The organism is Collinsella aerofaciens, assembly GCF_028206995.1.
Taxonomy (GTDB): domain Bacteria; phylum Actinomycetota; class Coriobacteriia; order Coriobacteriales; family Coriobacteriaceae; genus Collinsella; species Collinsella aerofaciens_AQ.
Genome location: NZ_JAQLFL010000001.1, coordinates 115,344 through 173,014, shown reverse-complemented (window position 1 = coordinate 173,014; position 57,671 = coordinate 115,344). Strand labels below are relative to the sequence as shown.

Below are 57,671 nucleotides of genomic sequence, written 5' to 3'. Positions count from 1 at the left end.
GGCAACGCAAAAATGCTCGCCGCGACCGGAGTCGAAGCGCCCGATTGCGAGGTCGTCGGTACGATTCTTCACGTGCTGGTCGATGGCATCTATGCCGGCCACATTGTAATTGCCGACACCGTCAAGGCCGATGCCGAGCAGACGATCAGCGACCTGCACGCCGCCGGCGTCAAGCGCACCGTCATGCTCACAGGCGACCGCGAGGAAGTGGCTGCTGCGGTGGCCAAGCAGCTCGGCCTCGACGAGTTCCACGCGCAGCTGCTGCCGGGCGACAAGGTCGACCGTGTTGAGGCGTTGCTTGCGAGCGAGAACGGCAAGGGCAGGCTCGCCTTTGTCGGCGACGGCATCAACGATGCACCCGTGCTCACCCGTGCCGATGTGGGCATTGCCATGGGCGCCATGGGGTCCGACGCCGCGATCGAGGCGGCCGACGTCGTGCTGATGGATGACAAGCCGTCCAATATCTCCCGTGCGATCCGCGTGGCACGCAAGACCATGGCGATCGTCTGGCAGAACATCATCTTTGCGCTGGGCATTAAGTTGCTGATTCTGGTGCTTGCGGCACTGGGCATCGCCAACATGTGGCTTGCCGTGTTCGGCGACGTAGGCGTGGCGATCATCGCCATCCTGAACGCCATGCGCGCGATGGGTGTCAAGAACCTGTAGCGTTCGTGGGCTGTCCGGCCGGGACCGGGCTTGGTTTTGAAAACGTCCTCGCGCATGAGGCCCGTCTTTCCTGCTCCTGCGGAGCAACGGAAAGGCGGGCCTCGCGCTGCGGAGTGTTTTCAAAACCAAGCCCGGTCCCGGCCTGCGGTAACGTTGCTGGCGATTCTTGGGCATCGCTTGCTGGCGGGGTTCCTTTGCTGAAATGGACTTGGCCGAAAGGGCCGCTGGTCCCGATCGCTGGTTCGCGCTTTGCGCGAACTCCGCGCTACTGGGGGTTCGTTAGGATTCCGCCGCTTGGCCCGTCGCCTCGCCCCGGTTCAGCATCGCCCTCAGTTTCTCGAAGCTTTCCTCGCTCAGGCAGTGCTCCATGTGGCAGCCCTCTTGCGACGCGACCTCAGCCGAAACACCCGCATCCTCCAGCAGCCCCACGAAAAAGCAGTGACGCTCCCACATTTGGCGAGCGACCTCCAGACCACACTCCGTCAGATGAACGTCGCGCTTGCCCATTTCAACATAGCCGCTGTTCTCCAGCGTCGCCATGGCTTTAGAGACGCTCGCCTTGGTTACGCCGAGGTACTCCGCGACGTCGATCGAGCGCACGATGCCCTGACGTTGCGACAGAACGTAGATCGATTCGAGATAGTCTTCTCCGGATTCACGTAGGGCCATGGGCCGCCTTTCGCGATGATTGCTAGTTAGCCGTTGGATACTTTCCACGGCTTACTTTACCGCAAAAGTTGCCCATGTCTTACTACTTTGCCGAAAAGTTAGCCGTGTTTCACAAAACGTGCGGGACGAAAACAAAATGGGGACGCCCCGCAAGGAGTATCCCCAGCTGCCGGCAGGAAAGGAACGTCCCCAAGTGCCGAGCCGCAGCTATAACAGGCCAAAGTGCTTCGCGGCGTTGTAGATTCCGTCGTCGTCCACGGCGGTCGTCACATAGGTCGCCGCAGCTTTCACCGTGTCCTGTGCGTTACCCATGGCCACGCTCGTGCCCACGGCCGAGAACATCGACAGGTCGTTCTCGCCGTCGCCAAAGGCGATTGCCTCGCTCGCGTCGATACCCAGCCGCTCCAGCGTTGCCGCCACGCCCAGGTCCTTGCCGCCGTTGGCAGGGATAATGTCACAGAACAAATCACACCAGCGCGTGGTGAGTGAATGTGACACCGCATCGGTCACGATATGCTCGTCGGCCGGATCCACAAAGGCGCAGAACTGGTAGACCGGTGCGTCAAAGGCGTGCTCAAACAGCTCCTCGTGGTAGACGATTCCCGCGTTGCTGCCAGCCGTCACCACGCGCTCGGACAGGCGGTTCACAAACGAGTTCTCGCCCTGCATGCACAGCGAGTCGTAGCGCCCCTGCGCCACCTGGTCCACAATCACCGCGACGTCGTCCGGATCGATCGGGCAGCTGCGGTAAACTCCCTCGGCATCAAAGCAGTGCTGGCCCGAAAGCGTAATGTACGCATCCCAGCCCAGGTCGAACAGCCAGTCCGGCATCTGGTAGGTCGGACGGCCCGTGGCGATCACGCACGCAATCCCCTGCTCGCGAAAGCTGTCGAGCACCTGCTGCGCCGACGCCGGAATCCGGTGGGTCTTAAAGCTCAGCAGCGTACCGTCGATATCGAAAAACGCGGCTTTGATCATTCTCGCTTACTCCTCGCCCTCGAGCTTTTCGCTCGCCTCGAGCCACGCCATCTCCAGCTCGTCCATGGCAGCGTGAGCCTCGTCGATCTTTGCCTGCTGCTCGCCGAGCGCCGTGTAGTTGGTGGGATCGACTTGGGCCATTGCTGCCTCGGCCTCCTCAACGCGGGTGCGCTGCGTCTCCATCTTGCGCTCGAGCGAACTCACCTCGCGGCGGAGCTTCTGGCGTTCGGCGTTGGACAGGCCATTGGGCTGGCCACTCGACTTGGGCTTTTCGGCCGCAGCCGCCGCGGCACCGGTGTCAAACGTGCCGGTCTTGGCACTCGGCGCGCCCACGGGCTCGCCCTCAGCGGTGGCGTTGCACAGGCGCAGGTACTGGTCGACGCCGCCGGGCATATGCGTCAGGTGACCGTCGAGCAGCGCCCACTGTTGGTCGGTCACGCGCTCCATCAAGAAGCGGTCGTGCGTCACCAGAATCAGCGTGCCGGGCCAGCCGTCGAGCAGGTCCTCGACAATCGCGAGCATATCGGTATCCAGGTCGTTACCGGGCTCGTCCAGGATAAGCACGTTGGGCTCGTCCAGGATCGTCAGCAACAGCGACAGGCGACGGCGCTGGCCGCCCGAAAGATCGCCGATGCGGCTCCAGAGCTGCTGCGTCGTAAAACCCAGGCGCTCGCAGAGCTTTTCGGGCGAAGTCTCCTTGCCGTCGATGACGTAATACTTCTTATAGTTGCCGAGGACCTCGCGGATCGTGTCGCCCATGAAGGGTTCGAGCTCCTCGAGCTGCTGCGACAGCACGCCAAAGCGCACCGTCTGGCCAATCTTCACACGGCCGCGCGTGGGCTCAATCTTGCCCTGGATCACATCGAGCAGCGTCGACTTGCCGGCGCCGTTCTCGCCCAAAAGACCATAGCGGTCGCCCGCACCGATGAGCCAGGTCACATCGGAGAGCACCTGCTTGGGCGCACCATCGGTATCCGCATAGCCGGCGTCCACGTCAACCACATCGATAACCTGCTTGCCCAAGCGGCTCACGGCCAGGCGCTTGAGCTCCAGCTCGTCACGCACGGGCGGCACGTCGGCGATCAGCTCACGAGCGGCATCCACGCGAAACTTGGGCTTGGTGGAACGAGCCTGGGCACCGCGGCTCAGCCACGCGAGCTCCTTGCGCGCCATGTTGCGACGGCGCTCCTCGGTAACGGCGGCCATGCGGTCGCGCTCCACGCGCTGCAGGATGTATGCCGAATAGCCGCCCTCGAAGGGATCGACCTGGCCGTCGTGGACCTCCCACATGCTGGTGCAGACCTCGTCCAAGAACCAGCGGTCGTGCGTGACCACGAGCATGGCACCCTGGCCGCGCTGCCAGCGGGCCTTTAAGTGACGCGCGAGCCAGTTGATGGTGCGCATATCTAGGTGGTTGGTGGGCTCGTCGAGTATGAGCACGTCGTAATCGCCGATCAGCAAGCGCGCGAGGTCCACGCGACGGCGCTGACCGCCCGAAAGCTCGCCCACCGTGCCCTCCCAGGGCACATCGCTGATGAGGCCGGCGAGGATCTGGCGCGTGCGGGGGCTCGACGCCCACTCGTACTCGGGGGCGTCGCCCACAACGGCATGATGCACGGTATCAGTATCGACCAGGTTGTCCTTTTGGCCGAGCAGACCGATCGTCGTGCCGCGGCGGTGCGTCACGCGTCCGTCGTCGGGCTCCAGCGTGCCGGCGAGCACGCTCAGCAGCGTCGACTTGCCGTCGCCGTTTTTACCGACAATACCAATGCGGTCGCCCTCGCCCACGCCGAGCGTCACGCTATCGAAAATATGCTTGGTGGGAAACTCTAGGCTGACGGAATCGCATCCCAAAAGAATCGCCATATGCCCTGCTCCTTCGTAGAAATTCAACGTTGTCCATGATAGCAGCGAGCCCCACCCCAAACCACCACGAAGGCGCCTGTCCCCTTTGTGGTGGTCGTTTCGGTCGCAGAGCAAAAGGCGGGCCATCTCCCGCAAGAGATGACCCGCCTCTCCAATCAGTCCTGCGGCAACCGTGGCCGCTGCAGGCCTCAAGCATGTCCCGGACTAGGAGAACATGCCGGTGAGGTAATCATTCAGCCGCTTATCCTTGGGCCGTTGGAAAATCTCGTCAGTCTCGTCGTACTCGACCATATCGCCCATGTAGAAGAACGCCGTGCGGTTGGACACGCGCGACGCCTGCTCCATGTTGTGCGTCACGATGACGATGGCGCGCTCGGCCACGATCGATGACATGAGGTCCTCGATCGCCAGCGTCGAGATGGGGTCGAGCGCCGAGCAGGGCTCGTCGAACAGAATCACGTCGGGGTTGAGCGCCAGCGTGCGCGCGATGCACAGACGCTGCTGCTGACCGCCCGAAAGCGCATAGGCGCTCTTATCGAGCTTGTCTTTGACCTCGTCCCACAGCGCCGCGCCGCGTAAGCTTTCCTCGACCATGCGGTCGAGCTCGTCACGGTCGGTGATGCCGTGGCGCTTGGGCGCAAACGTGATGTTGTCGCGAATGGACTTGCGGAACGGGTTGGGCTGCTGGAACACCATGCCAATGGAGCGGCGCAGCTCGTAGGTGTTCTCGGTCTTGGTATTCACGTTGCGCCCGCGGTAGTTGATCTCGCCCTCCACGCGGCAGCCGCGAATCTCGCGATTCATAAGGTTGAGGCTACGCAAGAAGGTCGACTTACCGCAGCCCGAAGGCCCGATGAGCGCCGTGATCTCGCCCTTGTGAAAGTCGAGCGACGTATTGTGCAGGGCATGGTGGTCGCCATAGTACACGTTGACGTCCTTGGTGGAGAGCACGACCTCGTCGCTCACGGCCCTGCCGCTCACGCGAACGCGCTTCTCGCTCTCCCCCACACTCGACAGAAAGTCCTGGGTCTCGGACGTGGCCGCCTCGGTTGCGGGCGTTGCATTCATCTCGCTCATTCGGCCGTCATCTTCCTTGCCAGTTGCTTGCCCACGATGCGGGCGATTACGTTAAACAACAGCACGCAGATCATCAGCAGTGCGGCGGTGCCCCAGACGATCTGCTGGGCCTCGGGGCTGCCCTCGCCATAGATCTTGTAGATGTGCACGGCGAGCGACTCACCGGGGCGGAACACGTTCCAGGCGCAGGTGGGGCTCGACAGGTTAAAGCTCAAGAAGTTCAGACGCACCGGCGAGCTCATGCCCGAGGTAAAGAGCAGCGCCGCGGCCTCGCCAAAGACGCGGCCGGCCGAAAGCACGATGCCGGTCACGATGGCGGGCATGGCCTCGGGAATCAGGATGTGCAGCGTGGCCTCCCAGCGGGTAAGGCCCATGGCCAGGCATGCATCGCGCTGGGCCTGTGGCACGTCCTCGAGCGCCTGCTGAATCACGCGCACCAGGATGGGGATATTGAACATGGTGAGAGCGACGGCGCCGGAGATGATGGAGTACTTCCAGCCCAGCTGCACCGAGAACACCAGAAAGCCGAACATGCCGACGACGATGGAAGGCAGCGAGGACAGCGTCTCGATGGCGGTAGAGGCGATGTCGCGGATAGGGCCGTTCGGCGCGTACTCAACCAGGAAGACCGCTCCGCCCAGACTGATGGGCACCGAGATGACCAGGGTGATCAACAGCAGATAGAACGAGTCGAACAGCTGGTAGAACACGCCGCCCTGCGTTCCGTTGGCGCGCGACGGCTCCGTGAGAAAGCCCGGCTGGAACAGCGTCGAGATGCCCTCGAACAGGATATAGGCCACCATGGAGACGACGATGAGCATGACGATGGCGACGATCGCCGTCAACACGCCCGTGGCGAAGCGGTCCTGCTTTTGGACACGCCCGAGCCTCGCCTCGTCGATGTGGATACGCGTGCTAGCCACGAGCCTTCGCCCCCTTGCGGCCGATAAGGTGGATGATCAGGATGAAGATGAGGCTCATGCCCATCAGCAGCAGACCGAGCGCCCACAGAACATCGTCCTGGGCCGAGCCCTCGGCATAGACCGCCATAGACGTGGTGAGCGTGGTGGTGATGGTGGACGCCGGCGACAGCAGTGACGTCGGCATGGCCTCGATACCGCCGATAACCATGCGCACGGCAAGCGTTTCGCCAAAGGCGCGGGTCATACCAAGGATGACCGCGGTCATGAGCGACGGCATGGCGCTCTTGAGCACCACGTGCCAGATGGTCTGCCAGCGGGTATAGCCCAGCGCGAGCGAGCCCTGTCGGTAGCTGTCGGGCACGGCGCGCAGGCCATCGACCGAAAGCGTGGTCATGGTCGGCAGGATCATGACGGCCAGCACGATGGCGCCGGGCAAGATGCCCAGGCCCGTGCTCACGTGGAAAACGCTCTTCATAAGGCCGACGACAACGTGAAAGCCGATCAGGCCAAAGACGACCGAGGGAATGCCAGCCAAAAGCTCAATAAGCGGCTGAAAGACCTTGGAGCCAAACTTAGGCCGAATCTCGACCGCAAAGATGGCAGAGCCGATGGCGATGGGCAGCGCGATGAGCGTGGAGAGCACCATGACCGCAAACGAGGTGACAATCAGGGGCAGGGCGCCGGTGTAGGGCAGGCCGCTTTCGGCTGTGTTGGCCAGGTCCCACTTGGTGCCGGTGAAGAACTCGACGACCGAAACGCCGTCCTTGAGAAAAGCCGAGAGGCCCTTTTGGGCGACCATAAAGATGAGCGCGGCAACGACAAGCGTCACGAGCGCAACGCACGCGCCCGTGACGCCCAGGCCCACGTTCTCAAGGTCGCGCTTTGGCAGCTGTTTTGCCATTGCAAACCTTTCCGGGGCGATTACTTATTTAGCGGAGACCTTGCCGCTGACGTCCTTGACGACCTTCATGGCAGAGACGGGGATAAAGCCCTGCTCCTCGACGAGCTTGCCCTGGACGTCGTCGGAGAGCATGAACTCAAGGAAGGCCTTGGTAGCCTCGTCAGCGTCCTTGGAGCAGTACATGTGCTCGGTAGCCCAGATCTTGAAGGAGTCGTCGGTGACATTCTTGCTCTTGGGCTCGACGCCCTCGACCTTGATGGCGTTGAACTTTGAGTCGTCGAAGTGCGAGAAGTCGAGATAGGAGATGGCGTTGTCGGTGCTGGCCATCTGAGTCTGGACATCGCCTGATTTGTCGAGCTCGGCGTCGCCCTTAAAGTCGACAGTCTCGTCGCCAAAGACGGCGGCATCGAAGGTGGCGCGGGTGCCGGAGCCGGCCTTGCGGTTGAGCACGACGATGGCAGCGTCGTCGCCGCCGACCTCCTTCCAGTTGGTGATCTGGCCGGAGAAGATGCCCTTGAGCTGCTCGAGGGACAGGTCGTCGACCTTGACGTTCTTGGAGACGACGGGACCCATGCCCACGACGGCAACCTCGTGGTCGACGAGGTTCTTGACCTGGTCGGCCTCGAGCTTGGTCTCGGCGAAGACGTCGGAGTTACCGATGGTGACGGTGCCTGCGGCGACAGCGGTCAGACCCTTGCCCGAACCGTTGCCCGAGCCGGAAACGGAGACGTCCGGGTTGGCATCCATGAACTTCTCGGCAGCAGCCTCGACGAGAGCCTGGAACGAGGAGGCGCCGTCGTAGGTCACCTCGCCGGAGACGGACTCGGCAGCGGCAGTGACGCTGCCCTTGTCGGCGGCGTTGGAAGCGCCTGAGCCGCCGCAGCCAACGAGACCGAGACCGACGATGCTGGCAAGACCACCAGCGAGGCCGAGGAACTGACGACGAGAATAAGCCTGATCGAGCATGATCTTCCTTTCGTACATGCGACTCGCGGGCACCCTGCCCGCTTTGCTGTTTGGAAAGATACGGCCTCGATCGGGCAGTGCCCGCGCCAACTGCGGTTTTTTACGGGCATCTGATAGACCCTTACCGCAAGCGCGGCCCAGCCTTTACAAACGAATAACAATCCCGCTGACAAGCATGGCCCGCCTTTTACACCGATAAAAAAGAAGTTGCGGTGAAATAGTTCCTGTTTGGCTGTTAGGCAGCCGATTCTAGGAACTATTCCACCGCAACTTAGATTGGCAAAACGCCGCAATCTTAAAGCTCGAGCTCGTTGAGCCTTAAGATCGCAACAATATAGATCTTGAGCGCTTGCTTGAGCTGTTCCTCGTTGGCACACTCGTTGGGGCCGTGCATCTGGCCGCCCCACGCGGGCAGCTCAAGGCCGGTCTCCTCGGGGCCAAACGATACGGCGCGGGCAAAGTTGCGCGCGTACGTGCCACCGCCCATGGCGAAGGGCTCGGCATGCTTGCCCGTAAACTCGTTATAGGTATCAATCAGCGCTTTCACGGCCGGATCGTCGGCAGAGACCGAGAACGGCACCTTGGTACGACCCACGAGATACGTCACACCAAAGCGGCCCACGAGCGGCTCGAGCTGCTCGCAGATGGTATCGGCGCTCGTGCTGTCGGGGAAACGCACGTCGATGACCTGCTCAATGTGGCCATCCGCCACGCGGATGACGCCGGGGTTGCAGGTGAGCGGGCCAAACGCCGGGCTCGTCGCGTCGATACCCAGGCCGCGGCCATAGGCGTCCGCATGCACAAAGGCCAGAAACTTGACAAACTCGTGCTCGGCAGGCGTCAGCAGGCGCTCGTCGCGCGCACCAAACGCATCCTCGGCCTCGCGCAGATACGCCACGATGAGGCCGACGGCATTGATTGTTCCCTCGGGCATCGAGGCATGACCGCCAATGCCGTGGGCGAAAATCTGCGCATGCCCGTTGCCGAGCGCCGTGATCTCCAGGCGGTCGGCGTTCTCAACAGGCGCCGGCAGCTCATCGGCGGCAATCGCAAGCTCGCAGATAGACTGCGACGGAATGGCGTTGCTCGCTTCGGCGCCGCTCCACGACACAATGCGCCCGCCGTCAATCTTGGAGCTCACAAACGTCGCCCCAAACTGGCCCTTCTCGGCATTGCAGACCGGGAACTCAGCATCGGGCGTAAACAGAAAGTCGGGGTTCGCGTGGTTCTCCAGATAATGGTGAACGTCGGACATACCCACTTCCTCATCGCAGCCCAGCAGCGCGCGGAAGGTATAGCGCGGCACAATGCCGTGTTTGAGCAGATAAGCGCCGGCGTAGAGCGACAACACCGCCGGGCCCTTGTCGTCGATCACGCCACGGCCGAGCAGCCAGCCCTCGCGGCGCTCCATCGCAAACGGGTCGGTGTTCCAGCCGGGACCGGCGGGCACCACGTCCACGTGGCAGATGGTCGCGAGCTGTTTGTCGCCGCGGCCAGGAATATCGGCAATGCCCACATAGCCCTCGTCGTCGCTCGTCTGATAGCCGAGCTTTTGCGCAATGCCGAGCGCGCAATCGAGCGCATCACGGACCTGGCGGCCAAACGGCGCACCGGGCTCCGCATCGGCAGCAACGGCCACAGACGGATAGCTCACCAGCTGCTCGATATCGGCGACGACATCTTCCCAGACCTCGTCGACATACTCGGCAACGCTCTGCTCCACCTGATTCATGGACGACCTCCTTACCAATGAGCGGCGAGCGTGCCCGCCCCTCACATCACATACTTATATAGCGAAAAGTTTAGCAAGCTCGGCCACCGAGTGCACCACCGCATCGGCACCCGCGGCCTCGTGCTCCCCCGGCGCCGCCGCGCCCGAATAGATGCCGATACACGGCACACCCATCGCGTGCGCGCCCTCCACATCGTTAAAGCGGTCGCCGATCATCACGGCATCGCCCGCGGCCGCACCCAAGGCCGCCAACGCGTCGCGGACCGAATCGGCCTTGGTCTCGCGCCCCTGCGGCGGATTCATGCCAACCACCGCCTCAAACTGAGAAAGTCCCAGCTCTCCCACCATGTCAACGCACTTTGCCTCCATGCGCGACGTCGCCACGGCCAAGCGCTTGCCCTGGGCGACCAACCCATCCAGCAGCTCGGGGATCCCGTCAAACACGGGATACTCCTCCGGTCCCAGCTCGTCAAAAAAGGCGCGGTACTCGTCGGCCACCACAAGCGACTCCTCGCGGGAGAAGCCATAAAAGTCGTGAAAACTCTTCCACAGGGGCGGCCCGATCATGCGACGCAGGTCACCCATCTGCGCCTCCGAAAACCCGCGTGCAGCCAGCGTCTTGCGCGTCGAGGTCATCACCGCCCGACCCGTATCGGCCACCGTGCCATCAAAATCAAACAGCACGACCGGCCGCTTGCATATCTCCAGCGCCTCCATCGGCATCCCTCTTCCCCAGTTGACGATTTCCACACCGACACTTCAAACTGTTGACTATTCAACAATTGAACCTAGAAATGTGGAACGACTCCACTATACTTGTCGCACTTTGCTCTCAGAAGGCGGCGCCGTCGCGCCCCAACGAAAGGTGCAATTATGTCTTTTGCCATCATAACCGACTCCACGTCGGACATCTCCCCCGCCCGCGCCCAAGAGCTCGGCATTTACGTGATTCCGCTGCATGTGATTATCGAGGGCGAGGACCTGCTCGACCAGGTGCAGATTACCGCCCAAGAGTACGTCGCCCGCATGGCCGGCTCCGAGCAGCTGCCGCACACCTCGCAGCCGAGTGCCGGCGAGTTCAAGGAACTCTTTGACCGCGTGCGCGCCGACGGCCACGATAGCGCCATCTTTATCTCGCTGTGCAGCGAGTGGTCCGCCTGCTATTCCAACGCATGCCTGGTCGCCGAGACCCACGAGCTCGACGTGCGCTGCATCGACTCGCGCACCGGCTCGGGCGCCGAGGGCCTGCTGGTGGAGTACGCGCTGGCCATGCGCGAGGACGGCCGCAGCCTGGACGAGACCGAGGCGCAGATCCGCGCGACGCTGCCCGACGCCCACCTGCTGCTGATTCCCCGCACGCTCGAGAATCTCGTTAAGAACGGCCGCGCGCCCAAGCTCGCCGGCCAGCTCACGCAAATGCTCAACATTCGCCTGGCCGTTTCGCCGGAGTGGAAATCGGGCGAGATCAAGGCAATCAAAAAGGGCCGCGGCGCCAAGCGCATCGTCGCCAACACCATGGCAGATTGCCTCGCGTTTTTGGACGAGCACCCGGGCTCAAGCGTGCGCGTGCTCACGACCGGCGCCGCCGAGGAGCAGGAACTTGTCAACGAGGCGCTCGCGGGCCAGGACTACGTAGACGCCGGCACCGGCCCCATCGGCTGCACCATCGCCACCCACGTAGGCGTCGACGCCATCGCCATCAGCTACTGCCCCCGCTACCAACCTGCCAAATAGGGACAGGTTTATTTTGGCATGTTTTATCTGGGCAAACGTCCAGCTCCAACAAATACCAGCCTGACTAGATCGGGCAGGCAGGAGCTATCGAACAACCAAGGTACAGCCAGCCGTAGCAAAGCCATCATGCCGGTGCACCCCAACTCAAGGCGCGCCGGCATCCCTTTAGGAATTGCGGTGGGAAAGGGGCCGAATAGTCGAAAGACAGCGAACCGCCGAATGCCGCTCACGGAGCGGCACCCCACTATCACCGAACCAAAATCAAAGTCGAGTATCTCAAATAGCCGAAATGGCGTACCCTCATCCCAATGAACGCAGACAAGAATGGCATTCAAATGAGCAACGCCGTGCATCAATACGCCCTTTTCGGGAACGCCTTATTCAAACTCAATAAAACGGTTGTCCACGCTTCGGATCCGCGTAAGCAAATCGTCATCTGTAGCAACGGTCCAGACATCCGTTACGCGACACTCGAAGAATGGGACAAAGCCGGCAAATCTTTCAACGAACATGCACAGACCGAGGGCATCGTTACCAGCGCGAGCCCAGCGCGCGACAAACTCGAGCTCTTTCGCAATCTATTTTCCGGTCGCAAAGATGTGCACGCTCACGGGTATCGCAGAAAAGACGGGGGCATCGGCTATACACCCGCCTGCGCAAATGAGTGGAGGCCAGGCATTTGTCCCAAAGCAAACCATCAGAGAATTAAATGCGCTGAATGTCGCAGCCGCACATTCCTTGAGCTGAACGATGCCGCCATTATCGCCCATTTCAAAGGCAGCGACGACAGGCTCCGGGACGTCATAGGTCAATATGTTCTCGACAAAGACTGCAACACGAATGTCCTTGTCATCGATTTTGACAAAGCCGACTGGAAAGAAGCGGCAAACGCTATCAGGCTTGTCGCAAAGAAGCATGGAATCGATGCAGCGATTGAGCGATCGAGGTCAGGCAACGGCGCGCATATCTGGTTTTTCTTTCTCGAATCTGTGAGCGCAAAGACCGCGCGGGATTTTGGGAGCTGCCTTATCATCGAAGCGGCGGCGCTCAACAAGTCAATCACCTTCGAAACCTTTGACCGAATGCTACCCGCGCAGTCCACCATTCCTGAGGGCGGCTTTGGAAATCTCATTGCGCTGCCTTTTCAGGGAAAAGCGCAGCGGAAAGGAAACAGCGTATTTGTTGACGAACGATTCGAGCCCTTTCCCGACCAATGGCTTTACCTTTCGCAAATCCAACTAATCTCGCGTGCGACGGTGGATCGTCTGATCGAGGACACCGAAAACAAACCGCTTGGAATAGCAACAGCTGCAGCGACAAACAAAACCAGGCGCAATGTCCAAAAGCCACGAAAGCGGCTCCCGCTCACGCCACGAGACTTCCCCTCGAACCTGCCCGTCACACAAGCCGATATGCTCTACATCCCCGAAAAGTCTCTGAGCCCGGCAGCTCAAATGGAAGTCCGCAGGCTTGCGACATTTGCCAACCCGGAGTTCTTCCGTGCGCAATCTATGCATCAATCAGTATTCGGCAAACCGCGACTCATAGACCTCAGCGAACTTAGAGATGGCCGCGTCGCGATTCCCAGAGGCTGCAAAGCCCAACTTGAGCAGCTGATTCAAGAAGCCCACGTTACTGCCCATTATTCAGACGAACGTAGCACGGGCAATCCAATTGAGATGGCATTCAAAGGGACCCTTCATCCCGAACAGCAAATTGCCGCCGACCAGATGCTTGAATACGAAGACGGAATCATGTCTGCACCAACGGGCTTCGGTAAAACCGTCATCGGAGCTTATCTTATTGCCGCCGTTGGTCTTCCGGCGCTCGTCATTGTTCCAAAGACCGCGCTCATAGCCCAATGGAAATCGCAGCTCGAACGATTTCTCGACATTACGGACACCAGAGAGCCGGTCCGAACGCCAAAAGGACGAATCAGCAAAAAGCAACCTCCCCTTATTGGACAAATCGGAGGGGGCAAAACCGCCGTCAGCGGCCTTATCGACGTCGCTTCCTTTCAGTCGCTATCCGGCAAAGACTCCCAAACCGGGGAGCCGATAGTTAAGGACCTTGTTTGTAATTACGGCCTCATTATCTGCGACGAATGCCACCATGCTGCCGCGCCTCAGCTCGAGCTCGTCCTCAAGTCCGTTCCAGCCAAATATGTATATGGCCTTTCCGCGACACCCGAGCGCTCCGACGGACTCACACGCGCGCTCTCGATGCTCTGCGGCCCGCTTCGCTATGCCATCGATCCAAAAACGCAGGCAATTCAGCAGGGCATCCAGCGCATCGTGCGGCCGAGATTTACCGGCATTCGGCTATCTGCCTACGAGCCGGGTGCAAGCTTCAATCAGATTCTTGATCTGCTGTGTGCACATGCGGCAAGAAACGAATTGATTGTCGATGACGCCCTCGAAGCAGCGTCAAACGGTCGGCATCCGCTCATACTATCCAAAAGGAAAAAGCATGCTGAGGAACTGTTCAGGCTGCTTAATGATCGCAGACACGAACCCATACTCTTAACCGGAGAAATCGGTGCCAAAGAAAGAAAAACGATACTGAACAGTCTTCCCGGCCTTGAGCATGAACATCGAATCATCGTCGCCACCGAAAGCCTTCTGAGCGAGGGCTTCGATCTGTCCTACCTTGACACCCTATTCATTGCCACGCCGATATCTTGGGACGGCAGTGTAACGCAGCAGGCGGGCAGACTGCACAGAAGCCACGAGGGCAAGCAACAGATTGAGATATTCGACTACATTGACCTGTCGATACCCATGCTCGCTCGCATGTACCAGAAGAGACTCAAGACGTACGCCAAGCTGGGCTACGAAATTTATTCAGCAGAGGACAGTGAGCAACCCGATTACAACATTCTCATAGAGCCAGCAAACGCTATTGAGGCATTAATTAAAGACATCACCGGTGCCACAAAGAGTGCCTTCATAGCCGCATCCTACGCATCCGCCGCATGCCTCACGAAACTCACCACCACACTCGCAGGCGCAGCCGCCCGTGGGATTACCCTTGAGGTTTATGTTGCCTCACCTCCGCGCGATGACGCGAAAGCAATTTTTGCCGAGATGAACGTCGACTATTCCGTCAAGGCCAAAGGGCGGCTGTGCGCGGCCGTGATTGACGAGGAAACTGTCTGGTACGGGACTATCCCGCTGCTGGCATTCCCCAAGAAAGAAGACCGCAGCATCCGTTTCAAAAGCAACGAAGTCGCCGCTGAGTTTTTGAGCGAAATCCAGCAATGAGGAGAACCGGGGGCCGCAGCAGCGAACGGGGCGCGCCTATCAGTTGCGGTGAAATAGGGACTGTTTTTGGCCAATCGACCGCAAATCAGTCCCTATTCCACCGCAACTTGGAAATCGGCGATCAGCCCAGCGGACCCTGAAACAGTTCCTCATGCGAGCCCATTCTCACCAGCCTAATCACTGGGTTAGTCTTATGGGGAAGATAAAGAACGACCACATCGACCAAGCCATCGGATAGGTGGAAATCGATGTGGCCGTTGTAGTTTCCGCCCGGGTTTGAGAGCTCGTGGGCGCCATACTCCGCCGGAAGTGACCCATGAGCCACAAGCTCTGCAACCGCCGCTTTAAACTCACTTTTTAGCTGCGGATGCATGCGCATCGTTCGTTTGTAGTCCGCCTTAAATTGAGCCTCGACTTTAATCTCGAACATCGCTATTCCTCATCGAGGAATGACATAAGCTCATCAGCGTTATTGAATGACGGGCTATCGTCCGGCAAAATCCCCAACTCATGAGCCTCGGCGATCACCATGGCACGCCTCGTCGCCTCGTTGGGCACCTCCGCCCTTCCTACAATCTCAAAAGGAATCTTTCGCTGATTTACCAGCTGCCGAACGGCAAGATTGAGATAGGAATTGAGGCTGAGGCCGACCGAATCCAAGAACTCAGTCGCCTGCTCCTTGAGCCCCTCTTCGATTCGAACCGTCGTAGGCTTAACTGTTGCTGTAGACATTTGCGACCTCCTCGCCCTCGTCTTTTACACCAGTATACCCAATATAAATGGCAATCTGATGTTAAATAACATCAGATTGCCATGCGTATTCATGTCGCGTGGGCACGATTGATCTACATCAGCCCGCTCAGGGCGATGTCGACGGCCTCGTTGAGGTCGTCGGTAATGTGTACCAGATCCGGATCGAGCGGGCTGATCATGCCGGCGCCCATCACCGGACCGTTGAGCCAGTCGAATAGGCCCTGCCAGTACTCGGTGCCCACCAGCACAAGCGGCATGCGCTTGACCTTGTGCGTTTGCACCAGCGTGAGCACCTCGAACATCTCGTCGAGCGTACCAAAACCACCGGGAAACACAATGGCACCCGAGCTGTATTTGACGAACATGGTCTTGCGCACAAAGAAGTAACGGAAGTCCATACCGAGGTTCACGTATTTGTTGAGCCCCTGCTCGTGCGGCAGCTCAATGCCCAAACCAACTGACTTGCCGTTGACGCTCGCCGCCCCCTTATTAGCCGCTTCCATGACACCAGGACCACCGCCGGTGATAACCGCCACGCCGCGCTGGGCAATCTTACGGCCGACCGTGCGCGCCGCCTTGTAGAGTGGATCGGTCTTGGGCGTACGGGCACTACCGAAGATGGTCACCGCAGGCCCTAACTCGGCAAGTGCGCCAAAGCCATCGACAAACTCGGCCTGGATGCGCAGTACGCGCCACGGATCGGCATGCAGCCAGTCGGTCGACTCCTCGGGCGCCAGCAGGTTGGCGTAGGTGTTGTCCTTAGGAATCATGGGACCGCGCATAACCACGGGGCCGCGGCGGTACGTCTCGTCGTAGGCGGGCTCGCCCTCGACGTTCTCATTCTTAATCATGGGTACTCCTATCGAGAAAAAGAAAAGCGGGCGGGGTCGACGCCATGCGTCAAACACCCGCCCGAACATCAACTATTCGGTATGGTACCCACGATGCGTTATGCGCTTGCAAGGCATCGGTCAGCGGTCGCGCAGCCGACGTCAGCGAATGTGACGAGCGGCTGCCGCTCAGCCTTTGCCGTTGCCCACGCTCTGTAAGCGCGCCTGTCGCCCTTAGTAATCCACCGCGGCAGGACTGTTCATCCAGTCGCTCACGAATGCACCGTAACGGCCCTCGATAATGGCCTGGCGGGCACGCTGCATAAGGTTGAGCAGGTAGTAGATGTTGTGCATCGACAGCAGAATGCCGCCGAGCATCTCCTTCTGCGTGACCATGTGGCGGATGAGCGCGCGGCTGTAGCCGCCCGTGCACACCGGGCAGGTGCAGGTGGGATCGATGGGGCCGTCGTCGTGCGCAAAACGCGCGTTGCGGAAGTTGAGGCGACCCTCGCTGGAGAACGCCGTGCCCATGCGGCCGGTGCGCGTCGGCAGCACGCAGTCGAACATGTCGATGCCCACGCCCACACCGCGCACGAGGGTGGTGGGGTTGCCGACGCCCATCAGGTAGCGTGGCTTGTGCTTGGGCATGTACTCGCTTACGAGCGGTGCCAGGGTCTCGAACATGGTCTCGTGGTCCTCGCCCACCGAGTAGCCGCCGATGCCGTAACCGGGGAAGTCGCCGCACTCCTCCAGATGGCGCAGCGAGCGCAAGCGCAGGTCCAGGTGCATGCCGCCCTGAACGATGCCAAAGAGTGCCTGGTCGTCGCGGGTATGCGCCTTATAGCAGCGCTCGGCCCACATGCTCGACAGCTCAACGGCGCGCTCAACGTAGGCGCGCGTGGCGGGATAGCCCGGGCACTGGTCCAGCTGCATGCAGATGTCGGAGCCGAGCTTCATGGCGATCTCCATGTTGTCCTCGGGTGTCCAGAACACGTGGCGGCCGTCGTAATCGTTGACGATAAAGCGCACGCCCTCGTCAGTGAGCTTGACGGCATCGTTGTGACTGAAGACCTGGAAACCGCCCGAGTCGGTGAGGATAGGGCCGTGCCAGTTCATAAACTTGTGCAGGCCGCCCAGCTCGGCGATGGTGTCCTCGCCGGGACGCATGGACAGGTGATAGGTATTGGCAAGCACGATCTGGGCGCCGAGCTGTTTGACGGTCTCGGTAGGAATGCCCTTGACGTTTGCCTTGGTGCCCACGGGCATGAAGATCGGTGTCTCGATGTCGCCGTGCGGGGTGTGCAGCACGCCGGCACGCGCATGCGTCGTCGGGTCCTCGGCGATCAGGTCGAATTTAAAAAGGCTCTGGTCCATAAACTGGAACTCCTTGGTTGCGGTTCATACGCAAACCATTATACGGGCAACCCGCAAAGAGCACCGACTCGACAGAAACTGGTGCAAAGGAAACCTGCCCCTTGCGACAACGGATCATTTCCGACAGCCACAGCAACGCCGATGCTATGGCACCGACAGCGAAAACCCGCCAGAGCGAGCAAGGTGCCTTCAAGCAAAATGGCGCCGCAGGTTGAGCATAAGTCAGCGAGCGGGCCGCATTTGAGACAAGGTGACGTGAAACGAAAGGGCGCTGACCTTCTGGTCGCGCCCTTGAAGTTGAACGTCAGATTGTCCAAATGCGGCCCGCGCAGCGTCGAGCCGTTACGCGGTTTGGTAAAACCGCGTAACCCCTACGGCCGCTGGCCCATGCCACCCTCGAGGGTGACGGTCTCGCCGTTCATGTACTTAAAGTCGGGACCGCAGAGCTGAACGACCACGCGGCCGATTTCCTTCTCGACGTCGCCGTAGTGACCAGCCGGCGGCATGTGGACGTTGGCCTTGAACGCCTCGGGATAGGCATCCTGGAAGTTCTCGAGCGCAGCGGTCCAAGCAAGCGGGCACACGATGTTGACGTTGATGCCGTCCTTGCCCCACTCGTTGGCGGCAACGCGGGTCAGGCCGCGGATGCCCTCCTTGGCGGCAGCATAGCTGCACTGGCCATAGTTGCCAAACAGGCCGGCGCCCGAGGCAAAGTTGACCACGGAGCCCTTGGTCTCCTTCAGGTGCGGATAGGCCTTCTGCATGTACAGATAGGTAGCATACAGACCGGAGTAAATGGCCAGGTTAAACTGATCCATGGTGTGATCGGCGATGGTCACGCCCGAGGCGCTAGCCTGAGCATTGTTGACGACGGCGTCGATGCGGCCGAACTCCTCAATGGCCTTGTCGATGACGTTCTGGACGACGGCCTCGTTGTCCTGACCAGCCGAGACATCGGCCTGAACAGGCAGAACCTTGACACCGTACTCGGCCTCGAGAGACTCCTTGGCGGCCTCGAGCTTGGCGACGTTGCGGCCGGTGATGACGAGGTTCGCGCCCTCCTTGGCAAATGCGATATCGATGCCGTAGCCGATGGAGCCAGCGGAACCGTCCTTAAGTGTGGCCTTGCCGCCGCCGGTGACGATCACGGTCTTACCAGTGAAAAGTCCCATACAAAGTCCTTTCAAATCGCGACGGGCACGCCCGCCGACTGCGCGTATCCAACTTCACGCGCCAAAAGCTGAGATGCAACTTTAGCGTGTTCAAGCAAAAATAAAAGACCGCGGTAGGCGAACGGCACCACGTAGTTCGGCGAAGGGATTGTCAAGTACAAACTGGATAAAACGGCCGAGTTATTGTTATCAGATCGAGCCATCGAACACGTTTTGAAACTTTGCTGCGGCGCGCGGGATGTCGGCGCGAGACCTTATCATAGGGTGACAAACAACGATGAGGAGCACATGCCTATGACAGACGAGCTGGACCCCCAGACTCAAGAGCATATTGATCATTCCGCAGACGCCGTCGACGACTGCGATACTCCTACCTGCGTCGACGCCTCCACCGATGCGCCCGCCACCGCAGATGCGCCCGCTGCCGCAGATGTGCACGCTGCCGCAGATGTGCACGCCGATGCGGATAAAGCAACAGACACAGACGATACTGTCGAGCATGACGAAAGCGAGCAGCCGGAGCCGAGCGATGCCGAACCCGACACAGACCCCGCGCCACAGGCGGCAGGCCCCATCGAGGTGTCTTCGGAAGAAGAGCTCGATGCCGTCATGGACTCCATGATGGATGCCGTCAAAGCGATGAAAGACGCCGTCGCCGATGCCGATATTGATGCCGAGGAAGAGGAGGCCGCCGAGGCGGCCTCGACCTTTGTGCCCGGCGAGACTCCGGTTGCCGACCAGGGCAGTACCATGCCCTCGTTTCTCCAGCTCGAGCACCCCACGATTGGCGCCGATGCGGTCGATCCGCACGCAGCAGGCTTTTCTGTGGTCGAGGGCGGTACCGGCAATATCGCCGCGCCGCAGACTGCCGATGCGGACGCTGCCGACACCACTCGCCCGACCGCCCCGCACTCCCCCGCCGCGAGCCGCGATCTGGGGACCGCTGTCTCGAACACCGCGAACGCCGTGGGCACCTTTATCGCCCAGGGCGCCTCGGCCATGCGCGAGATGAACGCCGCGAAAAAGGCACTTGCCGATGCCCGCGCCCACCTGACCGAACTTGAGCAGCGCATTGCCGATCAGGCCGAGGAACTCGAGACGCGCCAGGATATCGCAGGCCGCTACGACCAGATCGTCGCCGACCAGCGCCAAGCGATTGCTACAGCGCAAAAGGCCGCCGCGGCAGCCGAGATTGACCGTGATGCCCACGCCGCCAAAGCGACAGAGCTCAAGGGTCAGTTCGAACAAATGAAGACAGAGGATGACGCGACTGAGCTCCGCCTGAAGGCCGCGCTCGACGCCGTGGAGGCCCGCGAGGCAAGCTCTCGCGAGACCGGCAACCGCCTCGTTCGACGTCTTGAGGATTCCAAGCGCATCCGCGACAAGGTGAAGGCCGAGCGAGACGCCGGCATTGCGGCCGCACAACAAACCGTCGACGCCACGCGCGCCCAGCTCGAGACGCTGCGTCATGAGTATGCCGAGCTGCAACGCAATCCCTCGGCAAATCCCGCCAACTATACGGTGCGCACCAGCGAGCTCTCGATGCAGATCTCCGACACGGCAGATGCCCTGCGAAAAGCCGAAGAAGATGTCCCGCGCATCACCGCCGACCTTGAGCACTCGCTTGCCGCAGCCGAGCAGGCCGTCGAGCAGGCTCAAGCCCCCATTGCCGAAGCCAAACGCGCACACCAAGCCGTGACGACTGAGGCCGATGCCGCGCGCGACGAGCTGCAGACGGCGAAAACTGCCGCCACGACGCGCCAGCGCGAACTGCGCGAGAAGATAGCCGCCGAGGACAAGGCACGCCGCGACCAAGAGCAAAGCATCGCCAACGCCCAAGCAGATGCCGCACATGCACAGTCGATCATCGAGCAGGCGACCGAGGTGCATGACCATCCAGAGATCACTGAGTCGCTTGCAGGATCCTTGGCCCGAGACAAAGCCGAACACGCCGAGACCGAGCAAGAAGTCGCCCAGCTCGAGGCCACCGAGGACGCGGTGCGCGAGCGTACCCGCGACTCACGCATCAAATTCACTGGCGCCATCGTCTGCATCGTCGCCGTGATTCTGGTAATCATCCTGATCTGGCTGTTCGCGAGCAAGTAAACCAGCTGCCAAAAAACGCCTCAACTCAGTTGCGGTGAGAAAGTTTCTGTTTAGCCCCAAAAAGGCCAATTCAAGAACTATCTCACCGCAACTTATTTAGATCGACGCAAGGCAACCTATCCCTCTTGCACCGATCTCTTGACATAAGGACTGTCCCCAGGTGCCGGCACAAAAGGAACGTCCCCAAGTGCCAAGTGCCGTAAGAGTGTCCCCTTTGACTAGTCATTTAAGAACGTCCCCAATGACTACCCAATGACTACAGCGACAACCACGGCAACGCCGATGTTTTGGCAACGACAGCGAGCGGGCCGCATTTGAGACAAGGTGACGTGAAACGAAAGGGCGCTGACCTTCTGGTCGCGCCCTTGAAGTTGAACGTCAGATTGTCCAAATGCGGCCCGCGCAGCGTCGAGCAGTTACGCGGTTCGTAGAACCGCGTAACTAACAAATGAGCATCGCGTCACCAAAGCTGAAGAAGCGGTAGCGCTCCTCGATGGCGGCGGCGTAGGCATCCATGATCTGGTCGCGGGTGGCAAGTGCGCTTACGAGCATCATGAGCGTGGAGCGCGGCACGTGGAAGTTCGTGATCAGTGCGTCGACCACGTGATAGGTCGAGCCGGGCATAAGGTAGAGCTGCGTTGTCGCGTTCTCGCGCACCACGATGTCGCCGCGGCCGAGCGTGTCGGCCCCGTCCTCGCGGCCCTCAAAATAGCGCGCCGTCACAGCCGGATCGGACACCGGCGCGTCCGCGTCAAACGCGCTCTCGAGCGAGCGCACTGCGGTAGTGCCGACGGCGATCACACGATGGCCCTCGGCCTTCGCCTTATGCACAGCGTCGACAACCTCCTGCGACACGTGGTAGCGCTCGGTGTGCATCACGTGCTGTGTAGGGTCGTCCTCCTCCACCAGACGGAAGGTATCGATACCCACCTCGAGCTCGACGGCGGCAAACTTCGCGCCCTTGGCCTCGATAGCGGCCATGAGCTCGGGAGTAAAGTGCAGACCCGCCGTAGGAGCGGCAGCCGAGTGCTCCTCCTTCATGGCGTAGACGGTCTGGTACTTCTCGGGATCGCCCTCGTAATCGGTAATGTAGGGCGGCAGCGGCACGTGGCCGGCAGCGTGGATGGCCTCGTCGAGCGTGCGCGGGTCGCCGGCGGCATTGCAACCGGCCGGCTCAAAGCGCACCAGACGGCCACCGCGGCTATCGGTAACAAAGTCGACGACCTCGGCCGTCAACACCACGGGCGCGCCCTCGGGCGCATGGGCACCGCCCGCACGATACTCAATCTGAGCACCGGGCTTCAGGCGCTTACCCGGCTTGACCAGGCACTCCCAGACATGGCCCAGCGGATCCACATCCTCGCGGCGCTTGAGCAGCAGTGTCTCGACCACGCCACCCGAGCCCGCCTTGCGACCGATAAGACGGGCCGGCATCACGCGCGTCTTGTTGATGACGAGCACGTCGCCCGGCTCGATATAGTCGATGATGTCGCGGAAGATGCGGTGCTCGACGGTGCCGCCATGCCCTAACGGCGTTCCTGTCTCGGAGCCTTTGCGATCAACCACCAGCAGGCGGCAGGAGTCGCGCGGCTCGGCAGGCGCCTGGGCGATGAGCTCTTCGGGCAGGTTATAGTCAAAATCATCGGTACGCATAGACACGTCGGATTCTCCTTATATAGCTAAAGTCCGCTCTACATCCTAGCAGGCTGACGTCCCAAGTGAACTACTTTTTGGCGGCTTTGCGCTCGTCGCGGATGCGGGCGCGGTCCATGGCCGCCTCGACGGCCGAGAAACGGCAGCCGCAGTAGTTCTGCCGATACATGCCCAGCTCGCGCGAACGACGTGTCGCCTCGGGGTAATACGTGCGAAAATCGCGAATCACTGGAGTGAGACCGCGGGCAGCAGCCAGACGCTCCAACACATCATTGCAGGTTTGGAACAACTGGTACGGCGAGACGGCGAGCGTCGTGCCCACAAACTCAAACCCGCGCTCCTGGGCCACACGGCACGCCTCGGCCAGACGCAGGGCATAGCATGAGCGACAGCGACGGGCTCGATCGGCGCCCAGCGGGGCCACGCCGGCCTCCCAGCGCTCCCGGTCCTCCCCCGCCTCGATAAGCTCGATGTCGCCATCGGCACACCACCGGCGCAGCTCGTCCAAACGCCGCTGCCATTCATCGTGCGGCTGAATATTGGGGTTTGTCCAGCAGATTGTGGGCTCAAACCCTTCCTCGCGCAGCAGGCGGACCGGCTCAAGAGAGCACGGCGCACAGCACGCATGCAGCAACAACGGCTTCATCGACATCTCCTCACCCGAAAAAGCGCACGCCAAAGGACGTATCCTCGCAGGCGACAATGCGGCGGTCGCGCAAAATGGTCCGCACGTAATACCAGTCGCCCACACAGCCCGACAAATGCAAGCCGGCCGCCAGGTAGCACAGCAGCGGATAGCCCGAAAACGCAAACCCCAGGGCAAGCGCCGCCGTCACAACAACCGTCGGCGCCAGGCAAACCGCCATGTACCGCCGGCGCGAATACACAACGCCCTCGGCGCAGGCATAGATCATCGCCGTCTCGCGATTCGCCCCAAAGGTCACCTTCGCGCCCGCAGGCGCCAGCAGCTTAAAAAACACACCGTGCACCAGCTCGTGCACGGCGAACGACGCCATTGAGATCGCAGCCAAGCCGACTATCCAGCCCACGACAGCCATCCAGCCGCCCGCCTCAGCCGCGTCCAAGTCCGCAGGCCCGCCCAGCAGCATAAACACCGGCACCAGGCACACGGCAAACACCGCGATCACGGCCATCCCCCACACGAAGCAAGCGTGTAGAAAATCCTCGTCCTCAAACGCATGTATGTTGGAAATCTCATTCATAGCATCTTAGGATAGCGCCCCTGCCACGCACCCGCCCGCATGTGCGATAATGTCGAACGATATGCACGAATTGACCACCGCGCCGCCGAACCCCGTGCCCGGCCGCGCTCTTACCTATATGCGAAGGAGTCCCATGGCATCCAAATACTCCATGAACGACCGTCCCAGCTGGCCGCGCCGCGCCATCGTTACCGCCGGCGAGCCCTACGGCAACAAGGGTCTGCACTTTGGCCACGTCGGCGGCGTCTTTGTCCCGGCCGACTTCTTCGCCCGCTTCCTGCGCGACCGCCTTGGCCGCGAAAACGTCATCTTCACCTCGGGCACCGACTGCTACGGTTCGCCCATCATGGAGAGCTACCGCAAGCTCAAGGAGAACGAGGGCTACGACAAATCCATCGGCGAGTATGTCGAGTCCAATCACTCCCGCCAGGCCGCGACCCTCAACAACTACAACATCAGCTGCGATATCTACGGCGGCTCGGGCCTTGAGCCGGCGGCCCAGATCCACAACGAGGTGACTGCCGAGATTATCGAGCGCCTGCACGAGCAGGGCACCATCTCCAAGCGCTCCACGCTGCAGTTCTACGATGCCAAGGCCGGCACGTTCCTCAACGGCCGCCAGGTCATCGGCCGCTGCCCCATCCAGGGCTGCAAGTCCGAGAAGGCTTATGCCGACGAGTGCGATCTGGGCCACCAGTTTGAGCCCGAGGAGCTCATCGCGCCCAAGAGCCAGCTCACCGGCGAGGTGCCCGAGTTGCGTCCGGTCGACAACCTCTACTTCGACCTGCCGGCCTACCTCGACTTTATGAAAACATACACCGCCAAGCTCGCCCAGAACCCGCAGGTTCGCTCCGTGGTCTCCAAGACCATGGAGGAGTGGCTGCTGCCGGCTCAGCTCTACATCCAGAATAAGTTCCGCGAGGCCTTCGACGCCGTCGAGGACCAGCTTCCCGAGCACACCGTGCTGGAGCCCGAGGGCAACAAGAGCAGCTTTACCGTCACCTTCCCCAGCTGGAAGGAGCGCGACGACGCCCACGCGGTGCTCGCCAACGGCGGCGTGCGCTTCCGCAGCGGCAAGGCGCTCGTGCCCTTCCGCATCACCGGCAACATCGACTGGGGCGTTCCGGTGCCCGAGGTCGACGGCGTGACCGACGTCACCTGCTGGTGCTGGCCTGAGAGCCTGTGGGCGCCCATCAGCTATACGCGTACCGTGCTCGCACGCGATGCCAAGGCCGCCGGCGTGACCGAGGGCGTCGCCGCCCAGGATGCCGCCCTCATGGGCGAGCCCGCCGCCGACTCCACGCAGGTGCCCGCACCCACCTACCAGCACAGCTCGCTCGACTGGCGCGACTGGTGGTGCTCTGACGACGCTCAGATTTACCAGTTCATCGGTCAGGACAACATCTATTTCTACTGCATCGCGCAGACCGCCATGTGGGAGGCCCTGGGCTGGGACCTCACGCAGAGCACCGTCAGCGCCTGCTACCACCTGCTCTACATGGGCAAAAAGGCCAGCTCGTCCTCGCAGACGCCTCCCCCGCCGGCAGACGACCTGCTCAACCACTACACCTGCGAGCAGATGCGTGCGCACTGGCTGTCGCTCGGCCTGTCCGAGAAGCCGGTAAGCTTTAGCCCCAAGGCATACGACACGCGTGTGACCGGCAAGGACAAGGACGGCAACGAGGTACGCGCCTGCGACGACAAGCGCGTTATCGACCCGGCCCTTAAGGAGAGCGCGCTGCTGACCGGCGTGTTCAACCGTCTGGCCCGCAGCTGCTTCTACGGCGTCGCCGTCAAGGAGGGCGACGAGAGCCCCTACCGCAACGGCTGCATCCCCGCCGGTGCCGCTTCTGACAGCGTGGTCGAAGCCGCCCAGCAGGCAGCCCTCGCCTTTGAGCAGGCCATGTACAAGTTCGAGACGCACCGCGCGCTTGCCGTGTGCGACGACTACCTGCGCGCCACCAACAAGCGCTGGAGCGACGCCTCCAAGGCCGCCAACAAGCTCGAGGGCGACGAAGCAAACGCAGCGATGACGCAGGCCCTGGTTGATGCCTTTACCGAGCTGCGCGTGGCGACCGTCCTGATGCACGGTATCGTCCCGGCCGGCTGCGAACTCATCTGCGAGTACTTCGACGTCGATCCGGTCACCTTCTTTAGCTGGGATAACATCTTTGCCTCCACGGACGAGTTCGTAGAGAGCCTGGGCGAGAAGCCCGGCGACCACCGCGTGAAGCCGCTGCCCCCGCGCTTCGACTTCTTCAGCAAGCACGAGAGCCAGTACTAAAGCACGCTAGTAGCAACGCGCCCGGGAATGATTATTCTGGGACGGGGATTAAAAAATCATTCCCGGGCGCCACAGTACAGTCTTTTTGTGACGGGAGTCATGGAATGATTATTTAATCCCCGTCCCAGAATAATCATTTAGGTGGAAGGAAAGACGGATGTCCAAGCCGCGTCGTCGTAAGCAGAAAAAGCAGGTTAAGCCCGAGCTCAAGCTCAGGCAGTTTGCCGCTACCGAGCTTTCCGACCAGCTTGCCGCCCTTCCCTGCGCCGCCGACCTGCCGCGCTTTATGGTCGACACGGTCGCCGGCGCCTATGCGCCCGCCGATGCCGAGCTCATGATCGAGGGCTTCGGCGCCGCGGCCACACGCCCGGTCACGCTGCGCGCCAACACGCTCAAGGCGACCGCCGAGGACATCGCTGCGGCGCTCGGTGCCGCCGGCATCGCCCACAACCCCGTCGCTTGGTATCCGGACGCCTTTATCCTGCCCGAGGCCCAGGTTTCCGACCTATGGGACCTCGACATCTACCGCGACGGCAAGATCTACCTACAGAGCCTGTCGTCCATGATGCCGCCTTTGGTGTTGGGCGCCCAGGCAGGCGAGGACATCCTGGACATGTGCGCAGCCCCTGGCGGCAAGACGACGCAGATCGCCGCCCTCACCCAGGGCCAGGCACACCTCACGGCCTGCGAGATGAGCATTCCCCGCGCCGAAAAGCTTGAGTCCAACCTCCACCGCCAAGGTGCCAAAAACGTGCCCGTCATGCGCATCGACGCACGCGAGCTCGACGAGTTCTTCCGCTTTGACCGCATCCTGCTCGACGCTCCCTGCACCGGCACGGGCACCGTCATCAGTGGCAACGAGAAAAGCCTGCGCGGCCTCACCGAGCAGCTGCTCGTCAAGTGCGCCCGCTCGCAGCGCGCGCTTCTGGACCGCGCCATGGGAGCCCTCAAACCGGGCGGCACGCTCGTCTATTCCACCTGTTCGATCATGCCGCAGGAAAACGAGGACGCCCTGCAAGAGGCCCTCGACAAGCACATGGATTGCGAGCTTATCCCCCTCGACGGCACACCGAGCGAAAGTGAAGCGCGTCGCGCCCAGGATGCCGGCGAGGAGCCGCATATCGAGTGCAACGCCCTCACCGAGGCCATCGCCGCCGGCCATGTCTCGGCCATCGTCAACGGTATGCCCGGCACGCTGACCATTCCGCCTAGCCGCGATTTTGAGGGCTTCTACATTGCCCTGATCCGAAAACGCAGCTAGCGCACGGATCAAAAACTCAACAAGCTATCTCTGTGCGCGTTTGCCCTGCTGGTCGCGATGCTGTTTAAGCATCGCGCGCTCCTTGCGTTCGGCCCTTTTGCCCTTAATGGCCGTGACCACAAAGTAGATGACCGCGGCGGCAACGATTGCGCCCACGCACAGGCCAATCGAGCCAAACATTGCTGTCAATTCCATACCGCGTCACCTCTCTTTTAAACGGGACTTTCAAGATAGCACCTCGATCCTCGCCACCACAGCTCCTTCACGTTCTCCCGCCCTTCGGTCTAACGGATGGTGCGGCGGGGAAAAATCAACTCGTCAAACGATTTAGCATTCGCAATTCCGGCTGCATCGCGCCGGCCACCATCGCATAGAATCGAGCCTCCATGGATACCCTCAACGACCTAAACGAACGCGTCGACGCCTTTGTCGGCACCAGCTCCTTCGACACGCCTGCCGCGGCAAACGACCAAGCTCCCATCGATGTACCCGCCGAGGTTCACGAGGACATCGTCGCCTCGGTCGATTTCTCCGAGGTCGAGCTCGCAGACGAGTTCACCGAGCCCCAGGTAGCCGTGACCCCCAACGGACTGCTCCCCATGGAGCCCCTGCCCATCGACGGACGTCTGCGCAAGGCTGCTCTTCGCATGCCCGACGAGATCGAGGAGGCCAGCGGCTTCACGCTCTTCGGCCGCCGCATCAAGTCGCTCATTTACACTACCGATGTCGCGGTTATCCGCAACTCCAACGCCGATGCCGTTTTTGCGGTCTACCCTTTCACGCCGCAGCCCGCCATTACGCAAGCGCTGCTGACCGTCGCCGAGTGCCCGGTCTTTGTAGGCGTGGGCGGCGGAACTACGACCGGTAAGCGCTCCGTGCAGATGGCAGCCGTCTCCGAGATGCAGGGCGCGGCGGGCTGCGTGGTCAACTCCCCCGCTACTGCCGAGATGGTCGAGCACATCACCAACATCGCCGACATCCCCGTCATCGCCACGGTCGTACGTTGCGACGACGATGCGCATGCCAAAGTGCGCGCCGGAGCCAAGATTCTCAACATCGCCGCCGGCAAGAACACGCCCCAGGTCCTACGCGAGCTGCGCGAGCACTATCCCAACCTGCCGCTCATCGCGCCGGGCGGCAAGACGCCCGAGAGCATCCGTGAAACCATCGCCGCCGGCGCCAACGCCATCATCTGGACGCCGCCTTCGGCCCAGCAGTTACAGACCGACATGATGCAGCGTTATCGCAAGATGAAGGAAGACGCCACACCTGTCATCTCGCGCGACGATGTGCCCATTATCGACCAGGTCGCCGCCGCCGAGGTCAGCCAGGTCGAGAACATGAATCCCGACGTGCCGATTCCCGACGAAGTCATCGAGCGTGTCGCTTCGATCCACGAGCGTGTCGAGGAGCATCGCGCCAACCGCGGCCTTAAGCCATCACTGCACGGCTTCTTCTTCCGCGGAAAGAAACGCTAGCAAAACATCTTGGCCCGCCCCACAAACGTGAGGCGGGCCGTTTTCGTTTGAGCAATCACGCAGCGATGTGATGGGGCAAATTAATCCACGCGCTTGTCGCCCATAAAGAAGAGCGCCACCGTACCAGGTCCGGTATGCGAGCCAATCAGAGTACCGATGTCATTGATCTCAATCTTGCCTTTAAGCTGCGGAACCTGTTCCTCAATCAGCGCCGCAACTGCCTCGGCATCCTCGCGGCACGCCGAGTGCGACATGATGCACTTACCCGAATAATCCGCACCGTCCTGCACGTGTGCCATCATGGTCTTGGCCATCTCGGAAATCGCGCGCTTCTTAGTGCGAATCTTCTCACGTGGCGACAGCTTGCCGTCGCAATCGACCGTCATAAGCGGGCAAATCTTAAGCGCCGTGCCGATGATCGCACTCGCAGCCGAAATGCGACCGCCTCGTAGATAGCTCGACAGATCGGTCGAGAAGAACCAGTGGTGCAGGTTGAGTTTGTGCTCCTCGATCCAGGCAGCCGTCTCGTCGAGTGAAGCCCCGCTATCGCGCACGTCGGCGGCATATTCCAGCAACAGGCCAAAGCCCGAAGACGCCGCCAGCGAATCGATGACGCGCACCTTGCCGCCCTAGGGATAGCGATCCGCGAGCATCTGCGCCGCAACGCAGGCCGATCCATACGTGCCCGAAATACCCGACGACAACGCCAGGTGCAGCACGTCTTTACCCTCGGCAACAAACGGCTCCCAAAACTCCTTGTACTCACCCACGCTCACCTGAGACGTCTTGGGCATGGCGCCCGCGGCAATCTGGGCAAAAAACTTGTCCGGCGTAATCGACTGATACAGATCGTCCGTATGGACAACATCGTCGATCTCGTAATGAAAACACACGACAGGGATATTGCGCGACGCAAAGAACTCACGGGTTCGGTCGGCGGCGGATTCACAGGTCAGGACAAAATCACTCATATGAGGCTCCTTACTCATTGCTGCGCAAATTATCGCACAGTGAGCCTACATACGGTACATATGTCCACTATTTACCAAATCGAACCAAAAATAGCGAACATCTTTACCACCATCGTCTCCACCGGCCCCACGCATAAATTTCTGAGAAAACACCCTCTGTCGTCTCCACCCGACCAACACATCTACCTTCACTAAATCGATTTACCAAACCGTTCAGCCGACAATTCAGCCGCTGGCGCAAAATCGAAACAAAAGCGGCGCATACTGATAAACGTTTGACGCTGTTTATCAGTTTTACCAGCCCCATCGGAAGGTGTTTCATGGTCGCATTCGATCGCAACCCGCAAGACTTCAAGTATCTGCGCCTGCTGTCGAGACAGTTTCCCACCGAACAATCCGCATTTACCGAAATTATCAACCTCTCGGCCATCCTCAACCTACCCAAGGGCACCGAGCATTTTATGAGCGACGTGCATGGTGAGTACGAAGCCTTTATGCACATCCTCAACAACTGCTCGGGCGTCGTGCGCGAACATGTCGACGAGATCTTTGGCGACACGCTCTCCTTTGACGAAAAGGGCGAGCTGTGTACGCTCATCTACTACCCGCGCGAGAAGATCGACCTGGTCCGCAGCCGGCACGAGGACTCGCCAACCTGGTACAAGACGATGCTTGACCAGCTCATCATGGTCGCTCGCTCACTTTCAAGCCGCTACACGCGCTCCAAGGTGCGTAAGGCCATCCCGCGCGACTACGCCTACATCATCGACGAGTTGTTGCACACGCACCCGGACGAGAACAACTATCGCGTGCGCTATCACGAGCGCATCGTGGAGTCCATCCTGGAGACCGCCAGCGCCGACGACTTTATCGAGTCGCTCGCCTCGCTCATCAAGCGCCTGGCCGTCGACCACCTGCACCTGGTGGGCGACATCTTCGACCGCGGCGGCGGCGCAGCCAAGATTATGGACCGTCTGCTCACCTACCATTCACTCGACATCCAGTGGGGCAACCACGACCTGCTATGGATGGGCGCTGCGGCCGGTGAGCCCGCCTGCATCGCCACGGTGTTGCGCAACAACCTACGCTACGACAACTACGAGATCCTGGAGAACGACTACGGCATCTCGCTGCGTGAGCTTGTCGCCTTTGCCGATGCCACCTACACCGCCGGTGAGTCCATCACCCCGCTGATCAAGGCCATCAACGTGCTGCTCTTTAAGCTCGAGGGCCAGATTATCCAGCTCCACCCCGAGTTCGATATGACCGACCGCCTGTTACTCGACAAGATCGACCACGACACCGGCACGGTCACGCTCGCCGACGGCAGCGTGTGGCCGCTCACGACCAACGACTTCCCCACCGTCGACCCGGCGGACCCCTACACGCTCACGTCTCAGGAGCAGCACATCATCGACAAGCTCGTGTCCGAGTTTGTCACCGCCGATCACCTGCATCGCCATATCGATTTCCTCTACACCCACGGCTCGATGTACAAGGTCGCCAACGGCAACCTGCTCTTCCACGGCTGCGTTCCGCTCAACGAAGACGGCACCTTTAGCAGCATGAACTGCCTGGGCACCTGGCACGCTGGCCGCGATTATCTCGATTTTTGCGACCACATCGCCCGCCGCGCGTGGCGCGTGGGCGACCGCGATGCCCTCGACTGGATGTGGTACCTGTGGATTGGCTTCAATTCACCCGCCAGCGGACGCCTGGTGCGTACCTTTGAGCGCGCCTATATCGCCGATAAGAGCACCTGGGTCGAGCCGATGGACCCGTACTTTACGCTTACCAAGTCGCCCTCGGTCTGCGATGATATCATGCGCGAGTTTGGCGTCGCGCCCATGGCATGCTCGCCGACCGGCCACATCATCAACGGCCACACGCCCGTTAAAACCACCAAGGGCGAGCAGCCCATCCGCGCCGAGGGCAAGCTACTGGTCATCGATGGCGGCTTCTGCCGCGCTTACCATCCCAAGACGGGCATCGCCGGCTATACGCTCATCTCGAGCTCGCGCGGCTGCCGCCTCAAGTCGCACCGGGCCTTTACGACGGTTGCCGAGGCACTCACGCGCAACGTGGACATCGAGAGCGAGACCAACCGTTTTGACCAAGCAGACCGTCGCCGCATGGTGAGCGACACCGATACTGGCGCCAAGATTCGCAGCCAGATCCAGGACCTGCGCCAGCTGCTCGATGCATATAGAAACGGTGCTATCGAGGAGCGCGCCTAGCACCACCCGCGGGGATTGGCTAAACTTGCTAAGTTTGTCATCCCCGCGGCGCTTCGGCGCCAGCTTAAGGCAGGTACCATGCAAAAGCTCCTTGCGCAGATTATGAAATTTGGCGTCGTCGGTGTCATTGCCACGGTTATCGACTTTGGCATTATGAATCTGCTCCACTACGGTCTGGGCCTCAACATCCTAATCGCCAACACCAGCGGCTTTATCATCTCACTCATCTTTAACTACCTCGCAAGCATGAAATACGTGTTTGCGCACAAGGAAGGCATGAGCCGCCGCCGCGAGTTCATTATCTTTGTCGTGCTGTCCGTGATCGGCCTGGCACTCAACGACGGTATCGTGCTGGCGCTCAACGCCGGCCTGGGACTCGAGGCCAATATCGCCAAGATCTGTGCCACCGCGCTTGTCATGGTCTACAACTTTGTGACCCGAAAAATCTTCCTGGAGGGCGACGAGACAAAATAGCTCGAAACCCCTGCAGCATTACGGCGCCCACGGACGACGCGCACTCAGCGCAGTATCGTCCGTGGGTGTCGCTCGTTTACGGGCAAATTTTCAACGTTTGCGGATTAGCTCTTGAAAATTTGGCGAGTTCATATAGTTCTTGGCAAAGACCTTACGTTTCCCTTGTAAAAGCTCTAAAGTATCCTCTGCTCGATTCATCAACGCATTGGATGTGATTACGTGCGCAAGGCGCTGGCACAACCTCATACCAAGCAGTTCCTCAAGTTTGCTGTCGTGGGTCTTATCTCCTTTGGCATCGACTGGGGCATGCTCATTGCGCTCGTCGAGCTGTTCCACCTCGACTTTTTGATGAGCACCACGGTTTCGTTTATCACGTCCGTCGTGGTCAACTACTGGCTCAGCATGAAGTACGTGTTCGACCACCGCGAGGGCATGAGCCGCAAGCGCGAGTTCACGATCTTCACCATCCTGTCGGTGATCGGCCTGGGCCTCAACGACCTGTACATGTTTGTGGGCGTCACGTTTTTGAGCATCGGCTACCAGGCCATGAAGGCCATCGCCACGTTCCTCGTCACCTGGTACAACTACTTCAGCCGCCGCTTCTTCCTCGAGGGCGCACGGTCGTAGTCGATTCACTATTTGCTTGAATGTATAACCGGTTGGAATTCCCGTTCCAACCGGTTTTTTTGTTTGCAGAGAGACCCGGCGACCCAGTCCCATTCGCATGAAAAACGGGCGGTCCGGATGTTGGTCCGAACCGCCCGTCTGGCGCGCTATGTCGAGGCCTCTAGCCCGTTACGTAATACCAAACAACGTTGTCGCCATTGGAGAGAACGTAGTTACTGCAGGCCGTCATGGGCGTTGTGCCGTTGACGGAGTACATCCAGCCGCTCGTGCCGCCGTACTGTTTCTCGGCCAAACCACCAATCGCGGAGACATACGTACCGTACGACGAGCCATGTGCGTTGACAGAAAGGCCCAGCGCGCACAGGGCATCGTAGACGGTAGCGCCTTCGTTAAAGGTAAAGGTGCCACCAGAGGACACAGGATTGCCCACAGAGCTCGATGTGACCGAAACCGTCACCGTAACGTAGTTGGACTCCTGCGAGCCGCTCTGGCCGCCCGAGGAGGCGTTTCCACCATTAGAGGATGAGGCTCCATTAGACGACTGGCCACCGCCCGAAGAAGCACCACCAGACACATTGGAAGTATCGCCGGCTCCCGTATTCTGGGCAGCGGATTTATCGCCAGACTTCTTGCCGTCCTGGTCCTCAGACTTCTTGCTATCCGAGCCCTTGTTTGATTCCTTGTCCGAAGACTCGGACTCCTTCTTAGAGTCAGATTTATCCGAACCCTTAGACTCGTCGTTCGCACCATCCGAAGATTTGGAATCCTTGGAGCCAGCTTTACCCGAAGCGACGGTCGAGTCAGACCCCTTGGCGTCCTTCGCGACGACGCTCTCCCCCGTCACGGTCTGAACGATCCAGTCAATAGACCAGGCGCCGCTCTCGGAAGGATGGACGAAGCCCAGCGATATGACAATTAGCGCAACGCACGCGGCGGTCAGGACACCAGTAAGCGCCTTCCGTCGAGGGGCGGACGCCGCCAAAGCGGCGCCCTGTTGCTTTGCATCGTCGAACTGAATGAACGAGGAATCTGGTTGCTTGGGGTCAGCGTCCTTGGATTTATTGGACACAGCCCTCACCTACCGACGTTTGGTGAACACGAACACGCCGACGATGGCGAGACCGATGACGCCGGCGGCAACGCCGACGATGGCGAGCGGATTGGTGCCAGTCTCCTGCTCGGAAGCACTAGAGGACTTCTTAGCAGTGGTCGTGGAAGCAGCGCCCGTATCGGACTTGGAATCGGACTTCTTGTCGGACTTGCTGTCCTTCTTGTCAGACTTCTTGTCAGACTTCTTCTCGTCCTTCTTGTCGGACTTATCGGAGTCATTCTTGTCGGACTTGTTGTCCTTGGTCTCGGTCTTGGTCGACACCGTCGTCTTGGTCGTCGGCTTATGACCCGGGGCGACAGCGCCGCCAGCCTGCTGGCCCTTCGTGCCGGAGCCGGAACCCGTGCCAGCGCCAGCACCGGAACCGTTGCCAGCGCCACCATTGCCGCCATTGGAGCCAGAACCGCCATTGCCGCCAGGGTTAACGGCATTCTTGGTCCACTTGGCATACAACGTAAGGTCGGCCGTCACCGGCGTACCGAAGTCATACGCCTGCGTGCAAGCCTCATCGGTGAACCAACCGCCGAAAGCGTAGCCATCGCGCGTCGGATCGGCCGGCTTGACCAGCTTGCCATCGGACGTAGCAACAAACTTAGTGTCGCAAGCAGACCCGCCGTTGGAATTAAAGGCAACCGTCCAAGACTCAACGGCCCCCAGCTTGAACAGAGTGCCCGAGTCATTGATGTAGTACAGGTTGCCAGATGCATCGGCAATGACCGGAGAGTCGCAGTGCTGGTAATGGCCAGCCGCATCATAAATCTGCGTCGCCTCTGCATCGCCGAGCGTATAGCGATATACGCCACCACCAGCAGAGTAGTTGACGTAATCCTTGCTATCCGCGCTGTTAACGGTGAAGTACACATAGGTCTTGCCGCCCTGAACACTCACCAGCGGAGTAGCAGCAATACCGTTAAATCCGGCCGGCAGTTCTTTACCGTCAGCAGCGGTGACCATCGTGGTCTTACCGGTCTTCAGATTATAGAGAGCCAGAGCAGAGCCAGTAGCCGTCTGTCCGCCGACAATCAAGTTTTCGCCAGCCACCGCCGGTGCGCTCATGTTATTCGTAAGACCCAGATCGACCGTCTTCTGCTCGCTCAGTACGCCCTTCGCCGAAAGCGAAATCACATGGAGCTTTCCATCGTGCGTCATCTGATAGAAGGTCGAACCATTGGACGGATCGGCGACACAGTCGGCGTTCGCGAGAGCGCCGAGCTTCATGGTCGAAACGACATCGCCCGTCGTCTTATCAATGCACTTAAGCGTGCCCGCGCTCGTAGGAACGATGGCATACTTATCCGTCAAAGCCGCACCAGTCCAGTAATAGCCCTCGGAAGCGTCAATGTTCTGCCAAGAAACTTCGCCCGTGGCAATCTTAATGCGCATAAAGGAGCCGTTGCCGTAGGTCGCGTTGTAATTCTCGTCATACGAAATATCGACCGAGCCTACATAGACGTACTCGCCGTCCGAAACGACGGTGCAGGAGCTCTGCGTCAAGTCCGTCAAACCAGGCGACAGCCACTTGCAGATCAGCTTGTCTGCAGTAATCGCCTGGACCGCACCGCCGTTGAGCGGAACGATGATAAGGCCATTGGTATAGATTGGGCGAGAGGTATAGCTCACCTTAGAGGCAAGCGGCGCAGAGGCAACCTTTTTGCCCGTGGACGAATCGATCTTAATGAGCTCGTTCTCGGTCGCGATGTACACAAAGCCGTTAGCGATGACAGGCTCGCTGCAGTTGGCATACTGCTGGCCAGACTCGGCCTTCCAATCGAAGGCCCACTTAAGACCGGCGGCCTGCGCAGGCGTCTTGGCATCCGTTACGGTCGAACCGTTGCCACTGTTGCCGTAGCCGGCCCACTCGGCATCCCAATTAGGAGTCGTCGCACTCGGGTCCACGACAATCTTGTCGGGATCGGGCATGGGCGATTTTTCGGTGGTGTAGGCAAATGTAACCTTGTCGCCGCTCTTGAGCGTGACCTGGTTGGCACAGAGAGATGAGGACTCTCCGTTGATATACAGATGCCAGTATTTACCGGTCGCACCATCATAGCCGTAAGACTTGTCTTCGAACGGCGAAGTAATGGACCAGTATGCACCACTCTGGGAGGCCTTGTAATCAATGCCCTTCGCCTTCAGCACCGTCTCAATAAGGTCCTGAGCCGTAGAGCCTTCGGGCAGGGAAACATTGCTTGCCGAGCCCCAGCGAGTATTGTTGCCGTTGACATCGGGGCCGATGATATCGGCGGATCCAAGCACCTGACCAGGGAGGGCATCGCTGTCGCCAGCATACATAAAGGTGACGGCGTCACCCTCATGGAGCTCGTAGGCACCAGCGCCAACGTCGGCGAACTTGTACTTTGCGTCGGACTTGCCCTTTACGTAGAAGCGCCAATAGCTATTGGTCGCAGCATCAGAGCCACAATAGGTCTTACCGTCAAGCGGCGAGGTAATGCCCCTAAGGTACCAACCCCAAGACTCTTCTGTAGCTTTGAGTTTAAGACCAGTCTGCTCCAACAGGTCCTTAGCAGTAGAGCCCGCCTTGAGACTCGTCTGGCCCGTCGAAGCCCAAACCTGCTGCTTGCCGTCCTTGTCCTTGCCAAGCACCTGAACGGAAGCATGGACAGAATCGGACGGCAACTGGTCTCCCCAGCCACCGTAGAACCACGTGACGGTATCGCCAGCATGGATGGTGACATTGTCCGCCGTATAGTCACTCGACTTGCCGTTGATAAACAGCTGCCAATAGGTCGAATAATCTTGGGGCGTACCCAGCTCAACACCGTTGTACTTAAGGCTCAGAATGAAGGAGCCCGCAGCAACGGCGTCAATATCATTCGCCTCAAGCGCGACCTTCGTAAGATCAAGCGCGCTCGAACCGGACGTCACCACATACTGCGCGTTGTCGACCCAGGTCTGAGTCTTGCCCTGGGCATCGCGACCAATGACGGTCACATTCGCAGCAAGCTGGTCCTTAACGACAGGGGACGCGCTACCAGCCGTATAGGCAAACTCAATCTTCTGCCCCTGGGTGAGTTTGACGCTGCTCGCGCCAACCGAGGAAGACGCGCCGTCGACGAACAGCTGCCAGTAGGCATGAGTCGTCGGATCGTAGGCAAGCGTGCGGCCATCGCTCGGGGAGGTGATGCTTTCGAGGTAGAAACCGTATGCCGTGTTCGGATCGTACTTCGCCTTGAAGCCCGTCTTCTCCTGCAGCTTAATGAAGGCATCCGCAGCCGTCGCGCCCTCGTTGAGCTTGAGCTGCGTAGGCGCCACCCAGGTCTGAGCCTTGCCGTCGGCATCGGTGCCGATAATCGAGAACGAGACCTCGATTTGCTTCTTGACGACATCGCCAGTTTCTGTCGGGTTCTCTGTCTGGACGGCAGCCGCGGCGGCAGATCCTGCTTGGCCAGCGGATGCCGTCGAAGACTGCTCGCTCGTGGCAGGGCTCTCCCCCGTCGCCGAGCCTTCGTCGCCAGTTGCTGCCTCTGTAGTGGCGGCACTAGCTGCAGGCGCGCTCCCGGAATCCGAAACCTCGGCGCCGCTCTGCTCAGCGGTACCGCCCGCAAGCGCTGCGTCCTCGCCTGGCGTCGTAGCCTGAGCCACAGCGTCGGTAATGCCCTCGGCACCCTCGGCCCACAGCTGAGCCGGCGTGGTGCCAAAGGCCATCGCGAAGGCCAGGAATGCCACCAGGCAGCGCTTTGCCACGCCGCGCGCGATTACGCCACGGCGACGAAGCGAGGCACGCTGGCACTCGTCCTCAAACATATCCATTTGTCTCCTACTGTCTGTACTTGGAGCGTTGCCTTGAAGCTGCCCCACGTCATCGCGCATGTTGCGCTCGAGTTCCCCCATCGGGGTCCCCCTTCCCTCCAGAGCCCTATGCACACCGGCGGCATACGCCGCAGCCGCATGCAAGATGGGAGGCGATCCGACTTAACCTTAACGACTCGGGCGCGCCGTCCGATCTGCGACGCGAACATCCCGAGCCAAGAGGAATTACGGTTACTGGTACAGCCGGGGACTTGCACCCCGATTCTCCCAAACGCGCAGGAAAACCGCGCATTCGTGCGTCTCCGCACCACCATCTAGGCCATCGATTAAAACCGTCAATATGCTATCACGCAAAAGGGCCTCGCACGCAGGCGAAACCCAAGGTAAAAGCTATTGTTTGCGATAGGAAAATGCGGTGACGGCCGCAGCCTCTAGTGCTTGCCGCCGTGACTGTTGAGCCAGATATTGCGACCCAGCATAAGCGCCAGCACCAGCGCGCTCACGTAGCCCATAAAGCCAATGACTGGGATACCAAACACAACCGGCTCGATGCGTGCGTAGTACACCACCGACGAACCGATAAACAGGCCGGCGATAACGATAGCCATCGACATGCGGTCGATAATTCCGCCCAGCTGTCGCAGCGCCTTATCGCTGCTCATGATCTGCGTGTTTACCTTAAGCTGGCCGCGCGTAAGCATACGCGAAGCCAAGCCCAGATACTCGGCCGCCTCGAGCGAGCCTTTTGCCGCGCGATAGCTGCTCGCGGCAAGATCGCGGCTCATCTCGCGCATGCGGGCGTAGGTGCTCTTCTCGTTTTTGATGTGCGTCTGGATGATCTGGATCATGTTGACGTTGGGCATGTACTCGGTCAACAGGCCCTCGAGCGTCACCATGCCGCGGGCGAACATCGTCACCACGCTCGGCAGCTCAACGTCATTTTTGCGCGCGAGGTTTAACAGCGAAGTCAAAAACTCGCCGATATCCAGGTCTTTAAGGTCGAGGCCCGCAAAGTCAGCCACGATAAAGTCAAGATCGGACAAAAAGGCCGAATGATCGAGCTCAGCCGAGTCGCCACGCGTCACGGCGAAGCGCATGAGCGAATCCTTGAGCTTGGGCACGTCACCCTCGGCCACGGCGAAAATCATGTCCTTTACGATACCGCGATCGTGACTCGACATGCGTCCGACCATGCCCAAGTCGATAAAGTAAACGATACCGTCTTTGAGGATGATGTTTCCCGCATGCGGGTCGGCATGGAAAAAGCCGTCGTCGAGCACCTGCGTCGAGTAGTCCTCGACAATCGCGGCACCGATCTTTTCCAAGTCATAGCCCTCGGCCACTAAGCGTTCAGGATCGGCGATCGAAATGCCGTCGACGTAGTCCATAACCACCACGTGCTCGGTGCACAGGTCCAGATAGGATTTAGGGCACGTCACGCCATGAACGCTCTTATGGAACTCGTAGAAGTCGTTGAGGTTTTTGGCCTCGGCCAAAAAGTTGGTCTCCTCGCGAAACGAGGTCCACAACTCCTCGACTACGCCGTGCAGGTCAACGAATTGATCGGTGTTGACGAACTTGGAAACGATACGCACCACCGAGCGGATGATATCGATGTCCTGTGCCATAACCTGCTGCGCACCGGGGCGCTGCACCTTGACGGCCACGTCCTCGCCCGTCACCAGACGAGCGCGGTGCACCTGCGCGATCGACGCGCTACCGAGCGGGTTGGGGTCGATCGCATCGAACATCTCCCCCAGGCGCAGGCCGTATTCTTCTTCCAGACAGCTGAGTACGACCTCGTACGGCACCGGCTCCACGTCGGAGCGCAGACGACGCAGCTCGTCGCAAAAGCGCTGCGGCAGAATCTCGGACCGGTTGGCCAAAATCTGCCCCATCTTGACGAACATGGGGCCGAGTTCCTCGAGCAGGCGGCGCAAACGAACCGGCGTGAGGTTATCCCACACGCGGTACTTTTTGACCAGGCGTACAATCTGCCCAATGCGTTCGCGACGACCCGCCGGCGTGAGCTGGTATTCCTCGTCCGGCGCCATCGCGTCGGGCTCCTCGGGCACCATATCGACGGCGCGCGGCTTCTTGCGAGCGCCCGAGACGGCGGCGTCGACCTCATCGACAACCGCCGCCTCGTCACCCAAGGGATCTAGATTGTTGTAATCGGTGGTGGAATCTGCCATCTGCGCTGCTACTCGGCCTCTTCGGTATCCTTCGCATCGTCGGGCTCAACGGACTCGACGGGCACCGAGGTCACGTTGTCCTCGACCGAATCGACGATGTCGCGCACATGGGCCAGGAAGGCAGTGCGCTCGGGAGCGGTCATGACGCGGACGCGGGCAAGGATAAGCTCGTCAAGCACGCGCTGGGCCGCGGTCTCGCCCTGCATGCCCAGACGCTCGGTCAGGTCGGAGATGGTGCCACCGGCCTGCTCGAACATATCGGACACGCTGCGGGCGATATCGGGGGTGGCGGTGTCCTTGCGGACCTGCTCGCCCTTGGTGTTAAGGTCGTCGAGGACCTTCTTGCCGCCTTCGACAGCAACGGCGGCAGCGCCAAAGCCCACGTTAATGGCGCCGTTAACAAGCTGATCGAGTTTCATAACCATGGTTATCTCCAATCACAAACAACTGCATTGGCGTTCTTGTACCCAAGATTGAGCGAAAGCGACAAAGCGTTTTAGCGCTATTCGATCGACGGGAAATCCCTACCTCACGTTGTCATTCATCGCGAAAGAGTTCTTCATGGCGCAGCTCGTGGTGTAAAGCACCTTGCCCAGCAGGGCATCGGTCTCCACACGAACACGCTCGGCAAAGGCCTCATTGGCGCGTGCAAGCTCGGCAGGCACCTCGGCCTCAGGCAGAGCGGCTACGGTAGCATCGACGTCATGGATCTGCTTGTGGCCCATGCCACCGACCTTCTCCTGGTAGTCCTCCACAGCGCGGCCGCACTCATGGAAACGGACGTCAGCCAGGGCGCCGATCAGGCGGTTGGCCCAGTAGAAGTTTTCGGACGTCACGCGAGCCTGCGTGTCGGCATAGTACTCGGGCATGGTCTCGACGTTGGCGTACAGCGGAACCAGCGCGTTAAACGAGTTGGAGCCAAAGGCCATCCACTGCACGGCGCGATAGGCCGGCTGCGCATAGGGACGCAGCTGCAACACGGCGAGCTGGCTGTTGCGGTTGATGCCGATGGGGCGATAGGCGCCGCGCGTGGCGGGCGTGCCCTTGCTGCCGTAGCAGTCGTACTCCGTGCCCTGGTAGTGGCTCGAGAGCACGTACTTGATGTCCTCGATGGTCACCTTGCGCTCGGGCACGCGGCTCCAGGGGATATCGTCGCTCTCGGGCGTGTAGTCGGCGTCGGGGCCATCCCACACGTCGCTGGGGTTGAGGCAGCGCTGCATGTACCAGGCGCGCGGCGTGTTGTAGACATGGTCGCTGTCGCTGTGCGAGCCAAAGGCCTCGCGCGGGTTAAAGACGGCAGCCGGGCCGTCGCTCTCGACGCCCAGCGTCAGGTCCAGATGCCACTCGGCCATCCAGGCGCGCAGGTCGGCGGAGCACATATGGTCGGCCTGGGCGCCCTCGGCGTCATCCAGGTCAAAGCTGTCGATACCCAATTGGTTGGGCATGGTCACATAGGCGTCATCGGGCACACGCTTGGCAATCCAATGATGGCCGCCGATGGTCTCAAGCCACCAGATCTCGTCCACGTCGCTAAAGGCGATGCCGTTGTTCTCGTAGGTGCCGTAGCGCTCGAGCAGGTCGCCCAGGATACGAACGCCGTCGCGGGCGGACTTGGCGTACGGCAGGACTAGGGTAACCATGTCCTCCTCGCCCAGGCCACCAGGCTGCGCCGGAACGTATCCGTCCTCGCCCTCGTTGCCCTTGGCGGGCACGTAGTCCACAAGCGGGTCGGCACCGCGGACGCGCTCGTTGGTGGTGAGCGTCTCGGTTGCGGACATGCCCACATTGAGCTCGTTGAAACCGGCCTCGGCCCAGATGCCGTGGCCCGGGACAACATCGGGGACGCTCGTGTAGCGCATGGGGTTATCGGGCAGCTCAACGGTCAGGTGACTCAGGACGCTCGTGTAGACGCGCGGCTGCTCGTCGGGATGCACTACGCGCATGCGCTTGGGCTCAAACACCCCGTTGGACGAGTCCTCGTTACGCGCGACAAGCGTCGACCCGTCGTAGCTCGCGTTCTTACCAACCAAAATCGTTGTGCACGGCATGCGCATCCTCCTTGAGCGAAGAAATCAAACGGCAACAGTGTATCGCTTCGACGCAAAAAGGGCGAAACCACGGCCTCGGCAGCCCCCGTGGTCAAAAAATGCCAAATATGAGTACTGTCACAAATTTAGTGGCAGCAAATTGCACTGTTCCGGGCGCCGGGAATCCTCACCTGTCCAAAAACTGAGTCTAGTAATTCCCCATACGTCCAATAAAATTGGCTCTTTAACGATATTACTTATCGCTAAAGAGCCAAAATGATCTCAAACATATGTGACTAACTTGGCAACAGTACTCATATTTGGCATTTTTTGACCACGGGGTATCTAACCAACCCCCTAAACAGCCTCCAAACGCCTATTTTACCGCGCGCTCAGCCGCCTCGATCACGTGCTTGGCGAGAATTGCTGTCGTCACGGCACCCACGCCACCCGGCACGGGGGTGATTGCGCCAACGACCGGCTCCGCAGCATCAAAATCGATGTCCCCGACCAGCTTGCCAGCGTCCTCATCCCAGTTAATGCCCACATCAATGATCGTCTGGTCCTCGCGGACCGCATCCGCGCCAATCGTGCGTGCGCGTCCAACGGCGGCAACCACAATGTCGGCAGCACGGCACTCGGCAGCAAGGTCGCGCGTATGCGTATGGCACGTCGTCACGGTCGCATTGCGCGCCGTAAGCATGGCGGCAACGGGACGACCAATCACCAGAGACCGACCGACGACCGCAACCTTGGCCCCATCCAGCTCAACACTGTAATGGTCCAGCAACGCCAACACGGCCTCGGCCGTGCAGGGAGCAAAGCCCTCGCCACGACCCGAAAGCGTGGTAAGCAGCGAGGCCGGCGTCATGGAGTCAACATCCTTGGCGGGATCGAGCGCTGCGGCGACGGCGTTCTCGTCAAGGCCGGCGGGCAGCGGGCGGAACATCAGACAGCCATGAACAGCCGAATCGGCATTGATGTCCTCGATGGCCGTCAACAGCTCCTCCTGCGAAACATCGGCAGAAAGCAAAACACGACGAGCCTCAATCCCCACTTTTTCGCAGCGCTTGAGCGCACCGCGCTCGTAGGATAGGTCGTCCTCGCGTTCACCTACACGCACGATAGCCAACGTCGGAACAACGCCCCGCTCGCGCAGGGCTGCGCAGCGAGCAGCAAGTTCCTCAGTCAAAGCGCGAGCAACGGGAGCACCCTTCAGCAGCTCGGCCATGGCTATCCCCTCTTCCTGGCGGCATCGGCGGCACGGCGCGCCAGCGCATCGGCGCGCGGCAGCCACGTATCCAGCAGCTCATCGCACGCCGCCTCGAGCTCCTCAGCGCGTGCCCGATCTTTCATAGACGTGGTGTTCGCAAAGAGCGTCAAGCTCGCGCCCTGCATAGCGGCACGGCAGAACACGGCGCCGCACGCCACATCGGACAGCAGCTGACGCGAACCCTTGTCGGCCATGTCCTCGAGCAGCGCCAGTGCGCGCCCGCAGGCATCCATAATGCGATACGGCGGCATAGCGGCCACATGCAGCGCATCCTGAATCGCGGTCGCTCGAGCCGGATCGTCACGCGGAATACCGTACGCCGCGGACACCTGCCCGTAGGCACGAACGTCCTCGGCAACCAACTCGACAAGCTCCTGGGACAGCTCATCAGCCTGAGCAAACGCGCGCGCCAGGTCATCCGCACGATCAGCAAGCGCGGGATTGGTCGCACCGTAGCGGGCAACCATTCCGCACAGCGAGGCGCCCAGCGCGCCCACAAAGGCGCTCGCGCTGCCACCGCCGGGAACCGGCTCGCGCGCGGCAAGCGCCTCGGCAAACCCGCGGCAGGTCTTGTCCATCATCTCTTGGCTCATACGCATGCACCTTCAAGTCATATACATCGGTCGGGCGGCAACCGCCGTCCGACCGCATCAATCACATAATGGTGCTAAGTCTAGCCCATAAGCACATGAGCGTCAGCGCACCTGGCCATCGCGGATTTCTATGACGAACGATAGGCGTCGGCACCGCAAACATGGGACACATGGCCCACCTTTCGAGACTTCCGGACGTCAAAAACTGAGGCATATCTATAAACAAGGAACCTGTTGGGGCAACGCCCACGCACGCGCTCCCCATTAAATCAACGGGCACCTCACCCCGGGGAGGGCCGACAGCATCGGCCCTCCCCTCTTTTGCGACCGCACATATTGCCACTTGTCGGCGCAATTCCAGCCCCCAGAATGGGACACATGGCCCACCCGAAGGAGCCGTCCACGCGTACAGTAAAGGCAGGTAATCCGTGGGCGGTTACAGATCGAGGAGGACACGACCATGAAAAAGAAGGCCTTTGCGATTCTCACCCTCTGCATCAGTCTCTTTGCCGCAGTTGCCCTGGTGGGCTGCGGTGGCAGCGGCGACGCTACCGGAAGTGGCGGTGGCGGCGGGGCAGAAAAGCCAGCCGTGGATATGAGGACCGACTTCATTTGGTTTAAGGTCGAGGTTCCCGAGGGCGTCGAGATTACCGACGTTGCCGGCGACACCGCCGACAGGGCCCAGTTTAAGTTCACCGAGAGCGAGCACGCCAGCGATCGCTTCATCCCCGTCTTCGATCCTGACAAGAACGCCGACGAGCTGTTCGACTACGAGGCAAAGTGGAATGCCAGCTTTGAGTGGACCGAGAATGACCCCGTCAAGTACAACGGCAAGACTTGGCGCAACGCTTCCTATACACACTCGGGCGGCGTAACGACCGAATACTTCACCGACGTTGACGGCGGCAGTGTGTATGTGCGTATCGACAACGTCGAGGAGCACAAGGACGCCGTCGAGACCATGATGAAGTCTCTGGAATTTGCCGACGACATCGCCGAGGCCAAGACCGAGGCCATGGACGTCAAGCTCGACGATATCGAGATCAAGCGCTAAGCGACTGGCGAGCGCAACGGGAAACACGGTCGCAGTGCAAACAAGCGACGGTACCCCAGCGCTTCGTACCCAGGGAGGGCCGGTAAACCGACCCTCCCTTTCTTATGCCTGTAGCCGACGAACGCGAGGATGCCGGACGCCGGAACCGCCCCAAATGTGGCAACAGTACGAAAACGACAAACACCCCAACACGTCCGCCCACCGATTTATTGCGCCGCGCAGACAATTAAACCAGCATCTTTAAACATCTGGGCAGTATAGTGACCAAAACTATCGCATAACCGCACTCTGCGAATGGAGAAGTTATGACCGAACACCATGCCATCAGCCGCCGAGCGTTTACGCTGGGCCTAGGGCTTGCGGCGTTGTCACCACTTGCAAGCCTGCCCGAAACCGCAGCGCCGGGCATTCCCCTGCGAGCGGCATTTGCAGACAACACACCCGCACCGTCGGACAGCCTCGACAATTTCGTCATTCGCCTTCGCCCCGCGGGCTATTTTCGCACCGCGAGCGTCAACCAAGACGGCAACGTTCGCGGCAACGTCTGCCACCTGTTTAACGACGGCACGTCCAGCAAGCTCATCCTTGAGAACGTAACGACCAAGAATGACGATACAAACTGGTATGCTATCCGCACCTTGCTCAATTTCGAAGAGCATAAAAAGACGGGCTACAGCATTTGGTCGGTCGACGACGACTCTGACAAAGATGGAAAGGTCATCCACGTATGGGGCGGCGAGTATGACAACAAGCCCAGCCGCGCTTTTGCGTTCGAGCGTCAATCAAACGGAACCTATATCATCCGAGACCGCACGGTCGAGAAAGAAACCGAGAAAAAAGACATTAAGTACCTGGCAATAGAATCGAACGGCGAAGACCAGGACAACAATAAGATCTGCCATAAGAGTAAGAGCATTCCGTGGGAGCTCGAACTTATCGGTTACGACATGAAAAAGAACGATGCCACGGTTAGCAGCCTCGACTGGATCACGTACAGCAGCTACGTCGACGGACCATGTTGGATGAAATACGTCGACGACAACAAGTTCCTCGACGAGCTGAGCATCCCGGGTACGCACGATTCGGGCACCTGCAGCGTGGACAACGACACTGAGCCCCAATCCTCGCAAGTAAAATGCCAGCAGGATTACATTCCCACGCAGTTGCTCGAAGGCATTCGCTATTTTGATATCCGGCTCGGAAAGGGCGATGACCCCGGCATCGACCACGGGATTTTCTACCTACTCAAAAAAAGACGGGAACTATCTGCATCTCTCCGATGTCATCGGGTACTTCAAAACGTTTTTGAACGAAAACCCGTCAGAAGCGCTCATCATGCTCGCATCGCGCGGCAACGATGAGGCTACCGACGAAAGCATAACGACGGCCTTCGCCAAGGTTATGGCCGATAACCCCAACCTGTTCTACACGTCGAGCCACGTCCCCACGCTGGGCGAGGTGCGCGGAAAGATCGTCCTGCTGCGTCGATTTGGGCTCGCCGGCAACAGCGTAAGCGGCCACACGTGGGGCCTCGACCTCACCCAATGGGATGACAAGATCAAGGCGCATTCCGGGCAGTCGATGTGTCTCGTCCAAGACGCGCGGGGATTTGAAGCCATAGGGGAAACGGGCAATGAAGAGCCCTATTGCACCAAGGTATATGCCCAGGACAAGTACAAACTCACGGGAACCGACAAGCTCAGCTGGGTCGATAATGCGCTGAAGGAAACGACCGGGCGCACGTGCAACAAGGTGGACGTCGTGGACGATGCCGGGGCCGAGGTGCAAGTCCAGGAGCGTTGCTGGTCTATCAACTACACCAGCTGCACGGGCTTGTCGCACGGAGGCAATCCTTTTACCTCGGCACGAGTAGTCAACGAGCATCTGTACAAGAGCCCGTACATCAATCCCAGCGGCACCGAGGATACAAAGTCAGATTACCTCAAGCACATTGGCATCATCGCATCCGACTTTGTTGATGCGGCGCTGGCCCGGAGCATCTACCAGCGCAATTACAATTACGATACGAAGCACACGCAGTCGGCTTCGTGCTGCCTCCCGACCCGCATGCGCATGACGTACGGCGACTCGCTGAGCGATGCCTCGCTCCAGGATGGCAAGACCGTTGGCGAGGGCCATTTCCGCCTTGTCGACAGCAGCAACGTACTCAACGTGGCGGCTTCGGGCCATGCGTTTACCATCGAATACGTGGATGTCGACGCCTTGGGCAACGAGACCGTTACGGGGCTGCAGGGCTCCGTACCCATCGATATCGACCCACGCGCGCTGACGCCCCATTTTGAGGGACTTGAAGGCCTTAAGGCCGGCGAAGACGCGCGCGCCAAGATTGCGGCATCACTCGAGGGCAAGCTCGAAACCGATGCCTGCACGGCCCAGCTCGAGTTTGTGCACGACGCGAACGGCGCTCCGGGCACAGCAATGGCCGAGGGCGAAACATTTGCCGCAGGAACGTACTGGGTGCGCGTGAACGGTCTCTTGGGCAACGCGGCGCAGAACTACACGCTCGCCAGCGACGGAGCCGCAAGCTTTACCGTAGCGGCCTCGGACAGTGCAGGCGGCACCGGCACCGGCAGCGGCACGGGTTCCAACGCAGGCAGCGCTGATAAGAACGGTAAGGGCAACAAGGGCAAGGGCTCGGGCGGAAAGCTCGCCGACACGGGCGACAGCTCTGGCGTTGCCGCCGGGCTCGCTGCCGCCGCCGTGGCGACAACGGTCGCCGGCGCGGCGATGCTTGCCAGTGACGGTGAAAACAACGAGGACGTTGTCGAATAGGCAAGCCGGCCTTTTAGACACATCGACTCAATCGGGGGCGCAGAACACCGTTCTGTGCCCCCGATTTTTACCTTGGCCCGAACGCCGCTATCGGCTACATCACCATGTTCAGCGCGTTAACAAACTCCTGGGCCTTCGCACGGCTGCTCAGGCTAAAGACGCAAGCGGTCAACAGACGATTGCGCAGAAAAACATCGCGGCCTTTGATTCTATTGACGCCCGTAATGTCCTTAAGATAAACAATCTCGGTGTGCTTGCCGCCAAAAGTGCCCTTCTTGAGTACCTCAATGCGGTTAGGGTAGATCTTGACGTCTTTAAACCTACCCGAACCTTTGTCCTGGAATAGCAGCGTGTTGTTGTCCATACGCGTCACTCCCGTGGGGTTCGCTAAAACTGCCTCTATGGTCACATTTTAGTCACTTCGGGAATCCTGCACGAAGGCGTTAGACGACATTGAAATTCGAGTCCGTGCGAAGACCTTTAATGAAGTGCCCAGTACTTCCCCGCAACACAAAAACGGGGCAGTCCGCACTTCTGCGGATTGCCCCGTTCCTCTAACTATCGCATCGCAGCGCCAACCGGCTGCGCTTCCCTACTTCCCAAATAACGCACCCAGCAGGCCGCGACGTTTGGGCTTTTCCTCTCGGTACGAACCCTCCGCCGCCGCTGCCACCTGACGCGGTTGCTCGCCGCCTCCACGGCGTACGATCTGGTATAGGAACGGCGATTTAACGTATTTGACCTCGATGGGCGTGGCATGCACGGTACTTTCGCCGGACAGATGCAGGCTCGGATTGAGCGGCGCCACCACATGCGTTTCGCGCTTGTCACTAAACACTACCGCGGCCGCACGACCCGTCTGGCCGTTTACGGCAATGCGCACCTGCTCGCCATCGCGGCTGTCCGTCGCCGGACGATCGACAAAGTAGACCGGTACCATCACCAGGCCGTCCTTATGCTTGCGGGCCTTGCGCGCCCAGGTTCGGATGCTCTTTTTATTGAGCCCCAATACCGCCTCGGCATCGTTGCCGGCAATGTCGAGCGCCAGCTTATCAATAACCACCTGGTCCTTGGTGGACGCATCGACGGAAACGACGCGGAAGTCGCCTTCCTGCATGGCCGGATCAAACGGCCCAACCTTGGCAAAGTCCCACGGCTCCAAAATTCCCATAAGGCGAACATCCAGGTAGTTTGCCCTGGGATAGGCCCAGTCGAGCACCTCGTAGTACACCAAGGTCTCCTTGCTCAGGCCCTTGCACGGGAAGGACGCCATCATGCGCAAATCCGCGAGCGCCATGGGAAAGTAGAAGAGCATCATGTCGTTTTGGATCGCGTCTTCCACATCGTGCCCGGCAAAAGCTTCCGCATACTGGCGCACCAGCTGTAGCGCGTTAGCACGTGCCTGCTGCGGCGTTATCTCGCAGGGAATACCCTGCTCGGGTACATACTCCGCACCAACGCCCATGGTCAGGCGCTTGCTAAACGTACCGGGCTTAAGCAGGTCGGCAATGCCGATCTTGTTGCCGCAGGACGGGCACTCAAACACACGCTGCGTTGACTCGCCCTCAAAGGACGCACCACAGAAGGGGCACGGAATGCTCACGTGCGTAGCCTCTTGAAACTCCTGCGCCGTGCCGCGGTCCTCCCACAGTAGATGCTCCAGAACCGACTGGTTGCGCCAGTGCGAATTGAAGAAATACCAGTCCGGGTCCTCTGGGCGCTCGAGCTGCGAGACGTGCGTGAGCTTAAGCAGCCCATCGACAACCGTCAGCGGCGCATGGCGAATGCCCAGGGCGCTCTTGGGCTCTCCGGCGTCCGCCTGCCACGGAATGACCGCACCGCAATAGGCGCACTCAAAACTGCGCTTAGCCTGGTGCGAGTACATAGGACCGCCGCAGTTTTGACATTTAATGGCAAACATCTCGTCCATGGAAACGTCCTCCTTTGCACAGGGGCTGTCGACATTAAGTATGTCGAGCAAACAGGCACATGCCCATACCCATGTGGCCCAAAATGGACCAACCAGGCAGACGAGAAGGCTCGCTCGTTAGCACCGGCAGACTATTGCTGCATTTTCTGAGCATCGGTGCACGGCGCCCCCGCGCGAGCTACACTATCGCCTTAAACATGATTGTGAGGACGACCGCTATGCTATTTGAAAATCGGCTGGTACATACGCTTGTTCCCGGCAGCGAGAGCGAGCCGGTCGATGCATCTTGCCGCACCAACGCGGGCTTTGCCGCAAGCCTCATCTGCATTGGCCTCAACATCACCCTGTGCCTGGCCAAGGGCATCGCGGGCCTGCTCGCCGGCTCCGTCTCGCTTATCGCCGACGCTTTCAACAACCTCTCCGATGCCTCGAGCAACATCGTGAGCCTGCTCGGGTTCCGCCTTGCCAGCCGCCCGGCAGACGAAGGCCACCCCTATGGCCACGGACGCTACGAGTACCTAGCCGGCCTGTTCGTCGCCGTCCTGGTTTGCGCCGTCGGCATCAACCTGATCCTCGAGTCGGTCACCAAGATCATCAAGCCTTCGCCCACCGTGTATTCGGCGCTCTCCATGGCTGCCCTTGTTCTGTCCATGCTGGTTAAGCTCTGGATGGCCGCGTTCAACCGCACGCTGGGCGACCGCATCGACTCGGAAACGCTCATCGCCACGGCGCAGGACTCCAAAAACGACGTCATCACCTCGGGCTCGGTCTTGGTGGCGGCGCTTATTTCGCAGACGACCGGCTTTGACCTCGATGGCTGGGCAGGCCTGGGTGTGGGCATCTTTATCTGCATCAGCGGCATGGGCCTGGTGCGCGACGCCATCAGCCCGTTGCTGGGGCAAGCGCCCGACCCCAAGCTCGTCCAAGCAATCCGCGACAAGATCATGTCCTATCCGCAGGTCTTGGGCACACACGACCTGATGGTGCACGACTACGGCCCCGGTCGTCAGTTTGCCAGCGCCCACGTGGAGATGCCCGGCGAGGGCGACGCGTTTGAGCACCACGAGATTCTGGACACCATCGAGCACGACATCAAGCGCCAGATGGGCATCGGTATCACGCTACACTGCGACCCCATCGCCACCACTGGCGACGACCTGCGCGGCTGGGTCAAGCGCGGCGTCATGCAGATCGATCCCGCGCTCTCCATCCACGACCTGCACGAGCACGACGGGTTCGTTTCGTTTGACCTGGTGCGTCCCGACGGCTTTGACATATCCGACGAGGAGCTGCTGGAGCTCGTCACGCGCATCGTGCACGAGCGCCGACCCGACGTCTCATGCGTCGTCACGTTTGATTCGGGCTTCAGCTCGCCCGAGCGTCCGGCCGAGCAGCTGTAGCCCCGCTCCGCTCGTCCGCTAGTTTCCCTGCGCGCCCGAGATGCCGTTTTGCAGTGCGTTCCAGGCATCCGTCGCCATGCCGCCCAAGTTCTGCGCGGTATCGCCCAGGTTTTGCGCCGTATCGCCCAGCTCTTGCGCCTTGTCTCCCAACTCCTGTGCCTTGTTGCTCAAGTCCTCCAGCGCATTGGAGCTCGAGCTGTCGGTACCGCTTTGGCCGTCGGACGAGTTGCCCGAGCTGTTCTTGTGCGTGAGTTGAATTTCGAGGTTGCCGTTGTCGTTATAGTAGGCAGAAGTAACGACCCAGTTGGCATCGACGACGGGCGTTGAGCCATCATCAGTCAGGACCACGGCATTCGAAAGATCGGCGCCGCGCGACTTGAGAAGCTTCTTGGCGTTGGACCAATACTGCCCCGGGATATCGCTCAGATCGACGGTGCTAGACGAGGCGGACTCGGTTTGCTCGGCAGCGGTATCGGCCGTTGAGCTCCCCCGCTTGTTGAGCATGCCCGACACGATGGCAAACACAACCGACAGCGCAAAGAAAATCGCCAGCACGATGAGGATCTTCTTGATCACGCTCGACGAACGCGACGGCCTCTTCTCCTCGTCTTCGCTATATTGCGGAATCGACTTGGGGTACTCGCGATACGGCTCGCGCGACTCGTAGCGAGGCTGCGCCGTGCGAGGCATATACGTCGTCTGCTGAGGCTGCGGAATGGGATTCTGCGGCAGGTTGTCATAGGGATTCGGCGTCGAGGCAGCATAAGAATCCTGCGGCGTGTAATCAAACGGATCCGGAGCTGCGTTGCCATAGGGGCCTTGCGAAGATGCAGCGTAAGAATCCTGCGCCGTGTCGCCATAGCCCATAACCCGGGTGGGCTCGGCAGAAGGCTGCGTCGCGGCGGGGTCGGCATAACCGGGGTTGGGAACAACGCGGGTCGCATCGGCGCTATCGCCAGCCTGCGCGGAACCGTAGCCGCCCATCACGGTTGTCTTGTCCTGATCCATGCAACGATTCCTTTCCGTCGCGCGTGAGCTTCAAGTTATCCATGCATTCTACCCGCGCAAAAGCCTATGATGGGCAGAGTCCGTCGGTATCTACAAGACATGCGCGGGCCTAAGGATCAAAAAGCCCCGCCGGGCCTTGTGGGCACGGCGGGGCGGACAAGCAGCTATGGACAGCAGACTTAGAACAGGCCGGTGATGTTGCCGTCGTTGTCGACGTCGATGTTCTCGGCCGCGGGCACCTTGGGCAGACCCGGCATGGTCAGAACGCTGCCGGTCAGCGCGACCACAAAGTGGGCACCGGCGGAAACCTTGAGCTCACGCACGGTGATGCGGAAGTTCTCGGGAGCGCCCAGGGCCTTGGCGTTGTCGCTAAAGCTGTACTGCGTCTTGGCGACGCACACCGGCAGGTTGCCAAAGCCGTTCTCGCGCAGCTCGGCGAGCTGGCGCTTGGCGGCCGGCGTAAAGTCAACGCCGTCGGCGCGGTAGACCTTGGTGGCAACGGCCTCGAGGGCATCAGCGACATCAGCGCCGTCCTCATAGGCAAACTTGAGCTCGCTCGGCTGCTCAATCAGACGCATGACCTCATCGGCCAGCTCGAGCGCGCCCTCGCCGCCCTTGGCCCAGACCTCGGAAAGCTTAACGTTGACGCCGAGCTTCTGGCACTCGGACTCGATGAGTGCAAGCTCAGCCTCGGTGTCCGTCGGGAAGCGGTTGATGGCGACCACGCAGGGCAGACCATAAACGTTCTGGATGTTGTCGACATGACGCAGCAGGTTGGGCATGCCAGCCTTGAGTGCCTCGAGGTTCTCCTCGTTGAGGTCGGCCTTGGCGACGCCACCGTTGTACTTAAGCGCACGAGCGGTCGCGACGACCACGACGGCGCTGGGGCGAACGCCCGTCATGCGGCACTTGATGTCGAGGAACTTCTCGGCACCCAGATCGGCACCGAAGCCGGCCTCGGTAATGGCAACATCGCCAAAGCGCATCGCCATACGCGTGGCCATAATAGAGTTGCAGCCGTGGGCAATGTTGGCGAAGGGACCGCCGTGGACAAACGCGGGCGTGCCCTCGAGCGTTTGCACCAGGTTGGGCTTAAGCGCGTCCTTAAGCAACGCGGCCATGGCACCCTGGGCCTTGAGGTCGCGGGCACGGACGGGCTCGCCGGCAAAGCTATAGCCGACGACAATCTCACCCAAGCGTTCCTTGAGGTCGTTGATGCTCGTAGACAGGCACAGGATTGCCATGACCTCGGAGGCAACGGTGATGTCGAAGCCGTCCTCGCGCGGCACACCTTGGGCCTTACCGCCAATGCCATCGATAACATGGCGCAGCTGACGGTCGTTCATGTCGACGACGCGCTTCCAGGTGATGCGCTTAACGTCAATACCGAGCTGATTGCCCTGCTGGATGTGGTTATCAAGCATGGCGGCCAGCAGGTTGTTGGCAGCACCGATAGCGTGGAAGTCGCCGGTAAAGTGCAGGTTGATATCCTCCATGGGGATCACCTGAGCCCAGCCGCCACCGGCAGCACCGCCCTTAACGCCAAAGACAGGGCCGAGCGAAGGCTCGCGCAGGGCCACGGCACTCTTGACGCCGCGGCGACGCAAGCCATCGGCCAGACCGATGGTCGTGGTGGTCTTGCCCTCGCCCGCAGGCGTTGGGTTGATAGCGGTCACGAGAACGAGCTTGGCCTGGTGATCAGTCGGCTCGTTGAGCAGTGAATAGTCGACCTTAGCCTTGTCGAAGCCGTACGGAATAAGGTGCTTAACGTCGACGCCGGCGTTCTTGGCCACCTCGGTAATAGGCAGCGGCGTGACAGAACGTGCGATTTCGATGTCAGTAGGCATGGGCGGTCCTTTCGTTACCGAATGAGAAAAAGACCAATTCAGCATAGCACGGGCGCGCAACAGTAAAACACCCATAACCGATGAACGGCGATATGTTTACCCGATGCCCAGCGATAGCCCAACAGCCCGCCAAAACAAAGCGCCCTAAACGGTAGGTTCAATCCCCAGGTGCTCAAAGGTGCGAAGGGTTGCCTGACGGCCCTGCGGCGTACGAATCATCAACCCGCACTGCAGCAAATAGGGCTCATAGACATCCTCGAGCGTGCCCGGGTCCTCGCCCACCGCGCTGGCAAGGGTCGTAAGTCCCACGGCACGACCGGAGAACGTCTTGGCAAGCGTCTCCAAGATACGAATATCCATCCAGTCCAGACCGAGCTCGTCGATCTCGAAGAACTCGAGCGCCTGGCGACAGATATCGAGCTCGATGGGGCCGTTGCCGCGCACCTGCGCATAGTCGCGCACGCGCTTGAGCAAGCGGTTGGCAAGACGTGGCGTGCCGCGCGAACGCGAGCCGATCTCGAGTGCACTGGGATGGTCGATCGTCACGCCCAGGATAGTCGCCGAGCGCGTCACAATCTGCGCGAGCTCCTCGACCGTGTAGTAATCCAGGCGATACGAAATGCCAAAGCGGTCGCGCAACGGGCCGGTCAACATGCCTGAGCGGGTCGTTGCCGCTACCAGCGTAAACTTGGGAATATCCAGGCGAATCGAGCGCGCCGCCGGACCCTTGCCAATCACGATATCGAGGGCAAAGTCCTCCATCGCGGGGTACAGGACCTCCTCGACCGAACGGTTGAGGCGGTGGATCTCGTCGATAAACAGCACATCACCCGGCTGCAAGTTAGTAAGGATGGCCGCCAGGTCGCCCGTGCGCGCGATGGCAGGGCCACTCGTCGTCTTGATCTGAGCGCCCAGCTCGTTGGCGATAACGGTGGCCAGCGTGGTCTTGCCCAGACCCGGAGGACCCGAGAAAATCACGTGGTCGAGCGTCTCGCCACGGCTCTGCGCCGCTTCGATCAACACGCGCAGGCTCTGCTTGATGTGCTCCTGGCCGCAGTAGTCGTCCAGGCGCTGGGGGCGCAAAGTGCGGTCGACATCGAGGTCCTCGGCCGTCAGCTCCGAGCCCACCATGCGCTCGCCGTGCGCCATAGATGCCGCCGGCGAGTTGCCGGGCGTCGCCCACAGGTCCTGAGAGTCATCGGCTTCCCACATCACGCATCCATTCCGAGTCGCTTAAGCGCCGCGCCGAGCAGATCCTCGACACGCATATTTTGCCCATCATACCCGCTCAGGGCAACATCGGTCTCCTGCGGGCTAAAGCCCATGGAAAGGAGCGCCGCACGGGCATCATCGATGGCCGAGGGAGCAGCAGCGGGCACGGGCATCGCAACCTGGCCGGGAATCACATCGACCGGCACAAAGCCCTTGTCCTTGGCAAAGGTGCTCTTGAGCTCCAGGATCAGACGCTGAGCTGTCTTTTTGCCCACACCGGGTACCTTGGCCATGCCCTTGTCGTCCTCGGCCATCACCAGCGAGTACAGCTGCTCCACGGTATAGGTGGAAAGCACGGCAAGCGCCAGGCGCGGGCCAACGCCCGAAACGGACACGAGCCGGTCGAACATCGTGCGCTCATCCTTTGAGGAAAAACCGAAAAGTGTCATGGCGTCCTCGCGCACCTGCATACGCGCGTAGAGGCGGACCTCGCCGCCGGGCGTCGGCAACGTGGCCGCAGTGCTGCCCGAGATGCCGAGCTCAAAGCCAACGCCCGACACATCGACGACAGCAGAGCTCATCGTGGCCTCGACAAGCGTTCCGTGGAGCTGGGAAATCATCAGTATCCGGTTCCTCTCTGTTGATAGAACTCGCCACCGGTGAGGGCGCGGGTGCGGCTGAGGTTTACGTGGCAGATGGCGCAGGCCAGGGCATCGGCGGCATGGTCGGGATGCGGGTCGTGATCGAGCTGTGTGAGCGTGCGTACCATGTAGGCGACCTGCCGCTTGTCCGCGGCGCCGGTGCCCACCACAGCCTGTTTGATCTGCATGGGCGTGTACTCGCCAATCTCGAGCGCGCATTCCGAAAGTGCGACGAGTGCAGCACCGCGGGCATGCGCCGTGGGGATGGCGGAACGAACGTTGGCGCCAAAGTAGATGCTCTCGACAGCAGCGGTATCGGGACGATAGCGCTCCACGACATCCTTGAGGTCGCGGGCGATATGCGACAGGCGCACCGCGAGCGAACTTCCGGCACTGGTCTCGATGCAGCCATAGGCACGGCAGCGAACCTCGCCACGCCGCTCCTCGATAATTCCCCAACCCGTATGAGCCAAACCGGGGTCAATGCCCAAGATAACCAAGCCAACCTCCCCTCGCCACAAGCACAACGCAAGACAAGGCCCCGCGCATCATTCACGAACGTCTGTTCTAGAATAACACAACGGGGCCAAGATGCTCAGTTGAAGTGTCAGGGTTGGAAGCGAATCCTATCCCATAGTTAGTTCTGCGAGAAAAAGGGGAACTGCCTCGGATCCACCGGCGGATGCGGCATCGGACCACCCTGGGGACTACCTTGCGAGCCGCCCTGACCGCCCATCATCTTATCGATGGCGTCCTGAACCTCGCCCTCGAACTTTTTCATTCCCTCATGCAAACGACGCTGACCGTCCTCAGAGCGCAGCTCCTCCATCTGCTCGGGCGAAATACCCAGTAGCTCGCCCAGCACGCCCATCATCTCGTTTCGCACGCGCTCGCTCGTATCCTCGTCAGCAAAACGGCGCACCTCGGCGCGCGCCAGCGAATCGACCGTCATACGCTCCTTGCCGTTAAGCCCCAGGTCGGACCACGCGAGCATATACGGCCAGGCACGCTCGGCAAACGAACGGGCCGAGACGATCGGCGCCGTCGGCAGCATGCGGCGGGCGGCCTCGCCCTGACGCACGAGCATCAGCAGCAGCGAGCAGGCCTCAGGCTTGCCAGCGGCCATCGGGATGTCGTCGAAGGGTCGGCTGCGGTCCACGTGCGCCTCGAGCGCGCCATCGACCTCACCCGGCTCAAGCCCGCCGAGCAGCTGTGCCGCGCGGTCGAGCATATCGACCGGACCATCGAGCGTCGAGAGCGCCTGCGCCAACACTCGCTCCATGCAGTCTTCCACCGCGTTGAGCGTCACGAGCTCTTGGGGCACCACGGCAGACGTGCGGTTGCGCACGCGCGCCACAAACTCAAGCGTCGACAGGTACACATCGCCAAAGGGCGCAAAGTCGCCCTGGTAACCGCCGCAAAGCGCCGGCGCCGCCAGCGCATACTCGGTTTTGGACAGCGGGCTCAGCGCCATCGCGCCCAGCTCGAGCGCCGTGTCCTCCAGCATGAGGCCCAGCGTGCGCAAGCGCAGACGCTCGGCATCGCCCGCCGACACGTCGCGATCGAGCACACGCGCCGCATCCGGTACATCGCGCTCGACA

The 57,671-nt window shown here is 60.5% G+C and carries 47 protein-coding genes and 1 pseudogene (2 of these 48 cut by a window edge); 14 read left to right on the top strand and 34 right to left on the bottom strand.

From position 1 onward, the window contains the following. A protein-coding gene (locus PMX60_RS00720) for a heavy metal translocating P-type ATPase (protein ID WP_271746535.1) crosses the window boundary here: on the top strand, nt 1-666 show its final stretch. The gene continues 1,287 nt to the left of window position 1, outside the view; only the last 666 of its 1,953 coding nucleotides appear in the window; its start codon lies off the left edge, out of view; its stop codon occupies nt 664-666. Nucleotides 667-945: 279 nt separating this feature from the next. Here the strand turns inward: PMX60_RS00720 and PMX60_RS00715 are convergent, their stop codons facing one another. The 9 genes from PMX60_RS00715 to PMX60_RS00675 all read right to left on the bottom strand — a co-directional run bounded on the left by PMX60_RS00715 (nt 946) and on the right by PMX60_RS00675 (nt 10,495). Next, the gene (locus tag PMX60_RS00715; RefSeq protein ID WP_271746534.1) at nt 946-1,335 is read right to left on the bottom strand and encodes a metal-dependent transcriptional regulator; all 390 of its coding nucleotides are present in this window, start codon (nt 1,333-1,335) and stop codon (nt 946-948) included. Nucleotides 1,336-1,542: 207 nt separating this feature from the next. Then, the gene (locus PMX60_RS00710; RefSeq protein WP_271746533.1) at nt 1,543-2,313 is read right to left on the bottom strand and encodes a Cof-type HAD-IIB family hydrolase; all 771 of its coding nucleotides are present in this window, start codon (nt 2,311-2,313) and stop codon (nt 1,543-1,545) included. A 6-nt stretch (nt 2,314-2,319) separates the two neighbouring features. Next, nucleotides 2,320-4,179, bottom strand: a complete 1,860-nt coding sequence (locus PMX60_RS00705; protein ID WP_271746532.1) for an ABC-F family ATP-binding cassette domain-containing protein — start codon at nt 4,177-4,179, stop codon at nt 2,320-2,322. A 204-nt stretch (nt 4,180-4,383) separates the two neighbouring features. Beyond that, entirely contained in the window at nt 4,384-5,256 is an 873-nt protein-coding gene (gene pstB / locus PMX60_RS00700; protein ID WP_271746531.1) for a phosphate ABC transporter ATP-binding protein PstB, read from the bottom strand. Continuing rightward, nucleotides 5,253-6,179 carry a phosphate ABC transporter permease PstA gene (gene pstA / locus PMX60_RS00695; RefSeq protein WP_271746530.1) on the bottom strand — a complete coding sequence of 309 codons (927 nt, stop codon included), beginning with the start codon at nt 6,177-6,179 and terminating at the stop codon, nt 5,253-5,255. The genes pstB and pstA overlap by 4 nt, the downstream gene beginning before the upstream one ends. Further along, nucleotides 6,172-7,080 (bottom strand): phosphate ABC transporter permease subunit PstC, encoded by a 909-nt coding sequence (gene pstC, locus PMX60_RS00690; protein WP_271746529.1) that lies wholly within the window; start codon nt 7,078-7,080, stop codon nt 6,172-6,174. Before pstC ends, pstA begins: the two co-directional genes overlap by 8 nt. Nucleotides 7,081-7,104: 24 nt before the next feature. Further along, the gene (locus PMX60_RS00685; protein ID WP_271746528.1) at nt 7,105-8,046 is read right to left on the bottom strand and encodes a phosphate ABC transporter substrate-binding protein; all 942 of its coding nucleotides are present in this window, start codon (nt 8,044-8,046) and stop codon (nt 7,105-7,107) included. A gap of 295 nt (nt 8,047-8,341) precedes the next feature. Continuing rightward, nucleotides 8,342-9,778 (bottom strand): M20 family metallopeptidase, encoded by a 1,437-nt coding sequence (locus PMX60_RS00680; RefSeq protein ID WP_271746527.1) that lies wholly within the window; start codon nt 9,776-9,778, stop codon nt 8,342-8,344. 54 nt (nt 9,779-9,832) lie between these two features. Continuing rightward, nucleotides 9,833-10,495 carry an HAD hydrolase-like protein gene (locus tag PMX60_RS00675; protein WP_271746526.1) on the bottom strand — a complete coding sequence of 221 codons (663 nt, stop codon included), beginning with the start codon at nt 10,493-10,495 and terminating at the stop codon, nt 9,833-9,835. A gap of 156 nt (nt 10,496-10,651) precedes the next feature. Here PMX60_RS00675 and PMX60_RS00670 point away from each other — a divergent pair, with 156 nt between their 5' ends. Both PMX60_RS00670 and PMX60_RS00665 read left to right on the top strand, forming a co-directional pair. After that, nucleotides 10,652-11,512: a DegV family protein gene (locus PMX60_RS00670; protein ID WP_271746525.1), complete on the top strand. Its 861-nt coding sequence runs from the start codon at nt 10,652-10,654 to the stop codon at nt 11,510-11,512. 308 nt (nt 11,513-11,820) lie between these two features. After that, entirely contained in the window at nt 11,821-14,775 is a 2,955-nt protein-coding gene (locus PMX60_RS00665) for a TOTE conflict system archaeo-eukaryotic primase domain-containing protein (protein ID WP_271746524.1), read from the top strand. Nucleotides 14,776-14,896: 121 nt separating this feature from the next. Here the strand turns inward: PMX60_RS00665 and PMX60_RS00660 are convergent, their stop codons facing one another. The 5 genes from PMX60_RS00660 to PMX60_RS00640 form a co-directional block, all read right to left on the bottom strand. Beyond that, nucleotides 14,897-15,205 carry a type II toxin-antitoxin system RelE/ParE family toxin gene (locus tag PMX60_RS00660; RefSeq protein ID WP_055285799.1) on the bottom strand — a complete coding sequence of 103 codons (309 nt, stop codon included), beginning with the start codon at nt 15,203-15,205 and terminating at the stop codon, nt 14,897-14,899. 2 nt (nt 15,206-15,207) lie between these two features. Beyond that, on the bottom strand, nt 15,208-15,507 hold the full coding sequence (locus PMX60_RS00655; RefSeq protein WP_022093815.1) for a type II toxin-antitoxin system RelB/DinJ family antitoxin: 300 nt from the start codon (nt 15,505-15,507) through the stop codon (nt 15,208-15,210). Between the two features lie 113 nt (nt 15,508-15,620). After that, the gene (locus PMX60_RS00650; RefSeq protein ID WP_271746523.1) at nt 15,621-16,379 is read right to left on the bottom strand and encodes an LOG family protein; all 759 of its coding nucleotides are present in this window, start codon (nt 16,377-16,379) and stop codon (nt 15,621-15,623) included. Nucleotides 16,380-16,592: 213 nt separating this feature from the next. Beyond that, nucleotides 16,593-17,732: a tRNA guanosine(34) transglycosylase Tgt gene (tgt, locus tag PMX60_RS00645; protein ID WP_055285790.1), complete on the bottom strand. Its 1,140-nt coding sequence runs from the start codon at nt 17,730-17,732 to the stop codon at nt 16,593-16,595. 371 nt (nt 17,733-18,103) lie between these two features. Beyond that, the gene (locus PMX60_RS00640) at nt 18,104-18,904 is read right to left on the bottom strand and encodes an SDR family NAD(P)-dependent oxidoreductase (protein WP_006235414.1); all 801 of its coding nucleotides are present in this window, start codon (nt 18,902-18,904) and stop codon (nt 18,104-18,106) included. Nucleotides 18,905-19,198: 294 nt separating this feature from the next. On the opposite strand from PMX60_RS00640, the gene PMX60_RS00635 reads away from it, so the two are divergent. After that, nucleotides 19,199-21,010 (top strand): coiled-coil domain-containing protein, encoded by a 1,812-nt coding sequence (locus PMX60_RS00635; protein WP_022095112.1) that lies wholly within the window; start codon nt 19,199-19,201, stop codon nt 21,008-21,010. A gap of 441 nt (nt 21,011-21,451) precedes the next feature. Here the strand turns inward: PMX60_RS00635 and queA are convergent, their stop codons facing one another. From queA to PMX60_RS00620, 3 genes are all read right to left on the bottom strand, one after another. After that, a complete protein-coding gene (gene queA, locus PMX60_RS00630) occupies nt 21,452-22,663 on the bottom strand; it encodes a tRNA preQ1(34) S-adenosylmethionine ribosyltransferase-isomerase QueA (protein ID WP_271746688.1) in 1,212 nt (403 codons plus the stop codon). Nucleotides 22,664-22,733: 70 nt separating this feature from the next. Next, entirely contained in the window at nt 22,734-23,309 is a 576-nt protein-coding gene (locus tag PMX60_RS00625) for an epoxyqueuosine reductase QueH (RefSeq protein ID WP_271746522.1), read from the bottom strand. 10 nt (nt 23,310-23,319) lie between these two features. Then, nucleotides 23,320-23,886, bottom strand: coding sequence for a DUF3267 domain-containing protein (locus tag PMX60_RS00620; RefSeq protein ID WP_271746521.1), 567 nt, complete (start codon nt 23,884-23,886; stop codon nt 23,320-23,322). A 133-nt stretch (nt 23,887-24,019) separates the two neighbouring features. Here PMX60_RS00620 and PMX60_RS00615 point away from each other — a divergent pair, with 133 nt between their 5' ends. Then, entirely contained in the window at nt 24,020-26,170 is a 2,151-nt protein-coding gene (locus PMX60_RS00615) for a methionine--tRNA ligase (protein ID WP_271746520.1), read from the top strand. A 157-nt stretch (nt 26,171-26,327) separates the two neighbouring features. Continuing rightward, nucleotides 26,328-27,431 (top strand): RsmB/NOP family class I SAM-dependent RNA methyltransferase, encoded by a 1,104-nt coding sequence (locus tag PMX60_RS00610; RefSeq protein ID WP_271746519.1) that lies wholly within the window; start codon nt 26,328-26,330, stop codon nt 27,429-27,431. 24 nt (nt 27,432-27,455) lie between these two features. Here PMX60_RS00610 and PMX60_RS00605 read toward each other — a convergent pair whose 3' ends face one another. Continuing rightward, nucleotides 27,456-27,626 carry a hypothetical protein gene (locus tag PMX60_RS00605; RefSeq protein ID WP_006235403.1) on the bottom strand — a complete coding sequence of 57 codons (171 nt, stop codon included), beginning with the start codon at nt 27,624-27,626 and terminating at the stop codon, nt 27,456-27,458. A 191-nt stretch (nt 27,627-27,817) separates the two neighbouring features. Here PMX60_RS00605 and PMX60_RS00600 point away from each other — a divergent pair, with 191 nt between their 5' ends. After that, a complete protein-coding gene (locus tag PMX60_RS00600) occupies nt 27,818-28,909 on the top strand; it encodes a beta/alpha barrel domain-containing protein (protein ID WP_089572116.1) in 1,092 nt (363 codons plus the stop codon). 80 nt (nt 28,910-28,989) lie between these two features. On the opposite strand, the pseudogene PMX60_RS00595 reads toward PMX60_RS00600, so the two are convergent. Next, nucleotides 28,990-29,880, bottom strand: a pseudogene (locus PMX60_RS00595) (DegV family protein). Nucleotides 29,881-30,200: 320 nt separating this feature from the next. On the opposite strand from PMX60_RS00595, the gene PMX60_RS00590 reads away from it, so the two are divergent. The 3 genes from PMX60_RS00590 (at nt 30,201) to PMX60_RS00580 (ending at nt 33,218) form a co-directional block, all read left to right on the top strand. After that, nucleotides 30,201-32,117: a fructose-1,6-bisphosphatase gene (locus tag PMX60_RS00590; RefSeq protein ID WP_271746518.1), complete on the top strand. Its 1,917-nt coding sequence runs from the start codon at nt 30,201-30,203 to the stop codon at nt 32,115-32,117. 78 nt (nt 32,118-32,195) lie between these two features. Next, complete coding sequence (locus PMX60_RS00585) at nt 32,196-32,591, top strand: GtrA family protein (RefSeq protein ID WP_271746517.1); 396 nt, start codon at nt 32,196-32,198, stop codon at nt 32,589-32,591. A 219-nt stretch (nt 32,592-32,810) separates the two neighbouring features. Continuing rightward, nucleotides 32,811-33,218 (top strand): GtrA family protein, encoded by a 408-nt coding sequence (locus tag PMX60_RS00580; RefSeq protein ID WP_022095123.1) that lies wholly within the window; start codon nt 32,811-32,813, stop codon nt 33,216-33,218. 160 nt (nt 33,219-33,378) lie between these two features. Here PMX60_RS00580 and PMX60_RS00575 read toward each other — a convergent pair whose 3' ends face one another. The 7 genes from PMX60_RS00575 to PMX60_RS00545 form a co-directional block, all read right to left on the bottom strand. Continuing rightward, nucleotides 33,379-34,287 carry a DUF4430 domain-containing protein gene (locus tag PMX60_RS00575; RefSeq protein WP_271746515.1) on the bottom strand — a complete coding sequence of 303 codons (909 nt, stop codon included), beginning with the start codon at nt 34,285-34,287 and terminating at the stop codon, nt 33,379-33,381. 9 nt (nt 34,288-34,296) lie between these two features. After that, nucleotides 34,297-38,097, bottom strand: a complete 3,801-nt coding sequence (locus PMX60_RS00570; RefSeq protein WP_271746514.1) for a DUF4430 domain-containing protein — start codon at nt 38,095-38,097, stop codon at nt 34,297-34,299. Between the two features lie 431 nt (nt 38,098-38,528). Beyond that, nucleotides 38,529-40,292, bottom strand: a complete 1,764-nt coding sequence (locus PMX60_RS00565) for an ABC1 kinase family protein (protein WP_271746513.1) — start codon at nt 40,290-40,292, stop codon at nt 38,529-38,531. Nucleotides 40,293-40,300: 8 nt separating this feature from the next. Further along, nucleotides 40,301-40,717, bottom strand: coding sequence for a hypothetical protein (locus tag PMX60_RS00560; RefSeq protein ID WP_117583986.1), 417 nt, complete (start codon nt 40,715-40,717; stop codon nt 40,301-40,303). Between the two features lie 99 nt (nt 40,718-40,816). Then, on the bottom strand, nt 40,817-42,340 hold the full coding sequence (locus PMX60_RS00555; RefSeq protein ID WP_271746512.1) for a C69 family dipeptidase: 1,524 nt from the start codon (nt 42,338-42,340) through the stop codon (nt 40,817-40,819). A 355-nt stretch (nt 42,341-42,695) separates the two neighbouring features. Continuing rightward, the gene (locus PMX60_RS00550; protein ID WP_271746511.1) at nt 42,696-43,550 is read right to left on the bottom strand and encodes a bifunctional 5,10-methylenetetrahydrofolate dehydrogenase/5,10-methenyltetrahydrofolate cyclohydrolase; all 855 of its coding nucleotides are present in this window, start codon (nt 43,548-43,550) and stop codon (nt 42,696-42,698) included. 2 nt (nt 43,551-43,552) lie between these two features. After that, nucleotides 43,553-44,185 (bottom strand): cyclodeaminase/cyclohydrolase family protein, encoded by a 633-nt coding sequence (locus tag PMX60_RS00545; protein WP_271746510.1) that lies wholly within the window; start codon nt 44,183-44,185, stop codon nt 43,553-43,555. Between the two features lie 460 nt (nt 44,186-44,645). Between PMX60_RS00545 and PMX60_RS00540 the strand changes: the two genes are divergently transcribed. The 3 genes from PMX60_RS00540 to PMX60_RS00530 all read left to right on the top strand — a co-directional run bounded on the left by PMX60_RS00540 (nt 44,646) and on the right by PMX60_RS00530 (nt 48,032). Then, the gene (locus PMX60_RS00540) at nt 44,646-45,239 is read left to right on the top strand and encodes a hypothetical protein (protein ID WP_195621080.1); all 594 of its coding nucleotides are present in this window, start codon (nt 44,646-44,648) and stop codon (nt 45,237-45,239) included. 305 nt (nt 45,240-45,544) lie between these two features. Continuing rightward, nucleotides 45,545-46,600 (top strand): PI-PLC domain-containing protein, encoded by a 1,056-nt coding sequence (locus PMX60_RS00535; protein WP_271746509.1) that lies wholly within the window; start codon nt 45,545-45,547, stop codon nt 46,598-46,600. Further along, a complete protein-coding gene (locus PMX60_RS00530; protein ID WP_271746508.1) occupies nt 46,575-48,032 on the top strand; it encodes a PI-PLC domain-containing protein in 1,458 nt (485 codons plus the stop codon). Before PMX60_RS00535 ends, PMX60_RS00530 begins: the two co-directional genes overlap by 26 nt. Nucleotides 48,033-48,126: 94 nt before the next feature. On the opposite strand, the gene PMX60_RS00525 is transcribed toward PMX60_RS00530, so the two are convergent. Together PMX60_RS00525 and PMX60_RS00520 are read right to left on the bottom strand one after the other, a co-directional pair. Continuing rightward, nucleotides 48,127-48,396, bottom strand: a complete 270-nt coding sequence (locus PMX60_RS00525; protein WP_022095134.1) for a hypothetical protein — start codon at nt 48,394-48,396, stop codon at nt 48,127-48,129. A 228-nt stretch (nt 48,397-48,624) separates the two neighbouring features. Then, the gene (locus PMX60_RS00520; protein WP_271746507.1) at nt 48,625-49,962 is read right to left on the bottom strand and encodes a TFIIB-type zinc ribbon-containing protein; all 1,338 of its coding nucleotides are present in this window, start codon (nt 49,960-49,962) and stop codon (nt 48,625-48,627) included. 218 nt (nt 49,963-50,180) lie between these two features. On the opposite strand from PMX60_RS00520, the gene PMX60_RS00515 reads away from it, so the two are divergent. Next, the gene (locus PMX60_RS00515; RefSeq protein WP_271746506.1) at nt 50,181-51,362 is read left to right on the top strand and encodes a cation diffusion facilitator family transporter; all 1,182 of its coding nucleotides are present in this window, start codon (nt 50,181-50,183) and stop codon (nt 51,360-51,362) included. Nucleotides 51,363-51,380: 18 nt separating this feature from the next. On the opposite strand, the gene PMX60_RS00510 is transcribed toward PMX60_RS00515, so the two are convergent. From PMX60_RS00510 to PMX60_RS00485, 6 genes are all read right to left on the bottom strand, one after another. Then, nucleotides 51,381-52,370: a hypothetical protein gene (locus PMX60_RS00510; RefSeq protein ID WP_271746505.1), complete on the bottom strand. Its 990-nt coding sequence runs from the start codon at nt 52,368-52,370 to the stop codon at nt 51,381-51,383. A 179-nt stretch (nt 52,371-52,549) separates the two neighbouring features. Continuing rightward, nucleotides 52,550-54,217, bottom strand: a complete 1,668-nt coding sequence (locus PMX60_RS00505) for a formate--tetrahydrofolate ligase (protein ID WP_022095139.1) — start codon at nt 54,215-54,217, stop codon at nt 52,550-52,552. Nucleotides 54,218-54,361: 144 nt separating this feature from the next. Further along, nucleotides 54,362-55,429 (bottom strand): Holliday junction branch migration DNA helicase RuvB, encoded by a 1,068-nt coding sequence (gene ruvB / locus PMX60_RS00500; RefSeq protein ID WP_022095140.1) that lies wholly within the window; start codon nt 55,427-55,429, stop codon nt 54,362-54,364. Next, on the bottom strand, nt 55,429-56,049 hold the full coding sequence (gene ruvA / locus PMX60_RS00495) for a Holliday junction branch migration protein RuvA (RefSeq protein ID WP_271746504.1): 621 nt from the start codon (nt 56,047-56,049) through the stop codon (nt 55,429-55,431). The genes ruvB and ruvA overlap by 1 nt, the downstream gene beginning before the upstream one ends. Continuing rightward, nucleotides 56,049-56,570 (bottom strand): crossover junction endodeoxyribonuclease RuvC, encoded by a 522-nt coding sequence (gene ruvC, locus PMX60_RS00490; protein ID WP_271746503.1) that lies wholly within the window; start codon nt 56,568-56,570, stop codon nt 56,049-56,051. Before ruvC ends, ruvA begins: the two co-directional genes overlap by 1 nt. Before the next feature lie 137 nt (nt 56,571-56,707). Further along, nucleotides 56,708-57,671, bottom strand: the 3' end of a protein-coding gene (locus PMX60_RS00485) for an NAD(+) synthetase (protein ID WP_195544323.1). 1,022 nt of this gene lie beyond the right edge of the window; only the last 964 of its 1,986 coding nucleotides appear in the window; the start codon falls outside the window, past its right edge; it ends in the stop codon at nt 56,708-56,710.

Coding starts and splice junctions, on each gene's coding strand:
- PMX60_RS00535 (WP_271746509.1), top strand. CDS start 45,545: ATGACCGAACACCATGCCATCAGCCGCCGAGCGTTTACGCTGGGCCTA.
- PMX60_RS00670 (WP_271746525.1), top strand. CDS start 10,652: ATGTCTTTTGCCATCATAACCGACTCCACGTCGGACATCTCCCCCGCC.
- PMX60_RS00530 (WP_271746508.1), top strand. CDS start 46,575: ATGCTCGCATCGCGCGGCAACGATGAGGCTACCGACGAAAGCATAACG.
- PMX60_RS00715 (WP_271746534.1), bottom strand. CDS start 1,335: ATGGCCCTACGTGAATCCGGAGAAGACTATCTCGAATCGATCTACGTT.
- PMX60_RS00620 (WP_271746521.1), bottom strand. CDS start 23,886: ATGAATGAGATTTCCAACATACATGCGTTTGAGGACGAGGATTTTCTA.
- pstC (WP_271746529.1), bottom strand. CDS start 7,080: ATGGCAAAACAGCTGCCAAAGCGCGACCTTGAGAACGTGGGCCTGGGC.
- PMX60_RS00625 (WP_271746522.1), bottom strand. CDS start 23,309: ATGAAGCCGTTGTTGCTGCATGCGTGCTGTGCGCCGTGCTCTCTTGAG.
- PMX60_RS00550 (WP_271746511.1), bottom strand. CDS start 43,550: ATGGCCGAGCTGCTGAAGGGTGCTCCCGTTGCTCGCGCTTTGACTGAG.
- queA (WP_271746688.1), bottom strand. CDS start 22,663: ATGCGTACCGATGATTTTGACTATAACCTGCCCGAAGAGCTCATCGCC.
- pstB (WP_271746531.1), bottom strand. CDS start 5,256: ATGAGCGAGATGAATGCAACGCCCGCAACCGAGGCGGCCACGTCCGAG.
- PMX60_RS00610 (WP_271746519.1), top strand. CDS start 26,328: ATGTCCAAGCCGCGTCGTCGTAAGCAGAAAAAGCAGGTTAAGCCCGAG.
- PMX60_RS00590 (WP_271746518.1), top strand. CDS start 30,201: ATGGTCGCATTCGATCGCAACCCGCAAGACTTCAAGTATCTGCGCCTG.
- PMX60_RS00655 (WP_022093815.1), bottom strand. CDS start 15,507: ATGTCTACAGCAACAGTTAAGCCTACGACGGTTCGAATCGAAGAGGGG.
- PMX60_RS00515 (WP_271746506.1), top strand. CDS start 50,181: ATGCTATTTGAAAATCGGCTGGTACATACGCTTGTTCCCGGCAGCGAG.
- PMX60_RS00640 (WP_006235414.1), bottom strand. CDS start 18,904: ATGGGACTTTTCACTGGTAAGACCGTGATCGTCACCGGCGGCGGCAAG.
- PMX60_RS00505 (WP_022095139.1), bottom strand. CDS start 54,217: ATGCCTACTGACATCGAAATCGCACGTTCTGTCACGCCGCTGCCTATT.
- PMX60_RS00635 (WP_022095112.1), top strand. CDS start 19,199: ATGACAGACGAGCTGGACCCCCAGACTCAAGAGCATATTGATCATTCC.
- PMX60_RS00710 (WP_271746533.1), bottom strand. CDS start 2,313: ATGATCAAAGCCGCGTTTTTCGATATCGACGGTACGCTGCTGAGCTTT.
- PMX60_RS00520 (WP_271746507.1), bottom strand. CDS start 49,962: ATGGACGAGATGTTTGCCATTAAATGTCAAAACTGCGGCGGTCCTATG.
- PMX60_RS00555 (WP_271746512.1), bottom strand. CDS start 42,340: ATGCCGTGCACAACGATTTTGGTTGGTAAGAACGCGAGCTACGACGGG.
- PMX60_RS00545 (WP_271746510.1), bottom strand. CDS start 44,185: ATGAGCCAAGAGATGATGGACAAGACCTGCCGCGGGTTTGCCGAGGCG.
- PMX60_RS00540 (WP_195621080.1), top strand. CDS start 44,646: ATGAAAAAGAAGGCCTTTGCGATTCTCACCCTCTGCATCAGTCTCTTT.
- PMX60_RS00705 (WP_271746532.1), bottom strand. CDS start 4,179: ATGGCGATTCTTTTGGGATGCGATTCCGTCAGCCTAGAGTTTCCCACC.
- PMX60_RS00570 (WP_271746514.1), bottom strand. CDS start 38,097: ATGGATATGTTTGAGGACGAGTGCCAGCGTGCCTCGCTTCGTCGCCGT.
- ruvA (WP_271746504.1), bottom strand. CDS start 56,049: ATGATTTCCCAGCTCCACGGAACGCTTGTCGAGGCCACGATGAGCTCT.
- PMX60_RS00675 (WP_271746526.1), bottom strand. CDS start 10,495: ATGGAGGCGCTGGAGATATGCAAGCGGCCGGTCGTGCTGTTTGATTTT.
- PMX60_RS00525 (WP_022095134.1), bottom strand. CDS start 48,396: ATGGACAACAACACGCTGCTATTCCAGGACAAAGGTTCGGGTAGGTTT.
- PMX60_RS00585 (WP_271746517.1), top strand. CDS start 32,196: ATGCAAAAGCTCCTTGCGCAGATTATGAAATTTGGCGTCGTCGGTGTC.
- ruvB (WP_022095140.1), bottom strand. CDS start 55,429: ATGTGGGAAGCCGATGACTCTCAGGACCTGTGGGCGACGCCCGGCAAC.
- PMX60_RS00605 (WP_006235403.1), bottom strand. CDS start 27,626: ATGGAATTGACAGCAATGTTTGGCTCGATTGGCCTGTGCGTGGGCGCA.
- PMX60_RS00685 (WP_271746528.1), bottom strand. CDS start 8,046: ATGCTCGATCAGGCTTATTCTCGTCGTCAGTTCCTCGGCCTCGCTGGT.
- PMX60_RS00600 (WP_089572116.1), top strand. CDS start 27,818: ATGGATACCCTCAACGACCTAAACGAACGCGTCGACGCCTTTGTCGGC.
- PMX60_RS00650 (WP_271746523.1), bottom strand. CDS start 16,379: ATGATTAAGAATGAGAACGTCGAGGGCGAGCCCGCCTACGACGAGACG.
- PMX60_RS00510 (WP_271746505.1), bottom strand. CDS start 52,370: ATGGATCAGGACAAGACAACCGTGATGGGCGGCTACGGTTCCGCGCAG.
- PMX60_RS00680 (WP_271746527.1), bottom strand. CDS start 9,778: ATGAATCAGGTGGAGCAGAGCGTTGCCGAGTATGTCGACGAGGTCTGG.
- PMX60_RS00615 (WP_271746520.1), top strand. CDS start 24,020: ATGGCATCCAAATACTCCATGAACGACCGTCCCAGCTGGCCGCGCCGC.
- PMX60_RS00665 (WP_271746524.1), top strand. CDS start 11,821: ATGAACGCAGACAAGAATGGCATTCAAATGAGCAACGCCGTGCATCAA.
- PMX60_RS00565 (WP_271746513.1), bottom strand. CDS start 40,292: ATGGCAGATTCCACCACCGATTACAACAATCTAGATCCCTTGGGTGAC.
- PMX60_RS00660 (WP_055285799.1), bottom strand. CDS start 15,205: ATGTTCGAGATTAAAGTCGAGGCTCAATTTAAGGCGGACTACAAACGA.
- tgt (WP_055285790.1), bottom strand. CDS start 17,732: ATGGACCAGAGCCTTTTTAAATTCGACCTGATCGCCGAGGACCCGACG.
- PMX60_RS00560 (WP_117583986.1), bottom strand. CDS start 40,717: ATGGTTATGAAACTCGATCAGCTTGTTAACGGCGCCATTAACGTGGGC.